This window comes from Methylocystis bryophila (assembly GCF_027925445.1).
Classification (GTDB): Bacteria; Pseudomonadota; Alphaproteobacteria; order Rhizobiales; family Beijerinckiaceae; genus Methylocystis; species Methylocystis bryophila.
In genome coordinates, this window is the sequence record NZ_AP027149.1 from 2,085,580 (window position 1) to 2,143,088 (window position 57,509).

General features: G+C 63.2%; 48 protein-coding genes (1 of these 48 running past the window's edge). 23 read left to right on the forward strand and 25 right to left on the reverse strand.

Annotation, left to right across the window (positions count from 1 at the left end; genetic code table 11):
- Positions 1-99 precede the first annotated feature (99 nt).
- The 3 genes from dnaA (at position 100) to QMG80_RS09890 (ending at position 3,201) form a co-directional block, all read left to right on the forward strand.
- Positions 100-1,614, forward strand: a complete 1,515-nt coding sequence (dnaA, locus tag QMG80_RS09880; RefSeq protein ID WP_085772658.1) for a chromosomal replication initiator protein DnaA — start codon at positions 100-102, stop codon at positions 1,612-1,614.
- 401 nt (positions 1,615-2,015) lie between these two features.
- Positions 2,016-2,585: a cytochrome b gene (locus QMG80_RS09885; RefSeq protein ID WP_199768986.1), complete on the forward strand. Its 570-nt coding sequence runs from the start codon at positions 2,016-2,018 to the stop codon at positions 2,583-2,585.
- Positions 2,586-2,676: 91 nt separating this feature from the next.
- Positions 2,677-3,201, forward strand: a complete 525-nt coding sequence (locus QMG80_RS09890; RefSeq protein WP_085773801.1) for a GNAT family N-acetyltransferase — start codon at positions 2,677-2,679, stop codon at positions 3,199-3,201.
- A gap of 170 nt (positions 3,202-3,371) precedes the next feature.
- On the opposite strand, the gene QMG80_RS09895 is transcribed toward QMG80_RS09890, so the two are convergent.
- Positions 3,372-4,460 carry a polyamine ABC transporter substrate-binding protein gene (locus QMG80_RS09895; RefSeq protein WP_085772659.1) on the reverse strand — a complete coding sequence of 363 codons (1,089 nt, stop codon included), beginning with the start codon at positions 4,458-4,460 and terminating at the stop codon, positions 3,372-3,374.
- Positions 4,461-4,573: 113 nt separating this feature from the next.
- Here QMG80_RS09895 and QMG80_RS09900 point away from each other — a divergent pair, with 113 nt between their 5' ends.
- Positions 4,574-5,059, forward strand: coding sequence for an MmcB family DNA repair protein (locus tag QMG80_RS09900; RefSeq protein WP_280949992.1), 486 nt, complete (start codon positions 4,574-4,576; stop codon positions 5,057-5,059).
- A gap of 41 nt (positions 5,060-5,100) precedes the next feature.
- Here the strand turns inward: QMG80_RS09900 and QMG80_RS09905 are convergent, their stop codons facing one another.
- Positions 5,101-5,667 carry an ActR/PrrA/RegA family redox response regulator transcription factor gene (locus QMG80_RS09905; RefSeq protein ID WP_280950020.1) on the reverse strand — a complete coding sequence of 189 codons (567 nt, stop codon included), beginning with the start codon at positions 5,665-5,667 and terminating at the stop codon, positions 5,101-5,103.
- A 231-nt stretch (positions 5,668-5,898) separates the two neighbouring features.
- Between QMG80_RS09905 and QMG80_RS09910 the strand changes: the two genes are divergently transcribed.
- On the forward strand, positions 5,899-7,122 hold the full coding sequence (locus QMG80_RS09910) for an MFS transporter (RefSeq protein ID WP_085772662.1): 1,224 nt from the start codon (positions 5,899-5,901) through the stop codon (positions 7,120-7,122).
- A 168-nt stretch (positions 7,123-7,290) separates the two neighbouring features.
- On the opposite strand, the gene QMG80_RS09915 is transcribed toward QMG80_RS09910, so the two are convergent.
- The 5 genes from QMG80_RS09915 to QMG80_RS09935 all read right to left on the reverse strand — a co-directional run bounded on the left by QMG80_RS09915 (position 7,291) and on the right by QMG80_RS09935 (position 13,931).
- Positions 7,291-7,998 (reverse strand): DJ-1/PfpI family protein, encoded by a 708-nt coding sequence (locus QMG80_RS09915; RefSeq protein WP_085772663.1) that lies wholly within the window; start codon positions 7,996-7,998, stop codon positions 7,291-7,293.
- Entirely contained in the window at positions 7,995-8,720 is a 726-nt protein-coding gene (locus QMG80_RS09920) for a rhomboid family intramembrane serine protease (protein ID WP_085772664.1), read from the reverse strand. The genes QMG80_RS09915 and QMG80_RS09920 overlap by 4 nt, the downstream gene beginning before the upstream one ends.
- A 280-nt stretch (positions 8,721-9,000) precedes the next feature.
- Positions 9,001-10,815, reverse strand: a complete 1,815-nt coding sequence (locus QMG80_RS09925; RefSeq protein WP_158658830.1) for a thioesterase domain-containing protein — start codon at positions 10,813-10,815, stop codon at positions 9,001-9,003.
- Positions 10,781-11,950, reverse strand: a complete 1,170-nt coding sequence (locus tag QMG80_RS09930; RefSeq protein ID WP_158658831.1) for an NAD(P)-binding domain-containing protein — start codon at positions 11,948-11,950, stop codon at positions 10,781-10,783. Before QMG80_RS09930 ends, QMG80_RS09925 begins: the two co-directional genes overlap by 35 nt.
- Before the next feature lie 451 nt (positions 11,951-12,401).
- Positions 12,402-13,931: a hybrid sensor histidine kinase/response regulator gene (locus QMG80_RS09935; protein ID WP_085772667.1), complete on the reverse strand. Its 1,530-nt coding sequence runs from the start codon at positions 13,929-13,931 to the stop codon at positions 12,402-12,404.
- A 337-nt stretch (positions 13,932-14,268) separates the two neighbouring features.
- Between QMG80_RS09935 and purB the strand changes: the two genes are divergently transcribed.
- Entirely contained in the window at positions 14,269-15,573 is a 1,305-nt protein-coding gene (gene purB / locus QMG80_RS09940) for an adenylosuccinate lyase (RefSeq protein ID WP_085772668.1), read from the forward strand.
- On the opposite strand, the gene QMG80_RS09945 is transcribed toward purB, so the two are convergent.
- Positions 15,525-15,764, reverse strand: coding sequence for a hypothetical protein (locus tag QMG80_RS09945; protein ID WP_085772669.1), 240 nt, complete (start codon positions 15,762-15,764; stop codon positions 15,525-15,527). The genes purB and QMG80_RS09945 overlap by 49 nt on opposite strands.
- Before the next feature lie 213 nt (positions 15,765-15,977).
- On the opposite strand from QMG80_RS09945, the gene QMG80_RS09950 reads away from it, so the two are divergent.
- On the forward strand, positions 15,978-17,093 hold the full coding sequence (locus tag QMG80_RS09950) for a transporter substrate-binding domain-containing protein (protein ID WP_085772670.1): 1,116 nt from the start codon (positions 15,978-15,980) through the stop codon (positions 17,091-17,093).
- A 389-nt stretch (positions 17,094-17,482) separates the two neighbouring features.
- On the opposite strand, the gene QMG80_RS09955 is transcribed toward QMG80_RS09950, so the two are convergent.
- Positions 17,483-17,758, reverse strand: a complete 276-nt coding sequence (locus tag QMG80_RS09955; protein WP_085772672.1) for a hypothetical protein — start codon at positions 17,756-17,758, stop codon at positions 17,483-17,485.
- 150 nt (positions 17,759-17,908) lie between these two features.
- Between QMG80_RS09955 and QMG80_RS09960 the strand changes: the two genes are divergently transcribed.
- Positions 17,909-20,830 (forward strand): bifunctional [glutamine synthetase] adenylyltransferase/[glutamine synthetase]-adenylyl-L-tyrosine phosphorylase, encoded by a 2,922-nt coding sequence (locus tag QMG80_RS09960; protein ID WP_102938121.1) that lies wholly within the window; start codon positions 17,909-17,911, stop codon positions 20,828-20,830.
- A gap of 34 nt (positions 20,831-20,864) precedes the next feature.
- On the opposite strand, the gene QMG80_RS09965 is transcribed toward QMG80_RS09960, so the two are convergent.
- Positions 20,865-23,126 carry a TonB-dependent receptor gene (locus tag QMG80_RS09965; protein ID WP_085772673.1) on the reverse strand — a complete coding sequence of 754 codons (2,262 nt, stop codon included), beginning with the start codon at positions 23,124-23,126 and terminating at the stop codon, positions 20,865-20,867.
- 234 nt (positions 23,127-23,360) lie between these two features.
- On the opposite strand from QMG80_RS09965, the gene recA reads away from it, so the two are divergent.
- From recA to QMG80_RS09985, 4 genes are all read left to right on the forward strand, one after another.
- Positions 23,361-24,434 carry a recombinase RecA gene (gene recA / locus QMG80_RS09970; protein WP_245299967.1) on the forward strand — a complete coding sequence of 358 codons (1,074 nt, stop codon included), beginning with the start codon at positions 23,361-23,363 and terminating at the stop codon, positions 24,432-24,434.
- A gap of 246 nt (positions 24,435-24,680) precedes the next feature.
- On the forward strand, positions 24,681-24,926 hold the full coding sequence (locus QMG80_RS09975; protein ID WP_085772674.1) for an exodeoxyribonuclease VII small subunit: 246 nt from the start codon (positions 24,681-24,683) through the stop codon (positions 24,924-24,926).
- A gap of 122 nt (positions 24,927-25,048) precedes the next feature.
- A complete protein-coding gene (locus QMG80_RS09980) occupies positions 25,049-25,282 on the forward strand; it encodes an antitoxin (protein WP_085772675.1) in 234 nt (77 codons plus the stop codon).
- Positions 25,279-25,677, forward strand: a complete 399-nt coding sequence (locus QMG80_RS09985) for a type II toxin-antitoxin system VapC family toxin (protein WP_085772676.1) — start codon at positions 25,279-25,281, stop codon at positions 25,675-25,677. Before QMG80_RS09980 ends, QMG80_RS09985 begins: the two co-directional genes overlap by 4 nt.
- Positions 25,678-25,750: 73 nt before the next feature.
- Here QMG80_RS09985 and QMG80_RS21700 read toward each other — a convergent pair whose 3' ends face one another.
- From QMG80_RS21700 to QMG80_RS09995, 3 genes are all read right to left on the reverse strand, one after another.
- Entirely contained in the window at positions 25,751-26,092 is a 342-nt protein-coding gene (locus QMG80_RS21700; RefSeq protein ID WP_102938122.1) for a cupin domain-containing protein, read from the reverse strand.
- Between the two features lie 112 nt (positions 26,093-26,204).
- Complete coding sequence (locus tag QMG80_RS09990) at positions 26,205-28,175, reverse strand: protein meaA (protein ID WP_085772677.1); 1,971 nt, start codon at positions 28,173-28,175, stop codon at positions 26,205-26,207.
- 450 nt (positions 28,176-28,625) lie between these two features.
- On the reverse strand, positions 28,626-29,372 hold the full coding sequence (locus tag QMG80_RS09995; protein ID WP_085772678.1) for a YebC/PmpR family DNA-binding transcriptional regulator: 747 nt from the start codon (positions 29,370-29,372) through the stop codon (positions 28,626-28,628).
- 231 nt (positions 29,373-29,603) lie between these two features.
- On the opposite strand from QMG80_RS09995, the gene QMG80_RS10000 reads away from it, so the two are divergent.
- The 3 genes from QMG80_RS10000 (at position 29,604) to QMG80_RS10010 (ending at position 33,167) form a co-directional block, all read left to right on the forward strand.
- Positions 29,604-30,569, forward strand: a complete 966-nt coding sequence (locus QMG80_RS10000) for an LOG family protein (RefSeq protein ID WP_085772679.1) — start codon at positions 29,604-29,606, stop codon at positions 30,567-30,569.
- A 697-nt stretch (positions 30,570-31,266) separates the two neighbouring features.
- Complete coding sequence (locus QMG80_RS10005) at positions 31,267-32,517, forward strand: BtaA family protein (RefSeq protein ID WP_085772681.1); 1,251 nt, start codon at positions 31,267-31,269, stop codon at positions 32,515-32,517.
- Positions 32,514-33,167 carry a class I SAM-dependent methyltransferase gene (locus QMG80_RS10010; RefSeq protein WP_085772682.1) on the forward strand — a complete coding sequence of 218 codons (654 nt, stop codon included), beginning with the start codon at positions 32,514-32,516 and terminating at the stop codon, positions 33,165-33,167. The genes QMG80_RS10005 and QMG80_RS10010 overlap by 4 nt, the downstream gene beginning before the upstream one ends.
- Before the next feature lie 12 nt (positions 33,168-33,179).
- Here QMG80_RS10010 and QMG80_RS10015 read toward each other — a convergent pair whose 3' ends face one another.
- A complete protein-coding gene (locus tag QMG80_RS10015) occupies positions 33,180-33,794 on the reverse strand; it encodes a glutathione S-transferase family protein (RefSeq protein ID WP_085772683.1) in 615 nt (204 codons plus the stop codon).
- Positions 33,795-33,930: 136 nt separating this feature from the next.
- Here QMG80_RS10015 and QMG80_RS10020 point away from each other — a divergent pair, with 136 nt between their 5' ends.
- Together QMG80_RS10020 and QMG80_RS10025 are read left to right on the forward strand one after the other, a co-directional pair.
- Complete coding sequence (locus QMG80_RS10020; RefSeq protein WP_085772684.1) at positions 33,931-35,331, forward strand: glutamate-cysteine ligase family protein; 1,401 nt, start codon at positions 33,931-33,933, stop codon at positions 35,329-35,331.
- A 5-nt stretch (positions 35,332-35,336) separates the two neighbouring features.
- Positions 35,337-36,365, forward strand: coding sequence for a M14 family metallopeptidase (locus QMG80_RS10025; protein WP_085772685.1), 1,029 nt, complete (start codon positions 35,337-35,339; stop codon positions 36,363-36,365).
- A gap of 9 nt (positions 36,366-36,374) precedes the next feature.
- On the opposite strand, the gene QMG80_RS10030 is transcribed toward QMG80_RS10025, so the two are convergent.
- The 3 genes from QMG80_RS10030 to QMG80_RS10040 are packed head-to-tail and all read right to left on the reverse strand — an operon-like array spanning position 36,375 to position 41,879.
- On the reverse strand, positions 36,375-39,833 hold the full coding sequence (locus tag QMG80_RS10030; RefSeq protein ID WP_085772686.1) for an ATP-binding protein: 3,459 nt from the start codon (positions 39,831-39,833) through the stop codon (positions 36,375-36,377).
- Entirely contained in the window at positions 39,830-41,071 is a 1,242-nt protein-coding gene (locus QMG80_RS10035; RefSeq protein ID WP_085772687.1) for a metallophosphoesterase family protein, read from the reverse strand. The genes QMG80_RS10030 and QMG80_RS10035 overlap by 4 nt, the downstream gene beginning before the upstream one ends.
- A 49-nt stretch (positions 41,072-41,120) precedes the next feature.
- A complete protein-coding gene (locus QMG80_RS10040) occupies positions 41,121-41,879 on the reverse strand; it encodes a ComF family protein (RefSeq protein WP_085772688.1) in 759 nt (252 codons plus the stop codon).
- A gap of 123 nt (positions 41,880-42,002) precedes the next feature.
- Here QMG80_RS10040 and QMG80_RS10045 point away from each other — a divergent pair, with 123 nt between their 5' ends.
- Positions 42,003-42,752, forward strand: coding sequence for an enoyl-CoA hydratase-related protein (locus tag QMG80_RS10045; RefSeq protein ID WP_085772689.1), 750 nt, complete (start codon positions 42,003-42,005; stop codon positions 42,750-42,752).
- An 18-nt stretch (positions 42,753-42,770) separates the two neighbouring features.
- Here QMG80_RS10045 and rfaD read toward each other — a convergent pair whose 3' ends face one another.
- The 7 genes from rfaD to QMG80_RS10080 all read right to left on the reverse strand — a co-directional run bounded on the left by rfaD (position 42,771) and on the right by QMG80_RS10080 (position 49,787).
- The gene (gene rfaD / locus QMG80_RS10050) at positions 42,771-43,760 is read right to left on the reverse strand and encodes an ADP-glyceromanno-heptose 6-epimerase (protein WP_085772690.1); all 990 of its coding nucleotides are present in this window, start codon (positions 43,758-43,760) and stop codon (positions 42,771-42,773) included.
- Complete coding sequence (locus QMG80_RS10055) at positions 43,751-44,323, reverse strand: D-glycero-alpha-D-manno-heptose-1,7-bisphosphate 7-phosphatase (protein ID WP_085772691.1); 573 nt, start codon at positions 44,321-44,323, stop codon at positions 43,751-43,753. Before QMG80_RS10055 ends, rfaD begins: the two co-directional genes overlap by 10 nt.
- 69 nt (positions 44,324-44,392) lie before the next feature.
- Complete coding sequence (locus QMG80_RS10060) at positions 44,393-45,394, reverse strand: NAD-dependent epimerase/dehydratase family protein (RefSeq protein WP_085772692.1); 1,002 nt, start codon at positions 45,392-45,394, stop codon at positions 44,393-44,395.
- A 62-nt stretch (positions 45,395-45,456) separates the two neighbouring features.
- Positions 45,457-46,254, reverse strand: coding sequence for a DUF5672 family protein (locus tag QMG80_RS10065; protein WP_085772693.1), 798 nt, complete (start codon positions 46,252-46,254; stop codon positions 45,457-45,459).
- Between the two features lie 54 nt (positions 46,255-46,308).
- Positions 46,309-47,169, reverse strand: a complete 861-nt coding sequence (locus QMG80_RS10070) for a hypothetical protein (RefSeq protein WP_085772694.1) — start codon at positions 47,167-47,169, stop codon at positions 46,309-46,311.
- A 39-nt stretch (positions 47,170-47,208) separates the two neighbouring features.
- Positions 47,209-48,588, reverse strand: coding sequence for a glycosyltransferase family 9 protein (locus QMG80_RS10075; protein ID WP_085772695.1), 1,380 nt, complete (start codon positions 48,586-48,588; stop codon positions 47,209-47,211).
- 515 nt (positions 48,589-49,103) lie between these two features.
- Positions 49,104-49,787 (reverse strand): M15 family metallopeptidase, encoded by a 684-nt coding sequence (locus QMG80_RS10080; protein WP_085772696.1) that lies wholly within the window; start codon positions 49,785-49,787, stop codon positions 49,104-49,106.
- Positions 49,788-50,334: 547 nt separating this feature from the next.
- Between QMG80_RS10080 and QMG80_RS10085 the strand changes: the two genes are divergently transcribed.
- The 3 genes from QMG80_RS10085 (at position 50,335) to QMG80_RS10095 (ending at position 53,366) form a co-directional block, all read left to right on the forward strand.
- The gene (locus QMG80_RS10085; RefSeq protein ID WP_085772698.1) at positions 50,335-51,456 is read left to right on the forward strand and encodes a Re/Si-specific NAD(P)(+) transhydrogenase subunit alpha; all 1,122 of its coding nucleotides are present in this window, start codon (positions 50,335-50,337) and stop codon (positions 51,454-51,456) included.
- A gap of 63 nt (positions 51,457-51,519) precedes the next feature.
- On the forward strand, positions 51,520-51,963 hold the full coding sequence (locus QMG80_RS10090) for an NAD(P) transhydrogenase subunit alpha part 2 (RefSeq protein ID WP_085772699.1): 444 nt from the start codon (positions 51,520-51,522) through the stop codon (positions 51,961-51,963).
- A gap of 5 nt (positions 51,964-51,968) precedes the next feature.
- Positions 51,969-53,366, forward strand: a complete 1,398-nt coding sequence (locus QMG80_RS10095; RefSeq protein WP_085772700.1) for an NAD(P)(+) transhydrogenase (Re/Si-specific) subunit beta — start codon at positions 51,969-51,971, stop codon at positions 53,364-53,366.
- A gap of 139 nt (positions 53,367-53,505) precedes the next feature.
- Here the strand turns inward: QMG80_RS10095 and QMG80_RS10100 are convergent, their stop codons facing one another.
- Positions 53,506-53,778 (reverse strand): hypothetical protein, encoded by a 273-nt coding sequence (locus tag QMG80_RS10100; protein WP_085772701.1) that lies wholly within the window; start codon positions 53,776-53,778, stop codon positions 53,506-53,508.
- A gap of 472 nt (positions 53,779-54,250) precedes the next feature.
- Here QMG80_RS10100 and parC point away from each other — a divergent pair, with 472 nt between their 5' ends.
- The gene (parC, locus tag QMG80_RS10105; protein ID WP_085772702.1) at positions 54,251-56,503 is read left to right on the forward strand and encodes a DNA topoisomerase IV subunit A; all 2,253 of its coding nucleotides are present in this window, start codon (positions 54,251-54,253) and stop codon (positions 56,501-56,503) included.
- A 260-nt stretch (positions 56,504-56,763) separates the two neighbouring features.
- Positions 56,764-57,509, forward strand: the 5' portion of a protein-coding gene (gene ileS / locus QMG80_RS10110) for an isoleucine--tRNA ligase (protein WP_085772703.1). It continues 2,329 nt past the right edge of the window; the window shows 746 of its 3,075 coding nt (coding positions 1-746); it begins with the start codon at positions 56,764-56,766; its stop codon lies beyond the right edge, outside the window.

A 57,509-nucleotide genomic window follows, 5' to 3' on the forward strand; every position in this document is an offset into this window, starting at 1 on the left:
CGTCGAAAGCCATCAGTTCCAGAATTTGCAAATGATCCAACGCCGAGCGGCCTATCGCCGCTGCTCGGACGCGAATCTGTTTACTCTCAGGATCCTTCCATGTCGGACGACGATCATTTGCCAGCCGGCTCGCTTTCCAGCGAGTACCGACAAGAATGGGAACGCGCGCGCGAACGGATGCGCATCGAGGTCGGAGATCAAAAATACGAGACTTGGTTTTCCGCGCTCGAGCTGCTGCGTCGGGAGGGGAGCCTTCTCTATCTGACGATGCCGACCAAGTTCCTTCGTAACTGGATGAACCAGCATTACCTGGAACTCATAAGGGCGCGGATCGCGGCCGAATTTAAGGGTGTGGACAAGGTGATCATCGAGGTGCGCACCCCCAACCCCAAGACGAAAGCAGCGCAGGCCGCCGCGCCCGGATTGAGGAGCGCCGCGCCAAGCTTCAAGCCGATGCCGTCACTCGCCTTGGCCACGGCGGGCGAGGCCGTGGGCGAGACGGCGCTCGCCTATCAACGGCGGGTTTGCAGTCCAAAAATCGGCACGAGAACGGAGGCTGACGGTTTCGTCGGCTCTCCCCTGGACAGACGGTTGACTTTCGCGACTTTCAAGGTGGGAAAGTCCAATGACTTCGCCTTCGCCGCCGCCCGTCGCGCGGCAGAGCAATGCGCCCAAGGCGCTGCGCCCTTGTTCAATCCGCTCTACGTTCATGCGTCGGTCGGCTTGGGCAAGACGCATCTTCTCCAAGCCATGGCTCGACAGGTCGGGGACGGTCGGCGCCGCGTGCTTTATCTGACCGCCGAACGCTTCATGAGCAATTTCGGCAATGCTTTGCGCGACCAGACCGCCTATGCGCTCAAGGAAGACCTGCGCTCGATCGACATGCTGGTCGTGGACGATCTCCAGTTTCTCCAAGGCAAGACTCTGCGGGCCGAATTTTCGCATCTCGTCAATGCGCTGATCGATTCCGGTCGCCAGATTGTCGTCGCGGCGGATAGGCCGCCGGCGCAACTCGAGTCGCTGGACGAACGCGCTTCGTCGCGCTTCAAGGGCGGGCTCTGCGTAGAGATCGGCCCGCTAGACGAGGAACTGCGTCAGCAGGTGCTGGAGACGCGCATCGCCGCAGCGAAAGAGCAACACGACGCTTTCGTCGTTCCGCGTGACGTGGTTGTCTACGTCGCGAAAATCATCACCTCGAACGGCCGCGATCTTGACGGCGCCGTGTCTCGGCTCCTCGCGCATTCGAGCTTGAACGGGGCGCCGATCTGCGTCTCGACTGCGGAGCAGGCGATCCGCGATCTCGTCAACACGCATGAACCCAAACGCGTCAAGATTGACGACATTCAGAAGCTCGTCGCCAGCCATTACAACGTCTCGCGCGCCGATATCGTTTCCTCTCGCCGCACCGCCAATGTGGTCTTGCCCCGTCAGGTCGCCATGTATCTCTCTAAAGCCTTGACGCCGCGCTCCCTGCCGGAGATCGGCCGGCGATTCGGCGGCCGGGATCACACGACCGTGATTCATGCCGTACGCAAGATCGAAAACCTGATCGCGAAGGACAATGGTCTGGCTCAGGTGGTCGAGCTGCTCAAGCGCATGCTGAATGAGCAGTGATTTTGTTTTGATGGTTTTTCAAGGCGGCGGCCTGAACCGAAATTACCGGTGATGGCCAGGCCCCCGCTCGCATGACGCGATTTGCCGGGATGACGCGACTTGTCGCGTTACTGAGCGAGCGCCAAGCTGACCGCAGCGTCGCCGAACTTCCCGCGCTCTCGTATGGCGTCGCGGAAAGTCCCAACGCATATGATCGACGCACCCAACTGATGGCTCACCGCTCGGCGGCGACCTGCTCAAAAGGGGACGTGTCCCCGTCGCCGGCATGGAGATCGCTGTGCGGGTGAAGAGCGGACGCGATCCATGCGACCTCCACACAAACCGCAAAAAACGGCCATACTTGAGGGTGTTGTACCGCAAATCCGACGTCGGCAACGACTCGGCCGAAACAAGGAGGCCGCATGATGGAAACATTTCGAAGACGCCGCAGCGTCAAATATCCACTATCGATCCGCATCCTGCACTGGCTGCGGGCAGTTCTGATCTTAGGGTTGATTGCGTGTGGGTGGTACATGACCAGGCTCGCCGACGACGATCCCACCGCCGGCGCATTATATCACAACCACAAGCAGTTCGGGATCTTGGTCTGGCTGCTGACGTTGGTGCATCTCACCTTGCGCTGGCGTGACCATGCTATGCTGCCACATGCGCCAGAGGCCCTAAAGGCTTGGGAGAAGTCGCTTTCTCACGGAACCCATCGGCTGATCATCGCTTTGACGCTACTTACGCCGCTCATGGGCTACGCCATGTCGAGCAGCTACACCAAGAGCGACGGCGTGCCCTTTTTCTTCCTCTCGCATGTGCCGGAGATTCTGCCGAAGAACGATACAGCGTTCGCGGTGTTTCAGGCGCTGCATAGTTACTCTGCGTATCTCTTGCTGGCCTGCGTCGTTTTGCACATTGCGGGCGCTGTGAAGCATCGTCTGCAAGACAAGAGCGGCGAGATCGACGTTCTCCCGCGCATGCTTTGAAATGCGCGGCGAAGCGGCCGCGTCTGAACGCCGAAGGACAAGCACAGTCGCGCAGCTTTCGCAGTTTTCTTCTCGATCAGCGAAGGTCACCATGGAAAAGATCGAAACCGAACGGCTTGTCCTGAGGAATTTTCGGAAGCATGACGCGGCCGGGCTCTTTGAGTATCTGCATGAGCCTGTCGCGAGCTGCTTTCTGTCGCTTACGCTCAAGGACAATAGCGAGGCTGAGGCCGAAGCCGGGCGGCGAAGCGTAGACGACGAGCATATCGCCGTTTGCCTGAAAAACTCAGACAGGCTTATCGGTGACCTGTTCGCAGTTCCGGAAGAAGACACCTTCTCCGTCGGTTGGAACTTCAATCCATCCTTCGGCGGCGCCGGTTATGCCCTTGAAGCCGCAAAAGCGATGTTCGTTTCTCTCTTTGCGGAGAGGGGCGCGCGTCGGCTCTACGCCTATGTGGAGGAGAACAATACGTCCTCCCAGCGGCTGTGCGAAAAACTGGGAATGCGCCAGGAAGGACTGTTCAAGGAATTCGTGTCGTTCAAGAAAGACGATGACGGCGTTCCGATCTACGAGAACACGATGCAGTACGCCATTCTGCGCAAGGAGTGGCGTTGATCGCATCGCGCTCTAGCGCGTTTCCCGCTCGAACGGAATCGTTCGAGCGATTAGGCATCGCGCTAAATCAAAAGCTTAGAGCATGTCCTAACCGAAAAACCGCTTCGCACTTTTCCGTGACATGCTCAAGGCGAGGGTATTCGCAAGAGAGGGCTTGAGACGGGGCGCGTTCAACGTCCCGTCTTCACATGCGTCCAGGCGCGCGTCATGGCTTTTTGTGTCGCGAGGTCCGGCGGGGTGACGGCGAAGAGCCGGCTCATCCCCGCATCGTCGAGATAGATCGACGGATTGCCGAGGATCGTCGGGTCGATGAGCGGGCGCGAGGCCGCGACGCCATTGGCGAATTGGGTCGCATTGGTGTTGCGCGCAGCGACTTCCGGCCGCAGCAGATAGTCGATCAGCGCATAGGCCTCTTCGGGATGCGGCGCGTCGACGGGTATGGCGAGGGTGTCGAGCGTGATCAGCGTGCCCTCCCGCGGGACTGCAAAAGCGATCTCCACGCCATTGTTGGCCTCGCGGGCGCGGCTGCGAGCCTGGAAGGAATCGCCGGACCAGCCGATGGCGACGCAAATGTCGCCGTTCGCCAGGGCGTTGATATATTCCGAGGAGTGGAATTTCTTGACGTAAGGCCGCAGGCTCGACAGCAGCATGTCTGCCTTATGAATGTCCTCAGGCTTCTTTGAATTCGGATCGAGCTTGAGATAATTGAGCGCGATGGCGAACATGTCCTCGGGACTGTCGAGCATGTAGACGCCGCAGCTCGCAAGCTTCTTCAGATTCTCGGGCCGCAGAATCTGGTCCCAGCTCGTGATGGCCTTGTCGCCGAGCCTCTCCTTCACCTTCTCGACGTTGTAGGCGACGCCGGTCGTGTACCACATGTAGTCGACCGCGTAACGGTTGCCGGGGTCGTAGCGCGCGAGCTTGGCGGCGATCTCGCGCCAAATGTTTTTCGCGTTGGGCAGCTTGCTCATGTCGAGCGGTTGATAGGCTCCCGCCTTGATCTGGCGCGAGAGGAACGTCGCCGAGGGCACCACCACATCGTAGCCGGTCGAGCCCGCGAGTAGGCGCGTGTCCAGCATCTCGTTGGAGTCGTACGTGTCGTAGACGACCTTGATGCCGGTCTCGCGCGAGAAATCGTCGAGGGTCTTGGCGTCGATGTAATCGCTCCAGTTGAAGACGTTGACGACGCGCTCCTTGGCGTCGGCTTGGGCAAGCGAGAGCGCGCCGAAAGCGAGCAGCGCGGCCAGGATTTTTTTCATTCTAGCGACACCCTTTGGGGGGGAGGTCGCCGTTGTTAACATGCTTGCGTGGGCTTTGGCGACGCGCGATCATCCCGCAGGGCCGAGCTGTCCGCGCGAAGGAGCACCGAGACGTGCCTGACGACATGCCTGCGGAATCTTTCGAGGCGCTCACTCTGCGCCCGGAGCAGACGCGCAGCGTCACGAAGGGGACGCGTATCCTGCTGCGGTCGCTAGGCCATGCGGTGCTGAGCGAGTTCCCGCTCCCTAACGGCCGGCGGGCGGACCTCGCCGCGCTCGGTCGCGACGGCTCGATCCGAATCGTGGAGGTCAAATCCTCCCTTGCGGACTTCCGGGCGGATGGCAAATGGCGGCATTACCAGCCTTTTTGCGACCGCTTCTACTTCGCCGTCCCGCTGGCTCTCGCCGAGAGCCTCCTCGGAGGGGAGATCTTCCCTGGAGAGGTCGGGTTGATCGTCGCGGACGCCTATGGGGCGGCGGTCGAACGGGAGGCGCCGATCCAGGCGCTTGCGCCGGCGGCGCGCCGGGCGCTGCTCGTGCGCTTCGGCGCTTTGGCGGCGACGCGTCTGCACGCTGCTCTGCATCCCGGCGAGCCTTGAAGCTCACGCGGCGATGCGGGACGCGCTCTAGGAGACGGGCGTCAGCGTGGCGCGCGCTTGGCGAGAATGCGCTGCAAGGTGCGCCGATGCATGTTGAGCCGGCGCGCCGTCTCCGAGACGTTGCGGTCGCAGGCCTCGAACACGCGTTGAATGTGCTCCCAGCGGACCCGGTCCGCTGACATGGTGTTCTCGCTGGTTTCCGGCTTCTCCGCCTGCGTCGCCATCAATGCGTGGTAGATTTCGTCGGCGTCGGCGGGCTTCGCCAGATAGTCGAAGGCGCCGAGCTTCACTGCCGTGACGGCCGTCGCGATATTGGCGTAGCCGGTCAGCATGACGCCGCGCGCGTCGGGACGCCTGGCCTTGAGTTCCGAGATCACGTCGAGGCCGTTGCCGTCGCCAAGCCGCATGTCGATCACCGCAAAGGCTGGAGGGCTTTGCGCTATCAAGGAGAGACCCGCTTTGACGGAGTCGGCGACCGAGACCGAAAAGCCCCGGGCCTGCATCGCTGCGGAGAGTCGGTTCAGGAAAGGCCGGTCGTCGTCGACGATGAGCAGGGTCATCTCCTCGGATGGGAAGGACATCGCATCCGCAAGCTCGGCCGTCTCCATCTCCTCTCCGCGCTTCTCCTCCACCGCCATTCCGAAATCCTCGTTCGAGTCTCATACATCTTAGCCGGCGCGACCCCGTTGCGAAAGGGGCGGAGCGCGCCGAGGCGGCGCGCAACGGGCCGGAACAAGAGCGCTGACTTCTTTTCCAACAGGCGGGAAAAAGCAACGCCTTTGCCTTATAGACGGGGAAGAGCTCGCCGCCCAAAAACCAAGCGCGGCCCGGAGACCCTCATGACCGTCTTGCCCTCTGCGCTGCAAAACCTTCGAAGAATTCCGGAGGGGGTCTGGGCGCTGGGGTTCGTCTCGCTCCTGATGGACGTCTCTTCCGAGATGATCCACGCGCTGCTGCCGGTCTATCTGGTCACGACGCTCGGCGCCTCGATGACCGCGGTCGGCGTGATCGAGGGCGTCGCGGAATCGACGGCGTCGATCGTGAAGATCTTCTCCGGCGCGCTCTCGGATTGGCTCGGCCGGCGCAAGCTCCTTGCGCTGATCGGCTATGGCCTGGCGGCGCTGACGAAGCCCGCGTTTCCGCTGGCGCAGGACATTGGCGCGCTCGTCGCGGCGCGTTTCATCGATCGCCTCGGCAAGGGCATACGCGGCGCGCCGCGCGACGCGCTCGTCGCCGATCTCGCGCCGGCGGAGCTGCGGGGCGCCGCCTTTGGGTTGCGTCAGTCCCTCGACACGATCGGCGCCTTTATAGGACCCGCGCTCGCGATCCTCTTGATGTGGCGCAGCCACGACGATTTCAAGCTCGTGTTCTGGATCGCGGTCCTACCGTCTTTCCTCGCTGTGGCGCTTCTCCTCGTCGCCGTGAGGGAGCCTGCACGGACGAAGGATTTGCGCAAGCCGCGCTTCCCGCTGCATGTCGACGAGCTCAAACGCCTTTCCAAGCTGTTCTGGCTCGTCACCGCAACTGCCGCGCTTTTCTCGCTCGCCCGCTTCAGCGAGGCGTTCCTGATCTTGCGCGCCCGCGACGCCGGACTTCCGATCGCTCTCAGTCCGCTGGCGCTCGTCGCGATGAATGTCGTCTATGCGCTCTCGGCCTATCCCGCCGGCGCTTTCACCGACGGGCGCAGCCGGCTTGCGCCGCTGGCGGCGGGGCTCTTGCTCCTCATCGGCGCCGACATCGCGCTGGCTTCTCCTTACGGCGCCTTGGCCGTGGCGCTCGGCGTTGCGCTCTGGGGGCTGCATATGGGCTTGACGCAGGGGCTGCTGGCGACGCTCGTCGCCGATGTCGCCGCGCCGGAGCTGCGCGGCACGGCCTTCGGCCTCTTCAATCTCGTTGGCGGTCTCGCGACTCTCCTCGCGAGCCTTCTTGCCGGAGCGCTTTGGGACAGCTACGGCGCCGTCGCCACCTTTTTGGCGAGCGGCGGTTTCGCTCTGCTCGCGCTCGCCGCCCTCGCGCTGACGCATCGCGCCGCGCCGGCGCTGGGCGCTCCGCATCGAGCTTAGAGCATGTCACGGAAGAGTGCGAAGCGGTTTTCCGGTCAGGACATGCTCTGAGTTTTTGACTTGGCGCGATTCCTTATCGCTCGAACGATTCCGTTTGAGCGGGAAGCGCGATAGAGCGCAATGCGAAAAAATGGAACCCTAGCGCGCCAACGACAAATCCGACTCCTATCAGGCCTCGATCCCCAACCGCGTCGCCACGCGCCTTGCAGTCGCTTCGCGCCGCGCCGTGATCTCCTGCGTCAAGAGTCGCACGCTTTCGGTCACGCAGGCTGAAGCGATCTTCGGCGAGCCGCTGTCGAATGGCGGCTCTGGCGCATATTCCATGAAGAGCTGGATTGTCCGCGCCGCCTCCTCGCCGTGAAGCGCGGCGGCAAGCCGCAGGGCGCCGTCGAGCCCGGCCGTGACGCCGGCGGTGGTCGTCACCTTGCCGTCGACGACGACGCGTTCGTCAGCAGGGACGGCGCCGAAATAGGGGAGCAAATGATGCACGGCCCAATGCGTCGTCGCGCGTCGACCTTTCAGGAGCCCCGCTGCGCCCAGGATCAGGGCGCCGGTGCAGACCGAAAGCACATGCGTCGCGTCTTCCGCCTGCCGCCTGATCCAGCCGAGCGTCTCCTCGTCCTCCATGATCGCTTCCTGGCCGAAGCCTCCGGGAACGACGAGAACGTCGAGGCGCGGCGTCTCGCCCAAGACAGCGTCGGGCAGAAGGCGCAAGCCGCGCACGTCGCGCACGGGCGCCGCGCTCTTGGCGTAGAGGCGAAAGACAGTGTCCGGCGGACGCGCGAGGACTTCAAATGGCCCGGTGAGATCGAGCTGATCGATCCCCTCGAAGAGGAGCGCGCCGATTTGCAGAGGTCGATCTTTCTCTCTTGTCATTCCCTCGGCTCCTCGTCCTTGGGCGCTGGCGCCGGCGTGCGTCGGCCACGCAGGCGCGGCGCCAGGGCGCGGCGCGCAAACATCGGCGTCAGCAACAGCCCCGCAACGATGCCGCCGAGATGCGCAACCCAAGCGACATGGTCCTGTTCGCCGAAGGCGGCGTGAACGAATTGCAGCACGATCCAGGCGCCGACGAACATCCAAGCGGGGGCGCGGATGGGAAAGATCGCGGCGAGACCGAAGATCGTTGCGCGCGGATAGAGCATGAGATAGGCGGCGCAAACGCCGGAGATCGCCCCTGAGGCGCCAACGAGCGGCGTGACCGTCTCGGGCGCGGCATAGGCGAAAACGACGCCCGAGGTCACGCCGCAGGTCAAATAGAAAAGCAGATAATGCAGCGATCCCATCGCGTCCTCGACATTGTCGCCGAGCACATAGAGAAAAAGCATGTTGCCGATGAGATGCAGCCAGCCCGAGTGGAAGAAGAGCGCGGTGAGCAGCGTCAGCGGCGCCGGCGGTCCCACGATCCATTTGGCGAGCTGCGCCTCGCCGAACAGCACGCGCGGAATGAGCGCGAAGCCGCGGATGACGGTCAAGGGATCGCCGAAAATCTCGCTGCGCACGATGAGGAATACGATGACGTTGAGGAAGATCAGCGTCCAGTTCACAATGGGACGGCGCACAAACCTCAGCTCCGCGTCGTCGTGCAGGGGGATGACCATGGTGTGCGCTCCGTCGAAAGCGTGAGGCCTCAAGTCCCAAAAGCGTAGAGCGCCGCTTGCGCTAAACAGGCGGCTCCCGCCTTTTCGCGCGTCGCGCTCGCGCGTGGCGCCGGATCTCTCTATACGCCAGCCCGCAGCGGGTTGTCGCTTCCTAGGCGACAAGATCGCGCTGTGAGGCGGAGCCGCCTGAACGTAGAAAACGTGATCAATTCTAAAAGGCGGCTGAAAGGCCGCTTGTTCACGCAAGCGCCGCGCGACGCCCGCAAGGCCAAGGCGCCATTTATGTCGCAACGATGTCGGTTTTCGGAAAGGAAATCTCGCGTCGCTTTGGGGCTCCACCGATCGAGTCGAGATAAGCATATAGTAAATCATCTCCGCCATCGAAAACCAAGTCGCATGTCGGTGTGGCGCGAGGATTGAGCTCAATGAAATAAGACCGATTCTCGTTGTCGCTGATGATAAAATCAAATCCGCAGAGACCTGAGAGGCCAAGTGATTTTATCATAGATTTAACTTCATTATCAAACATGTGTGAATCGTGGAAGCGTATAGACGTTGCTGGGCCAAAACGCAGCTGCCTATTTATCGCGATGGCGCTTACCATCGACAGCACTTCTCCGTTGCGGCAAACGGCGGATATAACGGCATGCGGCCCAACGATCTCGGCTTGCGCGCAAATAACCGGCTCACGACGTCTGAGCATCTGACCGATCAAGGAAAGATCTCCGTCGAACAGCGCACGTTTCACCGATCGAGGAACCCCGGGAGATCGACGAAGCGCGCGCCAATTGCTGCGGGCTTCCTCGAGTGTCCTCACCCGTCTCACCCCCATTCCGCCCCAGCTGCCGTCTGTCTTGATGAAGGCGGGAAAGCCGGTTGTTGCGAGCGCCGCGGGGATCGCCTCCTCCTCGAGCAATGGCGTCGTTTGAGGCGTCGCAACGCCAAGTCGCCGCGCGAGGTCGTTCATCCACTGCCTGTTGTAGAGGCTTGCGTAATATTTAGGATCTCCGAGGGAACGCTCGATCAACGCGCGAATGCTCGAATGGGCGGTCGAAGCGTGCAGCTCGTGCAGCACAGAGGCGACGAAATCATCGATCGGAACCAGTATGTCTGGCCGGGCGTCGAGAATTGCCGACTCGATCTCCGCTTTCGGCCGCAGGCCGCAAAATGAATAAAACTTTCCGATGCCCTCAACGCTCTTCAGAGCGGAAGAGCTCGGCGCAAGCGCGTCGACGAAGAAACCCGTTTGAATCATGGCGCTGGCCAGACGCGCCGTCTTGGGCCAGCTGAGGGCCGTCAGAATGAGCGCGCTGCGCGCGTCCTCCGCATTTCTAGGCGCGTCGACGAGCGCGTCGACTTCCTGGGCGACTGCTTGCGTCACGTGATCCACCCGCAGCATTTCGAGATGCGAAGCAGAGATCGGATGGTTGGAAACGTCGCGCGCCAAGTCTTTCCAGATGCAAGGCGTCAAAGGCCCTAGGCCAGGCTCGTCTCGTGCATAGATCGAGCTGATGCGTCCGGGGAAGCGTCGAGACCGATGGTTCGAATAAGCCGTCCGGCATCGAAGGACTTCTGCGGAAACCTGGGGAGGCGGCGGTCCGCCGGCGCCCCCAGGCCATTGTCGCGCGAGGAAGCGCTCCAAACGCCCCCAAGCTTTGGACGGGCCGGTTCGCAGCAGGCTCAAATTTCTCCAGCGCGATTTCCTCGGAATGGCGTCAATGATGATTGGCGGCGCCACAGCCTTGCCTTCATCCAACAACAAGCGCGCCACCTCCAGGGCAATTAATCCGCCGAGAGAGTATCCGACAAGGATGTAGCGCCCGTTCGCCTGATGGCTCAGGATCATCTCATGCGCGATCGACGCCATGGCTTCGACGCTCTCGGGCGCCGTTCCGTCTCTTCCAGCCTCCCAGTAGGGAACGCCCAGCAGGGGCCGTTTTGTCCGCAGCGAGTCGACAAGCTTGTCGAGCTCATGCAGATCGGCCCCACCGCCGGAAAAGAGGAACAGTGGGCCCCCATGCCCTGGTCGTATTGGAATTGCCGCGGCAGGCGGCGGGCCTTCAAGCGAAGCGCGCGCTGAGTTTTCTTGCGGCATATTCTGCGCCATAGACGAATCGCATCAAGGGGCCGAAGCTGCCGGCCGCGGCAAGGCCGACGAAGTAGAGACCCGGTGCGCTGGATTCGAAGCAGGAGGACAAAAGAGGATAGCCGCCGACGGTTCGAATCGCGCTCTTCAGATCCGAGTCGATGAAGGAAAGACGTTCGCAGCTCACGCGATAGCCCGTTGCGGCGATGACTTGGTCCGTGCGGATTGTGACCGACCGATCGTCGCCGTCTCGACAAGTCAGGCTCACTTTGCCGTCGATCTCTTCGGCGTGGACAATTTGGTGGCGGAGCACAACAGCGACATCGCGCTCCATCACTTCTCGCAAATGATATTGCGAGCGGGGACCCAAATGGCGTCGAAGAATAGCGAGGCGCATCGAGCTGGGCGCCAGGCGGTAAGCGCCGGGAAAGCGGCAGTAGAGCCAGGAGCGCAGCCCGGGTCCGAGGCCCGACCTCGGGTGACGAATCTGTCGCCAGAAGCTCGGCTTGGAGGGCGCGTCGTCGAAGCGGATCGCGTCTCCGCGCGCCAGCAATCTTGTTCTCGCGCCAGACCGTGTGAGCAGGGCCGCCAGATCCACCGCAGAGGATCCCGCGCCAACCACGGTGACATCTTTGCCTGCCAGATGCGATGCGTGTGAAACTGCGCTGCTATGGACAAGCTTCGACGGAGGTAGCGCAGACAGCATGGGCGGCACGTGAGCGAAGTGTGTGACGCCCACGGCAAGGATCACCGTGTCGACGGTAACGACCGTCTCGTCTTCAAGTGTGAGCTCGAATTGCCGGCCGCGACGCTTCAGCGCGACAACATCGCGCTGATCGATGTCTGGCGCATAGCGCGCCTGAAAATCCAGACCGTATTTGATGAAAGTATCGAGCTTCACCAAAATGCGCTCGTCGTCATAGGCGATATCATGGCTGCGGCAGAATTCGCCCAAAGTGCCGTCTGGCGTTGAAGCGAAGAGATTCGACGCGAAACCGTACGACTTTAGATGCATGCCTTCCGGCATCGCGGTTCGCCAGGTTTCCATCGGCCTGCCGAACAATCGGCAGGGCACATCACGCGCTCGTAATGTTGCTGCGATGGAGAGCCCATAGGGGCCCGCTCCAATGACTGCGATCGACATTTGGCCTCGAAATTTTCTTCCCTGCGCCGCCAGGGGTAGACGAGTCCGCGGTTTCGTTCTTTGTGTCTGCGCACAATCGGAACACCGCTTCCGTTGCATCGCACAATGACCCGCGCGCATTGCGGGTCGGCGTCACTCAAACTTCATCTTAGTCTCGTCCTAGCGAGAGCGCTTCTTCCGGTCAAGCCGCGTTTTCGGCTCCCCTTTCGGCGTTTTTCCATTATTCTTCAGGGGAGTTATGACTTTGCTGATCTGCGCGGCGCGGTTGGGCGGATCAAAGAGCATTGGCGCGGGATCGCGGTGGCAGTCAGGATTAACGGATTGATGAAGCCCTATAGGCCGCTTCGGCGCCCAATTTGGAGCGTGGCTTGGGAATGCGGAGCGCGCCACCGTTCGCGGCCTTGAGGCTTTCGGCGCGGCTCGTAGCGTCATCCCCTTGGAGTGGGCTAGGCTAGTGATTTTCGCGTGGCGTCCGCTTGCCCAGAGCCAACAGGTCCATCAATACGTTGAGTTCAATCGGCTTGACCACATGCATGTCGAACCCCGCGTCGACGCTGCTGCGCTGACGCTCTTGGGTCCATCCGCTCAACGCGACGATAAAAATGCCTCGGCCGATAGGGAGCCGGCGCAGGAGTCGAACGGTCTCGTAACCATCCATCTCCGGCATCCCGAGATCAAGGAACACGATTTCGGGCTTGAAGTCGGTGACCGTTTCCAACGCCGATCGTCCGTCGTAAGCGATGTGAACCTTTGCTCCCAGGCTTTCAAGAAGCAGGCCGAAGCCATTGGCGACATCCCGATTATCATCCACGACAAGGACGCGACGCTCCATGCCTATGGCGGAAAGTCCGACAGCCACTGTTCTCTGCGTGTCGGCGACAGTGTTTGCGAGAGGTAAGCGCACAATGAACTCGCTCCCACGCCCGACGCCGTCGCTTCGGGCCTGCACGCTCCCGCGATGCAATTCAACGAGGTTGCGCGCCAGCGCCAAGCCGATGCCGAGACCAATTCCAGAATGGTCAACGCCGCTTTTGCCGAGTTGGGTGAAAAGATCGAATACGCAGCGCAGCTTCTCGGTTGGGATGCCTATGCCATTGTCTCGGACGTGCACGATGAGGTCGCTGTCTTCGCGCTTCGCCAATATTTCGATGCGCCCGCCAGGCTTTGTGAATTTCGCGGCGTTGTTGAGCAGATTGATCAATACCTGCGCGAGGCGCGTGGGATCGGCAAAGAGCGGCAAGGGCTCGGACGGGAGCGAAACTTCCAACCGATGGTCAAGGTGGTTGATCAGAGGCAGGCTGGCGGCCACGGCGTCATTCACGATCTGCTTCAGATCAACGAGTTCTTTTCTGAGTTCGATCCGCCCTTGGCTGAAGCGCGCGGCTTCCAAAAGATCGTCCACAATTCGTACGAGATGCTGGACTTGTCTCGTCATGACATCAAGCATCGGCGCCGACCGTTCAACAATTACGGCGTCCAATTTTAGAATATGCAAACCATGTTTGATGGGGCTGAGGGGATTGCGTAGTTCGTGGGCGAGCATGGCTAGAAAGTCGTTCTTTTGGCGATCAGCCTCGCGCAGGCTTTCCAAATCCGTGATGTCGGTAATACAGGCGATCCAGCCAACAATTTGGCCCGCAGCGTCCGTGTCGGGCGCGTAGCTGGCATGCAAGCGCCTTGAGCCGGCGCCTGCGAAGGGCACCTGAGCTTCGTAGGTAACGTGTTCGCCGCGCAACACGCGTTCGACGTAGGGCCGGATCGTCTCCGCTGCTTCGACGCCCATGACCTCGGCGATGGGGCGCGATACGATTTGATCGAGTGGCTTTCCTACAATTTTAGCATAAGCAGGGTTGGCCAAAAGGTAGCGCCAGTCGCGGCTGCATCGTGTCAAGCCTACATCGGCATTTTCAAATACGCGTCGCAGGCGAGCTTCGCTCTCGCACAGGGAATTCTCTGCCCTTTCGAAAACGCTTCGATCCACAGAGCTTCGTCCTGGATGCCGCTTGATGGTCCGGTTCGGAAGAGGATAGGGGAGCGATCCGCGGGCTGCAATTGCTGGGCTGGGATTGTGACCCGAACGGTTAGAAGCCTAACATTTTTGAATGCAGTTGCCCAGGTTGAGGCGCCGCCCGCCGCCTTTCCGAAGGCAAGCGCCAAGGAATTAGTGGCGCGTGCGTGTCAAACGCATGTTAGATCAAAGCCACGGCGGCGCTCGGCGTAAAGGGCCCGAGCGTGCGCCTTTCCCTGGAGTGTGGACAGCCGGTCTGCGCCCATGCTAGGGCCGCGCCTCTCCCCCAATCTGCGAAGGTCCCTCGACGATGATCCCGCGTTACTCCCGCAAGGCGATGACCGATATCTGGGAGCCGCAGACGCGTTTCCGCATCTGGTTCGAGATCGAGGCGCATGCCTGCGACGCCCTGGCGGAGCTTGGCGTGATCCCGAAGGAAAGCGCCGAGGCGATCTGGGAGAAGGGTGGCACGGCGCAGTTCGATGTGGCGCGAATCGACGAGATCGAGCGCGTGACGAAGCACGACGTCATCGCCTTCCTCACACATCTCGCCGAGTTCATCGGCGCCGATTCCCGCTTCGTGCACCAGGGCATGACGAGTTCGGACGTGCTCGACACCTGCCTCTCGGTGCAGCTCGACCGCGCCGCCGACCTCCTGATCGCCGACGTTGACGCGTTGCTCGCGGCGCTCAAGAAGCGCGCCTTCGAGCACAAAGACACGCTGACGATGGGGCGCTCCCATGGCGTCCACGCCGAGCCCACCACCTTCGGTCTGAAGCTCGCGCAAGCCTATGCCGAATTCTCCCGCGCTCGGGCGCGGCTCGTCGCGGCGCGCGCGGAAATTGCCGTCTGCGCCATTTCGGGCGCGGTCGGCACCTTCGCCAACATCGATCCGCGCGTCGAGGCGCATGTCGCGAAGAAGATGGGGCTCGCGGTCGAGCCGATTTCGACGCAAGTGATCCCGCGCGACCGACACGCCGCCTTTTTTGCGACTCTCGCCGTCGTCGCGTCGAGCATCGAGCGGCTCGCCGTGGAAATCCGTCATCTGCAGCGCACCGAGGTGCTGGAGGCCGAGGAGTTTTTTTCGGAAGGTCAGAAGGGCTCTTCCGCGATGCCGCATAAGCGCAATCCAGTGCTGAGCGAAAATTTGACGGGCCTCGCGCGTCTCGTGCGCGGCATGGCGATCCCTGCGCTCGAGGACGTCGCGCTCTGGCATGAACGCGATATTTCCCACTCGTCCGTGGAGCGCATGATCGGCCCGGACGCCACGATCACGCTGGATTTCGCACTGGTCCGTCTTGCGAATGTGATCGAGAATCTCGTGGTCTATCCCGAGGCCATGCGCAAGAATCTCGAAAAGCTCGGCGGACTCGTGAATTCGCAGCGCGTGCTCATCGCGCTCACGCAAAAAGGGGTGTCGCGCGAGGACGCCTATGCGATGGTGCAGCGCAACGCGCTCGCGCAATGGCGCGGCGAAGGCGATTTCCGTACGCTGCTTGGCGCCGACGAAGCGGTCGCCTCAAAGCTCACGAGCCAGGAACTGGATCGGCTGTTCGACCTTTCCTATCACTGCAAATACGTCGACACGATATTTGCGCGCGTCTTTTCGTCGTAGATGGCCTCGTGCCCTTCCTCGTCGAGTCTGGCTTGCACTTGCTTCAGAATGCTGACGAGCGTCGTCTGCGCCGCTTCCAGCGTTTCGGAGGCGTGCGCCGCCAATATGTCTCCATCGGGTCCAAAAAACACGATCACGGCGGGATAGTCGTTCGCGGGGGGGGCATAAACGACGCCTTCAATTTGTGACACGGTGGCCTCCGCCTTTGCCCTTAAGGATAAATAGGCGTTCTTCCCTCTATCTCAAGAAGTCGTTGCTTTGCGAATGCTTCACCGTTCTCGTAGAGCGTGAGCTGCAATTTGGGCTAAGCCCGCGAACTCGGGGACGCGCCGACCGACACATCCGCTTCGCATTGGCGTGATGATTGATGTCTAGGTTGTTTTGGCGTCATCGCGAGCTGCACAATGTCGCGTTTTCGTTTCACTTGGTCGGAACAGGTACAGCTTTCCGCCTATCGCGCCGCGGGGGTCGCGGCGATGGCGGCGTTTTGGCTTCTCGCCGCGGCTCTCGAGGCAAAGGCGCAGCCTCTGCGGATCGCGGTCTATGACGCGGCGCCCTATGCGAGCGTTGCGCGGGACGGCTCCTTTACCGGCGCGAGCGTTGATCTTTGGCGTCGCGTCGCCGAAGAGATCGGAAAGAACTATCAATTCGTGCTTGTGCCCAGCATGGAAGACGTTCTGCGCGGCGTTGAGCAACACCAATTCGACGCCGCGATCGGCGCGATAACGATCACGACGGACCGCATGGCTCGCGTCGACTTTTCCTATCCAGCGCATCGTTCCGGCGTCGCCGCGGCGCTACCCAGGGTGTTCGGCCCTCGCGCCGCCGTCGCTTCCTTCTCGCTGGCCGCCTCCGAGCTGGGGCCGCTCTTCGGCCTCATGGTGACATTGCTGTTTGTCGCGGGCATCGCCATGTGGCTCGTCGAGCGGCTGGAAAAGGACGCATCCAAAGCGGATTCCGCCGTGCGGACGCTGCGCGACGGCCTCTACTGGGCCGTGGTGACGATGACGACCGTCGGTTATGGCGACAAGACTCCGAAGACGCCGCTCGGACGTTATATCGCGACGATCTGGATGCTGAGCAGCCTCGCGATCGTCTCATTGCTGTCCGCAAGCTTGGTGTCTCGCCTCACCGCGGAGCAAGTCGAAGGAACGACGCGCGTCGCGCATGCTGATCTATGGGGTAGGCGCGTTGCCGCGGCGACGGCTTCCTCAGGCGCGGAATATCTCGAGCATCAGCGCATCCCCCACAGAAACTACGCCAGCTTGCAGGAAGCGCTGGAAGCGCTGGCGGCGGGCCGCGAAGATGTCGTCATCAACAGCGTCGGCGCGTTGCATTATCTTGTCGCGACGCGATTCTCCAGGTCATTGCGCGTCGCGGACACGCTTCTTGCGCCCGCCTATATGGCCGTCGCGCTCCCCGAGCATAGCCCGCTGAAGAAGCCGATTGATCGGGCGCTGATGCGCATTACGGAGAGCTTGGAGTGGCGGCAGGTGGAAGAAGCCTATTTTGCGCATTAGATCACGCTGCATTCAGGCGGAATCGCCTGAATGCAGAAAACGTGATCGATTCTTTAAGTTTAGAGCGCGCTTTGTGCGAAAAACCGGTTTCCACTTTTTCGCATCGCGCTCTAGCGCGCATCCCGATCGCATGGAATCACACGATCGAAAAGGACTAGGCTCCAAATCAAACCTTAGATCATGTTTTGACCGACAAATCGCTTTCCTCTTTTTGGCGTCCCGCTCGAGCCGGATTTCAAAAGAGGCGGAGCCGTCTGGGGCGCCGCTGGAAGCGAAAGCGCAAAAAAACGAGGCGACAACGAATTTGCTGCAAAATCTGCGTCCCCTCGCTGGCGGAGGCCGAACTCGGGGAACGCGGCGCCGAGCATGAAGCCCGGCGCCGGAGACGCTTATCGGGCTTGGTTGGTCCCGTGTTCCTTCACGAACTCCGCGCCGTGCGCCTCGCAGCCGCAGGCCTGGAAGCAGGCGAGCGCCTTTGCCTTCTGCTCTTCAAAACTCGAGCCGTAAACCATGGTGCCGGACATATAACCGTCCTCACACTTCTCGGAGCACTTGGTCTGCTTGTCCGTGTCGCGGTCGCCCTTATGGGTGTCGCATTCCGCGAAAGCGAAGCTCGTCATGCCAACGAAGAACGCGGCGGCGGCGAGGACCGTTGTGGCTTTCATCTGATTTCCTCTTCCTTCTTCTGTGTTATTTGCAGTAACTGCCATTGACGCGGGCGTTCCTCCCAGAGGACCGGCATCGCCGCCAATCTCTTAAAATTCGGCGCAAGAAGCAAGGTGGGAGTCGTGTCTCCGTCAAACGCCGAAGGCTCCGTGGTCAAAATCGCGTCGCAAAGTCTTTTCGCACGCGCAAAAAGCGCCTTGTCCGCCAGCGATCCCGCCCTGGCGCAGCGGGCTCTGGAGCGAGCGCGGGAGCGCGACGTCGAAGGGCGTCTCACCACCCTTCTCGATGGCGAATCCAAGGCGAAGGAACTGCTTTTGGGGGTTTTTGGCGCTTCGCCCTTTCTTGGCGAGATCGCCTCGCGTGACCCTGGGCGAACGGCGCGTCTGATACTCTCGCCGCCCGAGGAGAGCCTCGCTGCGTTATTATGTCGCGTACGCGCCTTGAGGCCCGAGACGGAGGCCGAGGCGATGCGGGCGTTGCGCGGGGCCAAGGAGGAGGCGGCCCTTCTCGCGGGTCTTGCCGATCTTGCAGGCGTCTGGGACGTCGAAAGCGTCACGAGGGCGCTCACCGAATTTGCCGACGCGGCGCTCGCCGCCGCGATCGACTTTACCTTGCGCCAGGCGGCGCAAGCGGGGAGCCTGTCACTCGACGATCCCGATGATCCGGCGCGGCGCGCGGGCTGGATCTTCCTTGCCATGGGCAAGGCCGGCGCCTTCGAGTTGAACTACTCGTCCGACCTCGACCTCGTCGTGTTGTTCGATCGCGCCCGCGCCCGGCTGGCCAAGCCCGACGAGGATTGGGACTTCTTCGTGAAGCTGACGCAACGCGTCGTCAGGATCATGAGCGAGCGCACGGCGGACGGTTACGTGTTTCGGCTCGATTTGCGGCTTCGACCCGATCCTGGCGCGACGCCGATCGCGCTGCCGTTGGAAGCCGCCTATGCCTATTATGAGAGCATGGGGCAAAATTGGGAGCGCGCGGCCTTCATCAAGGCGCGGCCCGCCGCGGGCGACATCGAGGCCGGCGAAATCTTTCTCAAAGAGCTCCAGCCTTTCATCTGGCGCAAGCATTATGACTTCGCCGCGCTCGCCGACGTGCATTCCATCAAGCGGCAGATTCACGCGCATAAGGGGCACGGCGTCGTCGCCGTGAACGGGCACGACGTAAAGCTCGGGCGCGGGGGAATTCGCGAGATCGAATTCTTCGTCCAGACACAGCAGCTGATTCTCGGGGGCCGCGACGTCTCGCTGCGCGGGCGCTCGACGCTCGCCATGCTCGACCGCCTCGTAGAGGCCGGCTGGATCGAGGCGCGCGTGCGCGACGAGCTGAGGGAGGCCTACATCTTCCTGCGCAACGTCGAGCACCGGTTGCAGATGGTCGAAGACCGACAGACGCATGAGCTGCCCGCAAGCGACGAAGGCGTCGCGGCGATCGGCCGCATGATGGGTTTCGCCCTCTATGACGATTTTGCCTCGGCCTTGCGGAACCGCCTGGAGACCGTTGAAGCTCATTACGCCCGGCTCTTTGAAAGCGCGCCCGAGCTTTCCACCGCGGGCGGCAATCTCGTCTTCACCGGCGACGAGGACGACCCCGAGACGCTCGCGACGCTCACTCGGCTCGGCTTCGGGCGTCCGCGTCTCGTGACCGAGAGCCTGCGCGCCTGGCATTTCGGCCGAGTTCCGGCGATGCGATCGGCCCGGGCGCGCGAGCGATTGACCGAGTTGACCCCGGCACTGCTCGGGGCGCTTGCGGCGACCGGCCAGGCGGACGAGGCCTTTCTGGCTTTTGAGAAGTTCATGAACGGCCTTCCGGCGGGATTGCAGCTCTTCTCCTTGCTCGCCGCCAATCCGCATCTCTTGCGCCTCATCGCGACGATCATGGGCTCGGCGCCCAAGCTCGCGGAAACGATCTCTCGGCGCCCCGGCGTGATCGCCGCACTGATCGAGCCAGCTTCCGCAGGCCGCGACGATCTGTCGCAGCGGCTTCGTGCGGCGCTTGCCGAGGCGCGCTCCTATGAGGAGGCGCTCGATCGCGCCAGAATTTTTGGCCAGGAGCAGAAGTTCCTCATTGGCGCGCGCCTGCTGACGATGGCGCTCACGCCGGCGGAGGCGGGTTTCGCCTACGCGCATCTTGCCGAAGTCGCGATCCGCGGCCTGCTGCAGACGGTCGAGGAGGAATTCGCCAAAGCGCATGGGAGGATAGAGGGCGGCGCCGCGGCGGTGGTCGCGCTCGGCAAGCTCGGCGGCCGCGAGATGACGGCGGCCTCCGATCTCGATCTCATGCTGCTCTACGACGCCGACCCGCTCACGGAGAGCCGAGGCGGCGAGAGTCCCTTGCCTGCGGCGCAATATTACGCGCGCGTGACGCAAAGGCTCATCAGCGCGCTTTCGGCCCCGACCGCCGAAGGTCTGCTTTACGAGGTCGATTTTCGGCTGCGGCCCTCCGGCAACAAGGGACCGATCGCCGTGCGGCTCCAGGCCTTCGAGGAGTATCAGGCCAAGGACGCCTGGACCTGGGAGCGCATGGCGCTGACGCGCGCCCGCGTCGTCGCCGGCCCGCCGGAGTTTTCGGCGCGCGTCGAAAGCGCGATTGGCGCCGCGCTCTCTCGCCCCCATGACGCCGCAGCCACCGCCGCCGACGCGCTCGACATGCGCCGAAGGCTCGAGCGCGAGAAAGGCTCGGGCGGGCTCTGGGACTTGAAGCAGGCGCCCGGCGGCCAGATCGACATTGAATTCGTGATCCAATTTCTGGAGCTGACCCAAGACCGCGAGAATGGGCGGCGCTTTTCGACCTCGATCGCGGAGGCGGTTCGGGAGCTTGCGGGGATCGGGGTGTTGGCCGAGGGCGACGCCGCGACGCTAGGCGACGCCGTGTCGCTTTATCAGGGCCTGACGCAAATCCTGCGGCTCGCGATCGCCGAGAATTTCGATCCGAAGAAGGCCTCGCGCGGGCTGACAGACCTCATCCTGCAGGCCGGCGATGCGCCGAGCCTTTCGCATCTCCAAGCGCGACTGGCCGAGACTCAAAGCGCGGTGCGGGAAATTTTCGCGCGGATTATGGGGGCGGTGTGAGGGTGGCCTCGGACCGCGAGCCTCTGGCTCGCCGTCAGAACGCTTGCTTCAGAGCGACGAAAAATCCGCGGCGCGGGCCATATTGGGGAGCGAAGACGCCAATGCCGGAGCCGTCGCGCAATTCATAGGCGTGGTCGAACAGGTTGACGATATCGAAGCGCAGCGTCAGCGGCTTGTCGAACACCACGCCAATCTCGCGCGAGAGGCTCAGATTGACCTGGGCGTAGGGAGACACGTGGGTCGTGTTGGCGAAGCCCGACCGCAGACCGCTGCCGTAGATCATGTCGATCGAGCCGCGCGTTCCCCAAAAGACATAGGAGGCGCCCGCCGAGCCCGTCCAGGTCTGGGCGTGATCGGTGTAGATATAATGGTTGGCGACATAGGAATATTCGTCGGGACCAAACAGGAACTGGTTCGACGTCCATTGGGTCGCGCGCTGGCGGCCCCAGGCGAGATTGGCGTAGGCGCGTAGACCGCCGCTTTCGAATTTCGAGCTTAGCTCGACGCCCGTATTGTAGGCGCGATCATAATTGAAGGCCGTGAGCGCATAGGCCTGCCCGAATTGCCCGTCATCGAGCAGATTGCGCGCCCGCTTGTAGTAAAAGTCGAGGCCGACCTCGAGCTCACGCCCCACTTTCTGCGTCGCCCCGACGTCGAAGACATGCGCGCGCTCGGGGCGGACCGGACCCGAATAGGGAATTGCAGGCTGCAGCGTCGTGTTGTTGTAAAGGACGAGCGACGTCGGCGCGGCGAGCGCCTGCGGCGGGGGCGTGAAATTGCGCGCATAGCCGGCATGCAGCGTCGTTCCGTCCAACGGCTTGAAGACCAGCCCAAAGCGCGGACTGACCTGATCGGCGTCGACGAACTGCCAGATCTGATCGAAACGCAAGCCGCCGTTCAGCGTCAACCGGTCTGAGAGCTTCCATTCGTCCTGCGCGTAGACGCCGGCGATCCAGCCGACCTTGGCGTTGGAGTCATAGACGCCATAAGGCTGGTCGATCGGAACGCCGTTCGCGTCGAGCGGCTCCAAGCTCGAATTGGTCACGACATGGGTTTTCTCGCCGCTCGTGATGAAGCCGGCGCGAAAGGTGTGGGCGTCGTTCACGCGATAGGCGGCGTCCCCTTGCAAGCCGTTGACGAGGCTCGCGCGATAGACGTCGGAGGCGACGCCGTTGAAGACGAGATCGCCGATTTGGTCGGGGACGTAATGCAGCGTCGAGTAGCGTGAGAAATAGGAGAGCTGCGCATCGACCGGACCGGCTGAATGCGTCAGCGCGATCACATTGTAGAAATTGCGTTCGTCTTGAATTTCGTTGAGTTTCGAAGAATCGAACCAGCCGACGCCGAAGGCTTCGAAATTTGGCGGTTGATTGGGGTTGTTGGGGATGTGGAAATTGGCGATCGAAGTTCCCGTGATGTAGCTGAGCTTCGTCGTGTCGTCGATTGCATAGGCTGCGTAGCCGAAGAATCGCCCTTGCTGGGTGAGATCGTGAATCGCTTCATGGCTCGGCGTGGGATTTTCGAGTCCGAGATTGTTGCGCACCAAGCGCCCCGTCGCGAAGACCTCCCATGGACCGCTCTTGGCGCCATATTCGAAGAAGGTCTGACCGGTCGCGTGGCTGCCGCCATAGAGCGTGAGATTGCCGCCGGGCGTTTCCGGCGGCGGGCGCGAGACGATGTCGATAAGGCCCGCGGTGCGCAGCCCATATTGCGCCGGCAGCGCGCCGGTGATGAGCGACAGCGAGCCGATGAAGCCCGTGTCCAGGACTTGCCCAAAGCCCGAGACGCCATCGGGCAGCAATATGCCGTTGATCCGATACTGCAGATTGGCGTGCTCGTTGCGGACGTGAAGACCGCCGCTCGCCGCTGAATCCTGCGTGACGCCGGGGGCCTGCAACAGCACCTTGTCGAGCGGCGCCTCATTGCCCTGGGGAAGCGCCTCTATCGCGGCGCGGTCGAGCGAATACTGGCTGGCGCCGATCTTGGGCAGCAGGCGGTCGAGCCGGGCGGCGTTCGTCAATTCCGCCGACGGTTGCGCGGTCGTCGGCCCGAGCGCCTGCGTGGGCGGGCCGGGGACCGCCGCCGCTGCGCGCAGAATCGGCAGCGGCGCGGCATGGCGCGTCGCCGTCGTCGTCGGGCGCGCCGGCTGTTGTGGTCGAAGCCGGGCCTGTTTGCGCGGCTTCTGAGACACCTCAATGTCAGGAAGCGCATGCTGAGCGGCGGCTTCGCGGTCCGGCAGCGGAGCCAGAACCGCCGCAAGGAAAACGAGAGATCTTCTGGCTGGCCATCGGCTCATCGGGGTGTCCATTCTCGGCGGAGTGGCATTGTAATGTTATAATATAACATGAATTATGGCGAGAAAGCGGCGCCATAGGATTTGATCCTCCATCCCTTGGGCCGAACAAAGCTAGAAAACAGGCTTGCAGGAGAGAACAAAGCATGCACAATGGTGCTCGGCCGTCCGGGCTGTTTTTCGATCTCCGCCCGCCGTTGCACCGCCCGCTTCCCCTGTGCCAGAAGGAATTTCGCCGTGAGCAAAGCCGCCAATCTCCGCCTTGTGGAAGGAACCTCCGTGGACAAGACCAAGGCGCTCGACGCGGCGCTCTCGCAGATCGAGCGCGCCTTCGGCAAGGGCTCGATCATGCGGCTCGGCAAGAACCAGAAGCCAGTGGAGATCGAGACCGTCTCCACAGGCTCGCTGGGGCTCGACATCGCGCTCGGCGTCGGCGGCCTGCCGCGCGGGCGCATCGTCGAGATCTATGGGCCCGAGTCCTCCGGCAAGACGACGCTGACGCTGCATGTGATCGCCGAGGCGCAGAAGGCCGGCGGCGTCTGCGCCTTTGTCGACGCCGAGCATGCGCTCGATCCCATCTACGCCAAGAAGCTCGGGGTGCAGCTCGACGAGTTGCTGATCTCGCAGCCCGACACAGGAGAGCAGGCGCTGGAGATCACCGACACGCTGGTGCGCTCGGGGGCGGTCGACGTGCTGGTCATCGATTCGGTCGCGGCGCTGACGCCGCGCGCGGAGATCGAGGGGGAGATGGGCGAGGTGCAGCCGGGCCTGCAGGCGCGGCTGATGAGCCAGGCTTTGCGCAAGCTCACCGCCTCGATCTCGCGCTCGAACACGCTCGTGATTTTCATCAATCAGATCCGCATGAAAATCGGCGTGATGTATGGCTCGCCGGAGACGACGACGGGCGGCAACGCGCTGAAGTTTTACGCCTCGGTGCGGCTCGACATTCGCCGGATCGGGGCGATCAAGGACCGCGACGAGGCGGTGGGCAATCAGACGCGCGTGAAGGTCGTCAAGAACAAGGTGGCGCCGCCGTTCAAGCAGGTCGAGTTCGACATCATGTATGGCGAAGGGATCTCCAAGGTCGGGGAGCTCGTGGATCTCGGCGTGAAGGCCGGCGTCGTGGAGAAGTCGGGCGCGTGGTTTTCCTACGACAGCCAGCGGCTAGGGCAGGGGCGCGAGAACGCCAAGAACTACCTCAAGCAAAACCCGGCGGCGGCCGCCAAAATCGAGGAGGCGATCCGCGCCAACGCCGGCGTCGTCGCCGACAAAATTCTCGAGGACGGGGGCGCCGAGGAAGGCGAGGGCTAAAAGCGCGATAAGAGCACAGCGGTCGCGATTCCCGGCGCGATGGGCTATGTCTGCGTCTCTGGCCTTTGGCCGTCATGCCCGCGCTCGTCGCGGGCGTCCGGGTCGTGGAGCGACAGAAATATTCGAGCGGAGGCATTGCGCTTCCACGTCCCCGTTTGCGCGACATCTCGGCGTGGACGGCCGGGACAAGCCCGGCCATGACGCGCAAGGTCCTGAGATTGCCTCATCCCTCCGAAAGGTCTCGCTTTGAACGCTCTTCCCGATCCCGCCACCCTGCCTTTCGAGAAAGCCATGCAGGAATTGGAGGAGATCGTCGCGGCGCTCGAAAAGTCGACCGTTTCGCTCGACGAGTCTGTGAAGCTCTTCGAGCGCGGCGAAGCGCTGAAGCGGCGCTGCGACGCTTTGCTCAACGAGGCGGAGGCGCGCATCGAGAAGATCACGTTTGGCGCGGACGGCAAGCCATCGGGCCTTGCGCCGCTCGATCCGGAGTGAGAACCCCGCTCCTCTCGAATTGGCTTCAAGTGACGTGACGGTGGTGCTGCGGCCGGCCTCCGGATGAGTTGAAAAGCCAGCACGGAAGGCATATGCTTATGGCATATGTTTAGGAGGCCCGGATGGAAGCGAGGCGCGTGAGGCTGTTCAGAAACGGACGCAATCAAGCCGTGCGGATTCCTGTCGAATTCGAGTTGCCCGGCGATGAGGCGCTCTTGCTGCGCGAAGGCGATCGTCTCGTGCTTTTGCCGACGCGTAAGCGCGGTCTCTTGGGCCTGCTCGCGACGATGGAGCCTCTCGACGAGGACTTTCCCGAGATTGAGGATCGACCGCCAGCGCCGGAGCGAATGTTCTGAAATATCTCTTAGACACCAACATCATCTCCGACCTGATAAAAAATCCTCGGGGCCGTGCCGCGGAGCACATCGGGCGCGTCGGCGAGGTCAACGTCTGCACGAGCATGGTCGTGGCCGCCGAGCTTCGCTACGGATGCGTGAAAGCGGGCTCGACGCGTCTTGCGGAAGCCGTCGAAAAGCTTCTAGCCGAGATTGACCTTCTTCCATTTGAAGTCCCGGCCGACGCGGAATATGGGCGTCTTCGCGCGCGCCTTGAGCAGCAAGGGAAGACGATCGGCTCGAACGATCTCTTGATTGCCGCGCACGCTCTGGCCATAGACGCCACGATCGTCACGGCCAATGTCAGCGAGTTCTCGCGGGTGGAAGGATTGAGGGTCGAAAACTGGCTCTGTTAAAGGCGTTTCGCTTGCCGTTTCCGCCAATCATAAGCGCCGCCTCACAGGCGCTTTGAGCCCCCCGCTCAGGCTCTCATTCGCAGTCGACGCGATCCCCCCGAGTGGTAGGACTGGAAACGACAAGGAAACGCACGTCCTCACGGGAATCGTTTCGGGCCTGATGGCGCTGCAAAGGGGGGATTTCCATGCTCCCTCCTGCTGGGACCGCCTGCGTCTCTCCCTCCAGCTCCATATGGAGCGTGCCTGACAGAACATAGAAAAACTGTCGGGCGACCCGATGAAAGTGACGGATCTCGGCAGCGCCGGGAGGCATGCGCTCCTCAATAATCATAAGATCTGAGCGCGGGAGCAACACCCATCCGTCGCAATGGGTTCCCCAATTGTAGTGCTGCGCATTTTGCCTGTTCATGATCATTCGTGCAGCCGATCGAACAAGTGGCGCCGCGCTGCGAGGCTCAGCTCGCCACGCCGCGACATCCAACTTCACGCTCAGGTCGTCGTCGCCGGCCTTCGGGGTCGGTCATGTCCTACGCCACGCTTCTCTCGATAATATGCGCGAGATCCGTCATGATCTGGTTCAGATCAAAGTTCTTCGGCGTGTAGACCGCCGCGACGCCGCTCTCGCGCAACAGCTTCTCGTCCGCCGGCGGGATGATGCCGCCCACGACGAGCGGCACGCCCGCGAGACCTTCGTCCTTCATGAGCTTGATGACCTCATGGGCGAGCGTCACATGCGATCCGGAGAGAATCGACAGGCCGACGCAATGCGCGCCTTCCTTCTTGGCGGTCTCCACGAGCTCCTTTGGCGTCGAGCGGATGCCGGCATAGATCACGTCGAAGCCGGCGTCGCGGGCGCGAACCGCAATCTGCTCGGCGCCGTTCGAATGGCCGTCCAATCCGGGCTTGCCCACGAGAAATTTGGCGCGCTTGCCGATCTTCTGCGAGACGCGCTCGACCTCGCCGCGCACCTTGTCGAGCGCGCCGCCGACCTGGCGGGCGGTCGAGGAAACGCCCGTCGGCGCGCGATACTCGCCGAAGACGCCGCGCAGCACGCCGCCCCATTCGCCAGTCGTCACGCCCGCCTTGGCGGCGGCGATCGAAGGCTCGACTAAGTTGGCGCCTTCCTTGGCCGCGCGCGAAAGCTCTTCCAGCGCCGCCTTCGCGGCCTTCTCGTCGCGCGCCTCGCGCCAAGCCTTCAGCCGGGCGATCTGCTCGGCCTCGACATGCTCCGGCACCACCATGATCGCGTCCTCGCCCGAGGCGAGCGGCGAGGGCTCGCCCTCCAGGAATTTATTGACGCCGACGACGATCTGCTCGCCGGCTTCGATGGCTTCGAGCCGGGCCGTGTTCGACTCGACGAGCTTCGACTTCATATAGCCGATCTCGACCGCCGCGGCCGCGCCGCCGAGCTCGTCGATCTTCTTGAGCTCGGCCTTGGCCTCGGCCTTCAGGCCTGCGACTTTCTTGGCGATCTCCGGATTGCCGTCGAAGATGTCGCCATATTCCAAGAGGTCCGTCTCATAAGCCATGATCTGCTGCATGCGCAGCGACCATTGCTGGTCGAAGGGACGCGGCAGGCCGAGCGCCTCGTTCCAGGCGGGGAGCTGCACGGCGCGGGCGCGCGCGTCTTTGGAGAGCACCACCGCCAGCATCTCGATCAAGATGCGATAGACGTTGTTTTCCGGCTGCTGCTCGGTGAGGCCCAGCGAATTGACCTGCACGCCATAGCGGAAGCGGCGGGACTTCTCGTCCTTCACGCCGTAACGGTCGCGGGTGATCTCGTCCCACAGCTCGACGAAGGCCCGCATCTTGCAGAGCTCCGTGACAAAGCGCATGCCCGCGTTGACGAAGAAAGAGATGCGCCCGACGACCTGCGCGAAATCCGCCTCCGAGAGGCCCGCGGCCTTCACGCCGTCGAGGATGGCCACGGCGGTGGCGAGCGCATAGGCCAGCTCCTGCGCCGGCGTCGCCCCCGCCTCCTGCAGATGGTAGGAGCAGACGTTCATCGGGTTGAACTTCGGCGATTCCTTCGTCGCGAAGAGAATGAGGTCTTGCGTGAGCCGCAGCGACGCAGCCGGCGGAAACACATAGGAGCCGCGCGACAGATATTCCTTGATGATGTCGTTTTGCGTCGTGCCCTGCAGCTTGGCGCGCGCGACGCCTTGCTCCTCGGCGGCGGCGATATAGAGCGCCATCAGCCAGACCGCCGTGGCGTTGATCGTCATCGAGGTGTTCATCTCTCCGAGCGGAATGCCCTCGAAGAGCGTGCGCATGTCGCCCAGATGCGAGACCGGCACGCCGACCTTGCCCACCTCTCCCCGCGCGAGCGGATGGTCGCTGTCGTAGCCCGTCTGCGTGGGCAGATCGAAGGCGATCGACAATCCCGTTTGCCCCTTGGCGAGGTTCGAGCGGTAGAGCAGGTTCGATTCTCGCGCGGTCGAATGGCCGGCGTAGGTTCGAAACATCCAAGGTTTGTCGCGGCGCGGGGCGTCGGTCATACGTGCAGGCTCCTTTGCTGTGCGAATAGCGCATCGGGCCGCAGGGCGTCAAAACGGGGCGGCGCCCGACCGGCCATGCTCGGGGAAACCTTCCTCCTTGCGAGACCCAACCCGTCATGGCCGGGCTTGTCCCGGCCATCCACGCCATCCAGCCGCGGCGCCGTTGGCGCTAATCGAAATCCTTCGGCTTTCCGGGTCTCGCGCGAAACACTTTCTTGGCGAAGCCGCCAAGGCCGCAAGAGTTTGGAGCTCTGAGAAGAGAGCGGCCAGTTCGCGCAAAATCTCTTAGAGAACTTGGGGGTCTCGGCGTGGATGGCCGGGACAAGCCCGGCCATGACGAGCCCTGGGAGAGATGTATGACTCCCTCAGTCCTCGGTGCGGAAGGCGCGAGGCGCTGGCCTCACCTTCGCCGGCCGCACGAGTTCCCGCTGTCTCAGCCGCGCCAGGGCCTCAGCCCGCCATCTTCTCGACGAGCGCGTCGGAAAACTCCGCGTTCACATAGACGTTCTGCACGTCGTCATTGTCTTCCAAAGAGCCGATGAGCTTCAAAATCTTCTCGCCGGCCTCGTCGTCGACCGCGACTGTGTTTTGAGGGCGCCAGACGAGCGCGGCCTTCTTGGGCTCGCCGAATTTTTCCTCGAGGCTCTTGGCCACGTCGCGTAGCCCTTCGAGCGAGGTGGTGATCTCATGCGTCTCCTCGCTGGAGGCCACGTCTTCCGCGCCGGCCTCCAGCGCCGCCTCCATCATGGCGTCCTCCGAGGCGACCTTGCGGTCGAACTCGACGAGCCCGACCCGGTCGAACATGAAGGACACGGCGCCCGTCTCGGCCAGCGCGCCGCCGGCCTTGGTGAAATAGGAGCGAACTTCGCCGGCCGTGCGGTTGCGGTTGTCGGTCAGGGCCTCGATGATGATCGCGACGCCGCCCGGCGCATAGCCCTCATAGCGCACCTCGTCGTAGTTTTCCGCGTCGGCGCCCGAGGCCTTCTTGATCGCCCGCTCGATGTTGTCCTTGGGCATGTTCTCGGCGCGCGCGGCGAGCACGGCGGCGCGCAACCTGGCGTTCATATTGGGGTCGGGCAGGCCCATTTTCGCGGCCACGGTGATTTCCCGGGCGAGCTTGGAGAAGAGCTTCGAACGAATGGCGTCCTGCTTGCCCTTCTTGTGCATGATATTCTTGAATTGACTATGCCCGGCCATCGACCGCCCTTGCCTCCTAAAGCCGCAGCATTTTCGCGGCGCGAGCGCGATTCCTTGTCGCCCAAACGGAAGCGCTCGAGCGATAAGGAATCGCGCCAAATCAAAACGTCGGAGCGAATTCCGAGCGCAAAAGTCTGTCAACTTTTGCCCTAATTCGCTCTGAAGCGGCCCATATACGCCGGGCTGCGCCAGAAATAAAGGAAGCGCCGGCTTCAGGAGGGACCCCGCAGAATGCGCCGTGACGACAGCATCCCCGAAGACCGCCGAACCCCGCAGCCCCCGGATCCGCTGCGCCGCCGCACGCCGCTTCCTGGCAGCCTCCCCAAGAGCGAGGCGGAAGACCCGCAGGCGGCCCTGCGCGTGCGGCGTCTTATGGACAGCCCCGTCTATCGTGAGGGCTCCGAGGATCTGGACTTCTTGCGATCAGATGTGGCGCGGGGCGTCCGCCTCGATCTCGACTATCTGAAGCCCGAGTTGCAGTTGCAGCAGTACGGCGTCACCGAAGCCATCGTCGTCTTCGGCTCAACGCGCCTCGTTGAGCACAAGGCCGCCGCCACCCGGCTCGACGCGGCTCAACGCCAAGCCGCCGCCCATCCGCAAGACGCGGCGCGCGCGCAAGCCATGCGAAGAGCCGAGCGTATCGCGGAAAAATCCCGCTATTACGAAGTCGCGCGCCAGTTTGGGGCGCTTGTCGGGGCGGCCCCGGCGCTTGCCGGCGGAGGGAAGCTCGCCATCGTGACCGGCGGCGGGCCAGGACTGATGGAAGCGGCGAATCGCGGGGCCTTTGAGGCTGGCGGCAACAGCGTCGGCTTGAACATCAACCTACCGCATGAGCAGTTCCCCAATCCCTATGTGACGCCCGACCTCTGCCTGCGCTTTCATTACTTCGCGATCCGCAAGCTGCATTTCCTGTTGCGAGCGGCGGCGCTGGTAGTCTTCCCCGGCGGCTTTGGATCCATGGACGAGCTCTTCGAGGTCCTGACGCTGGCGCAGACCCGCAAGATCGAGCCGCTTCCCATCATCCTTGTCGGCAAAGACTTCTGGTCCCGCGCCTTCGACGTCGAATTCCTGTTAGAGGAGGGCATGATCGACCCGGAAGATCGCGATCTCTTTTGGTATGCGGAAAGCGCGGAAGAAATATGGGAGGACATTCTATATTGGCGTCAAATGGCCGGCCGGCCGTTGCTCGGTCGATAGTTATGGATGCTTTTCTTTCTTCCTCGACTTCATCCCTCCACTTATGGCGTCGCCTTCACACATATAGGCGCCGCGCCTGGTGGCTCCATAACGGCGCTCACCATAGAAAGAATAGCTCTTTGACGGAAAATTGGCCCACACAACGGTGTCCGTCGGGCAATGACTTTTTGCCTGCCTCGCGGTTTCAAATTGGAGCTCCCCAGACGGGGCGGCCTCCGACGAGCCTTTCGATGCGGGCGCCGCGGTAGCCGAAGAAGGAGCGCCAGGCGCCGCGGCCGGCGCTGGAGCGGAAGGGGTCACGTTCGGCTCCGCGTTCTGCTGAGCCATGCCAACCGAGGTTGACGCGATCAGGCCCGTCATTGCTGAGAATACTGAGATGAGAAGGCGTCTTCCCATTATGGAATTCCTCATTTGGCAACATCTTCGCGACCAGCGCATTTTTGCGCAAACTCTTTCGCTTTCCGCTTTCGCTCAACCGCTAAATAGGTTGCAATCGCGAAAATCAATTCGCCGGCGGCAAGCCCCGTCGGCCGATGGTGATAGCCCGGCCGGCGCCGGCTTGGAGGGTTGGCTCACCCTGGGAAATGTCCACGCCTCAGCGGGCGCGCGTAGTCATGTGACTGACATCCATCCGTCCTATCCCCGCGCTCTTGTGGCGGGGACGCCCAAAATTCATGGCCTTGGGGATGAATCGAGGATGAGCGTGGATCTCGGCGATATGAAGCGCGCCACGGCCGCTGGCCTTAGCGCCGCGGTCCACCGAAATAGAACTTTCTCTCGCGCCGGCGCCCTGGAGCGCCTTTTCACCTTGGCCTTTCGAGGGCTCGTCTATCCCCAGATCTGGGAGGACCCCGTCGTCGACATGGAGGCCCTCGCGATCGGGCCCGAAGATCATGTCGTCGCGATCGCGTCGGGCGGCTGCAACATCATGAGCTATCTGATCGCCGATCCGGCGCGAATCGTCGCGGTCGATCTCAACGGCGCGCATATCGCCCTGAACCGACTGAAACTCTGCGCGGCCCGGCATCTTCCCGATTTCGACGCCTTCCACCGTTTCTTCGGCGAAGCCGATCGCGCGGAGAACGTCGAGGCCTACGATCGCTGGGTCCGCCCTCATCTCGACCGCGAGTCTCGCGCCTATTGGGAAGGACGCACCGCCTTTGGCCGGCGCCGGATCGATCGCTTCGCCGACAATTTCTATCGCTATGGCCTTCTCGGCTCCTTCATCGGCGCCGGTCATCTGCTGGCGCGCGCCCATGGCAAGAATCCTCGCCGGCTGCTCGAGGCGCGCACGCTGGAAGAGCAGCGCGAGCTTTTCGAGGACGAGATTTCTCCGCTTTTCGAGACAAAGACGCTGCGCTGGCTCGTCAATCAACCGGCGACGCTCTACGGACTCGGCATCCCGCCGGCGCAATATCGCGCTCTGGTCGGCGACGCGGAAGGCGGCGCGGCCGCGGTGTTGCGCGAGCGCCTGCGCCGGCTCGCCTGCGATTTCGAACTCTCCTCGAATTATTTCGCGCGCCAGGCTTTCGGCCGCCGTTACGGCGATCGCGACGAGGGCGCCGCGCCCCCTTATCTCGAGGAGGACTGCTTCGATCTCGTCCGCGCCAGGGCCGCGCGCGTCGAGACGAAACACATGTCGATGGGAGGCTTTCTCGAAAGCTCTTCGCCAGCGAGCCTCGACGCCTATGTTCTGCTCGATGCGCAGGACTGGATGGACGACGCGACCCTTTGCCATCTTTGGGAGAACATCACGCGCACGGCTCGCCCCGGGGCTCGCGTGATCTTTCGCACCGCCGCCGACGAGCGCCTCCTGCCGGGCCGGCTTCCGGCTGAGCTGCTGGCGCGGTGGCGTTATGACGAGGAGCGCTGCCGGGAGCTCACGCGTCGAGATCGCTCCTCGATCTACGGGGCCTTTCATCTCTATACGCTGCAGACGCCGCAATGACCGACGCTCACGCCGCTCTCATGGATCGAATGTATCGCCCGCAGAGGCGAATCTACGATCTCACGCGCAAGCATTATCTCCTCGGTCGCGACGAGACGATCGACGCGCTCTCGCCGCCGCCGGGAGCGCATGTGCTCGAAATCTGCTGCGGAACCGGCCGCAACCTCATTCGCGCGTCGCGGCTTTATCCGCAGGCGCGTTTCTACGGCATGGACATTTCCGCCGTGATGCTCGACGAGGCTCGGGAGCAAGCCGCCCGCCGAAAAAGCGGCGCGCCGATCGTCTTCGCCGAAGGCGACGCGACGGATTTCGACGCGCAGGCGCTCTTCGGCGTGCCGCGCTTCGAGCGGATCTTCATCTCCTACGCCCTTTCAATGATCCCCGCGTGGCGCGACGCGCTGGCGCACGCCTTCGACCTGCTCACCCCGGAGGGCGAGCTGCATGTGGTCGATTTCGGCGATCAGGCGGGGCTGCCGCTCTGGTTCCGCATCGCCCTCGCCAGATGGCTCGCGCGCTTCCACGTGCAGCCGCGCCGGAACCTCGCGAATGACTTCGCGGCCCAGGCTCAAGCCAGAGGCCTCGCGCATCGCCACGACGCTCTTTACCGTGGCTACGCCTTCCATGAGGTCGCGGCCCCGAGGCTCGGATAGGCCGCTGTCGTTTTAGCGATAGCCTTCCTCGGCGAGCACCTGCCGGACAGCGGGACGGCTCCTCATCCGCTGATAATGGGCGAGGCAGGAGGGTGGGAGCTCCATGCCGATCTTGTCAGCCCAGAACTCATTATAAAACAGGGCGGCGTCCGCGATCGAAAAGCTTCCTGCGAGATAATCCTTGCCGGCGAGCTCGCTGTCCATCGCGAGCAGCGCCGAAGCGACGATCGCGCGTCCCTCCGCCTGGATCGCCTCGATCTTTGCGCCCTGCCTTTGATAGCGCTCCGGAACGAAGACGCGGCGGAAGCCCTCGCCGTGGATGTGGCCCACGCAAAAGGCCATGTTCGCGAGCGCCGCGTCGCGCGACTCGCGTTCCTCGGGGAGAAGCTTCCGGCGCGGAAACGTCTCCGCGATCCATGTCGCGATGGAGACAAAGTCCATCAGCGCGACGCCGTCGTCGCGCAGCAGGGTCGGAATGCTTCCCTGGGGGTTGATCGCGAGATACTCGGGCTTGAGGTGGTCGCCCTTGACGAGATTGACGATGTGCGCCTCGAAAACGAGGCCCGCCTCCTCGAGCAAAATGTGAATCCCCGTCGAGCAGGAGCCTGGGGTCATGTAGAATTTCATGGAGGATATGTTCCCCTGCCGTCGAACCGCGATTGCCTGTCACGCCAGAATGCAACCGGGGCGCCAGGCCCGCTGAAGCGGCGCTGCTGTTCATTGAAAGCCGAAGGCCATAAGACGAGCTTGAGGAGTCCCAGGCATGGGCGAAGAGATACAGGCCACCGCTTTCACCCAGGAAGACGCGGCCCGTTTCCAGCAGCGGCTCGCAGACGAGACGGCGCTCGCCCGCGCGCTTTTTGAAGCCGACGCCTTCTCCAGCGACGGCTACGCTTTCGGTTTCGAGATCGAGACCTGGATCCTCGATCACAGCTTCTTCCCCTCGCCCGTCAACCAGCAATTGCTCGAAAGGTTGAACGATCCGCTGGCTGTTCCCGAGCTGTCGCGCTTCAACCTGGAACTGAACAGCGAACCGCTTGCGCTCTCCGGGGATGCGCTGAGACGATCGCTGAGCGGTCTCGAGGCCCTTTGGCGCCGGTGCAACCAAGCGGCGCATGAGCTCGACGCCAATCTCGTGATGATCGGCACCTTGCCGACGATCCGCGAGGAGGACTTGACGCTCGCCAATATTTCGCCGCTCAACCGCTATTACGCGCTCAACGCCGAGGTTCTGCGTCGGCGCGGCGGGAGGCCGCTGAAAATCGATATTGCCGGCCGCGATCATCTGGTGTCGGAGCATCACGATGTGATGCTGGAGGCGGCGACAACCTCCTTTCAAGTTCATCTGAAGACTCCGGCGCGGCTTGCGCATCGCTTCTACAACGCGTCAGTCGCGGCCTCCGGCCCGATCCTCGCCGCCTGCGGCAACGCGCCCTTTCTCTTCGGCAAGATGTTGTGGGAGGAGACGCGCATCCCGCTCTTCGAGCAGGCCGTGGTCGTTCCGGGGCCCGCCCGCGTCTCCCTGGGATCCGGCTATGCGCAGGTCTCCTGCCTCGAGCTCTTCGAGGAAAATCTTCGCGACTACTCGGCGCTGCTGCCCATCGCTTTCGAGGATCCCCCCGAGACTCTGCGTCATTTGCGCCTGCACAATGGCGTGATCTGGCGCTGGAACCGCCCCCTCATCGGTTTCGACGACAGCGGCGCGCCGCATTTCCGCATCGAGCACCGGATTCTTCCCGCCGGGCCGTCGCTGGTCGACATGATCGCTAACGCCGCTCTCTATCTCGGGCTCGCGCACCATCTAGCGCAAGGCTCCCCTGGCGGCGAAGGCGGATTGCCCTTCGACGCGGCGCGGGCCAACTTCTACGCCGCGGCGCGGGACGGGCTCGAAGCGCGGCTGTTCTGGCCCCGCGTTGGCGAGATTGAGGCGCGCCGATTGCTCGCCGATGTGCTTTTGCCCCAGGCTCGCCAGGGGCTCTCCGACCTCGGCCTCGATGCGTCAGAATTTCTCGACATCATCGAGGCGCGGATTCATTCTGGCCAAACCGGGGCGGCATGGCAGCGCGCCGCCTTCGAAGCGCGTGACCGAAGCCGCTACGAGCTGATGGCGGCCTATTGCGAGAGACAACGCAGCGGCGCGCCCGCGCATGAATGGGAGCTTTAGCCGAAATGGAAACGCCTTGCGCGATCCTCGACTGCGTGCCGCCCCAATTCCTCGACTGCCCGCCCGAGCGCCTCATCGACGTGCTGCCACGACCGACGCTCTTCGATCTCCAGGGCCGAGATCCTCGACCGCTCTTCGTCTCCGTGCTGCTCCACGGCAATGAGGAGACGGGGCTGGAGGCCGCCCAGGAGCTCTTGCGTCGCCATCTCGCAAAAGGGCTCGCACGCTCGCTGCTGCTGTTTGTCGGCAATATCGAAGCCGCTGCGGCGGGCGTGCGGACCTTGCCGAGCCAGCGGGACTTCAACCGCATCTGGCCCGGGACGCCGCTGATCGCAGACCCGCTCGCGCATATGGCGCAATTCGTGTTCGACTATGCGGCGCGCCGAGGGCTCTTTGCGAGCGTCGACATCCACAACAACACCGGCTTCAATCCGCATTACGGCTGCATCCCGCGGCTTGAGCCGAAGTTCCTCGCCTTGGCGCGGCTCTTCTCGCGGACGATCGTGCATTCCGAGCGCCCTCTCGGCGTGCATACCTCAGCCTTCGCCAGGCTTTGTCCCGCGGTTACCGTCGAATGCGGCAAGGTCGGCGAGGGCAAGGCCAGAGATCACGCGATCGAACTGCTCGAAGCCTGTCTCTCCATCGCAGAGCTGCCGGATCACCCGCCGTCGCCGCAGGATCTCAATCTCCTGCGGACCTATGCGATCGTGCGCGTGCCGCCGACGGCGACGCTCTCATTCGACGGCGCCGTCGCCGATTTCATGTTTCCAGCCGATCTCGATCATCTGAATTTCAGCGAGCTCGAAGCCGGGACGACCTTTGGCCTTGTCGGAAACGGCGCCGTGGAGCTCGAGCTCGTTTCGGGAGAGGACGCCGAAGCCACGCCGGAGGGCTACTTCAGCTATGTGGACGGAGAAATCCGCCTCGCGCGCGCGGCGATTCCGGCCATGCTGACCACGAAGCCCGAAGCCGTGCGCCAGGATTGCCTCGGCTATCTGATGCACCGGATCAATCTGCAGGGCGAGAGGGTTTGATCTGCATCGTCAAAGCCGCACGACATCGATCCGCACATCTGTCATCTGCGAGGCGATCTCGGCCACATGGCGGTGGTGGGTGAAAAGAATCGCCTGCCGCTCGCGTCCGAATTGCGCGAGCAATTCGAGCGCGCGGCGCGTGCGGTCGTCGTCAAAGCTCGCCAGCAAATCGTCGCCGATGAAGGGCAGCGGCTCGCCCTTGCGCAGCTCGAGCAAAGCGAGGCGCAGCGCGAGAAAGAGCTGGTCGCGCGTCCCTTCGCTCATGCCGGCCACGGCGACGCGCTGACCGCTCTCGCGCAAGCCTACGAGCGTTGGCGCGTCGGCGTCATCGTAATCGACGCCCAATGTCTGGAAAGCGCCGTCGGTGGCGGCGGCGAACAGGACGGACGCGCGCGCGATTAGGGGATCGGCCGTCGTCTCGCGGTGGCGCTCGATCGCCAGGGTCGCAAGCCGAGCCGCTGCGGCGCGGCGAAGCCAACGACGGGAGACGTCGAGCAGCTCGGCCGCGGCTTCCGCCTTTTCGGCGGCCGCGCCGACGGCGTCGCGCCCCTCGGCAAGGGCGTCGCGTAAGCGTCTGGCCTCGTGCACGCGCGTTTCGGCGAGGGCGATCTGATCGACCATGTTCTTGACGGCGATCTTGGCGCGTTCGATCTCTCCGGGCAGCGCGTCGAACTCGAAGCCGGCTTGCTCCTCCAGCAGCATGGCCTCGTCGAGACCGTCGCCGCTCTCCACAAGATCGCGCTGCGCCTCCTTAAGTCCGGTTTCGCATTCGAAACGACGGTCGAGCCGATCGAGCGACGCGCGCAGCGACGCCGATTCCCTCACGCCCAGAACTTCATAGGCCGAGGCCAGCGCGCTTGCCGCCCCTTCGCTGCGCCGAAGCAGCTTCTTGCGCGCTTCCTCTCGCCGCTGCTGCTTCTCTTGCAGCGTGCTCCGTTTCGTCGCCGCCTGTCTCGAGTCCGCCAGTCTTTGGCCCAGCGCCGTCAGGGCGTCGCGCTGCGGAAGGCTGGCCAGATCCGGCGCCGCGCTGGCGATGAGCCGATCGACCGCCGCTTCGAAAGAGGCGATGTCCGCTTCCATCGTTTGAATGCGGTGGCGTTCCGACAAGAGCGCCTGGCGGGGAGGCGGGACGGCCCGCCAAACCGCGAGCGCCGCCTTGGCTTCGATGGAAGAGGCGTTTTCGGCCAGACCGAGCCCTGCGATCGCTTTCGGCCAATCGGCCTGCGCCTGCTCGAGCTTCGACTGCGCGATCTCTCTTTGTCGTTTCGCGCGCGCCAGTTCCGCCAGAGCGCTTTCGCTGCGGGCCGCCCATCCCTGCGCGGCGCTCCAATCCGCTTCGAGCCGTTCCAACGCGGCGCGGGTCTGCTTGTAAAGCGCATCGATCGGCAAGTCCCGATCGACGACTTCGCCGAGGTCCTGGCCTAGCCCCGTCAGCGCCGCGCGGTTTTCCTCCAATTTTTGCGTCAGCGCGACGAGCGCGAGCCTCGCCTCTTCAATGCGACGGCGCTTCTCCAAAATCTCCCGCGCATCCTCGACCCATTGAAGCATTTCCGCGGGCGAATGGGGCTCGAGGCCGCTTGTCGACCAGAGGCGCCGCCACTCGGAAGACGCGGTCTCTCGCCGTTTTTCGCCTTCCTCGATTGCGCGCGCGCATGATTCGCGTTCTTGCAGAAGCTTCTCGCGCCGCTCCATCGCATTGGCGAAACGTGCGGCGCGCGCGCCATCGTCGAGCAGCGAGTCGGTGACGGCGTCGACGCGCCGGTCGGCTGCTACGAGCTTGGCCAGCGCGTCGCGTCGCGCGATAAGATCGGTCTCGAGCCGCGCTTCCAACTGCGCCAACGTCTCATCGCGCACATGCCGGGCCTTGGCGAGCTCGTCCCGCGTCGCCACCTCGCCCGCTCTGCGCAGGGCCGAAAGCTCTTCCTCAATCTTCGCGAGCGATTGCGCGAGGCGTTCTGCCTCTCGCGCTTCTCGTTGTTCAAAATCTTTCAGCTCCTCGAAGAGGCGGCGAAAGGACTCGATCCGCGCGCTATCGGGGAGTGGCAGGCGCGCCAGCGCGTCGGGCGCGCCGGGAGACGGATCGAGCCTTTGCGCTTCTTTGAAAAGTTCTGCTTCCGCGTGGTCTTGAGCCAAGCGCTCGCGTCGCGCCCGATCCGCCTCGCTCCCGATATCGACGAAGGCGGCGATGCGCCGGCGAAAGGGCGCGGGATCGACGATTTGAGCTTGTGATTCTTGACCCCGCTCAAGCTCTTGCAAGCGTCTCTCGGCCTCGGCCATCGTTTCCTGCGCCGCGATCAGCCGCTTCTCTGCGTCGTTGCGCGCCTCCAACGCCGCTTCGACGCCGATGATTGCCGCATCGCTGGGCTGACGTGCGATCAGCGCGTCGGCGTCGGCGACGCCCAGTCGGCGCGCCAGCTCATTGAGCTGCTCGCGGGCGGCGCGCGCCGCCTCGCGCCGTCTGGGCAGGTCGCTTTCCGCCTTGCGGGTCTCCCCCAATCTTTCTCGCAAAGCTTCGATTTCAGCGGCCATCTCCATGAGCGGCGCGTCGATCTTGAGCGCAGCGATTTCCTCCGTGGCCTCCATTTCCTCGATCTGCTGGCGCGCGAGGTCCTCTTCGACCTTCGCCTGCAGTTCGAAGGCCTCGCGCCACTCTTTCACTAGCTCTGGCGAAACGGCCGGCAGGTCGGAGAGACCCGCCATCTCCTCGCGCAGCCGCCGCAGCTGATTGAGCTTGCGCCAGACACGGAATGCGCGCTCGCGGCGTTTCAGATCGCGCGAGAGCTCGTCATGCTCCCGGTCGAGTCGCTCCCGTTGCGCCTCCGTCTCGGCGACCGCCTTTTGAGCGGCGGCGAAGGATTCTGCAGTCACGACGGCGTCGCGCAGGCGCTTCTCGGCTTCGTGATGGCGGTCGAGCGTCCCGTAAAACGCCTTGCGCTCGGCGCGGCGAGAGCCAAAGAGCGCGTCCGCTTCTTCCGCCAGTCCCGCGCGCAGGCGCGTCAAGGCGGAGAGCTGCGCCGACGAGGCCGCAAGCGTCTCGGCCAGCCGTCCGCCCGACTGCAGGAGGGCGTCTCCCCCTGCACGAAGCGCGGCGGAGGTCAGCCCGAATTCCGCAAAGAAGGTCGCGCGCGTCAGGGAGCCCAGTAGGGGAGCGAGCCCGTCGTCAGCGAGCGGCTTATCATTCTCATCGAGCAGCGTGTTCTTATTGCCCTTGCGACGCCGGATCGAAAGGGCGCCCCCATCGCCGAGGCGAAGATTAGCGCCCACGCGGAGCGTCTTCTGCTCATGCTGGAAGTCGTAGTCCGTCCGAGCCTCGAAGCCGAACAGGAGATCGCCGATCGCGTGCAGCGCCGAGGTCTTGCCGGCTTCGTTCGCGCCGAGCAGGATGTGGAGGCAAGCGTCGGGCCGAAACTCTAAAATGCGGTCGGTGAAGCGGCCGTAGCGTTCGAGATGAAGGCGCTCGATCCTCACGCTTCGCCCTCGCGCTCGGAGAGGAGCCCAAGGAGCAGGTCTCGCGCTTCATCCCGAAGCGCGGAGGTTTCGCTCTCGAGCGCCCCGCGCAGCTCGCGCGGCGATTTGTCCTCGATCGTAGCGAGAAGCTCGGCCAGTATCGTGGAAAACTGCGGGTCGGCCGCTGCGGCCGAGATCAACGCCTCGACATCGAGCGCGTCCGCTTCCGCGAGGGCCGGCGCTTTCTTGGGAGGCGCATGGGTCTCAATCTTGAGGCTCTCGATCCAAAAGTCCTCGGCATGGCGAAAGCCGATCGCGCGCATGTCCTCTTCCAGACGCTCTCGCTCCGCGACGAGTCGGCAGCTGAAGCGAGTCGCTCCCTGAAGCGTGATGCGCAGGGCGACCGGCCGTCCGTCGCAGCCTTCGTATTGCGCGCGCATCGCGGCTTCTATCCGAGCCACGACGTCCGCCTCGTCGCGGCACGAGCCGACGTCGACAAGCGCTTGCGCCCAGCGCGCGGCGTCGAGCGTCAGCGGCGAGACGTCGACGATCCGGCCTTCCTCGACGCTGATCTGCATGGCGCCCTTCGCGCCGGTCTCGCGCGCGTGGCGACCCTGGATATTGCCGGGGTAGACGATGAAAGGATCGCGCGCGACGATCTCCGCGGCGTGCACGTGCCCGAGCGCCCAGTAGTCGTAGCCAAAGCGCCTCAAGTCGTCGAGCGTGCAAGGCGCATAGGATTCGTGGCCGCGCGAGCCGTCGAGCGCCGTATGCAGCAGCCCGATGTTCAGCCAGCCTTCGCGTCGCGGTCGATAAGAGGCGAGAAAATCACCGCCGACGGCGCGCGAGGCGAAGCTGCGCCCGTGCAGCGCGACTCGAAGAGACTCGATTTCGAAGATGTCGGCCTTGCGCGACGGGAATATCCGCACGCTTTCGGGGTAGGGCAGGTCCTTGGAGATCAGGCTTTCGGCGTCGTGATTGCCCTTGACGATGTAAGTGAGAATGCCGGCGCGCTCCAAGCGTCCGAGTTCTCGAGCGAAAAAATGTCCCGTTGAGACGTCGCGCCACTCGCCGTCGAAAATGTCGCCGCAGATGAGGAGAAAGGCGGCCTTCGCGGCGATCGTCTCCGTGACGAGGTTCTGCACCGCGCGCCGACCCGCATTCGCAAAGCGCTCCCGCACGAGCGCGTCTTTGCAGCCGAGCCCCGCTAATGGACTGTCGATATGGAGGTCGGCGGCGTGGATGAAGGTGAAACCCATCGGGAAATGCTACTCTCCGAATCAGTCCTTCGCCAGGAATCACTGTGAATTAACGGGTCAGCCCGGTCCGCGCGAAGACGAGGAGATCCACCCGCGCCGCTCCCGCCCGCAGCAGCGCGCGCGCCGCGGCGTTGGCGGTCGCGCCGGTCGTCAGCACGTCGTCCACGAGCACGACATTCGCGCCCGAGATTCGTCCGGCGAAAGCGGGGTCGACCTTGAAGGCGCCGGCAAGATTCTCGGCGCGCCGCGCGCGGCTCAGGCCCACCTGCGGCGGCGTCGCCTTCACTCGCTCCAAGGCCATGGTTTCCAGCGGGACGGCGCTTTCCCGCGCGATCGGAGCGGCGAGCAGCGCCGCCTGATTAAAGCGCCGTTCGGCAAGGCGCAGGCGGTGGAGAGGCGTCGGAACGATAAGGTCCGCGTCCGTGAGCAATTCGGCCCCGGCGCGCGCCATCCAGCGTCCCATAGGCGCAGCGAGATCGTGACGATCATAATATTTCAGCCGATTGACCAGCGCCCGCGCCGTATCGCCCTCGTAGCGGGCGACGGCCCTTGCGCGCGTGAAAACCGGGGGCCGCGCGGCGGCTTCGAGCGAGATCATCCCCGGAGCGGAGCCCTCCCTCTCGAAGGGCTCCCCCAGCCGCTCGCAGAAGGGACGCTCGATGAAGGCCATGTCAGTCCAGCATCGGGGGCAAAGGCCGCCATGCTCGGCGATCGCGGCGCGGCAGTTGAGACAAGCAGGCGGAAAAAACAGATCGAGCACGGCTGTGCTGGCGCGGTAGAGAACGGGAGAAAGCGCAGAGAGGAACATGGCGCGTCCAGAGTAGCGCGACGGGGCGCGCGCTCCAACGCTCTGACGAGGAATTCGCCGCCTCAACGGTGCTGTTTGACGCGGCGCCGTCCGCCGCGCAGGATACTGAAAAAGGGAGCGCTGATGGAGACCGGGCTGATTGTCTCGCGCGAAGGCGGCGTGCTGCGGATCGTCCTCGACCGGCCCGCGAAGAAGAACGCGCTGACGCGCGATATGTATCTGCGGGCGCTTGCGGCGCTCGAGGAGGCGTCGGGCGACGAGAGCCTGCGAGCGGTGCTGTTTTGCGGAGAGGGAGGGACCTTCACCGCCGGCAACGACCTCGCGGACTTCCTCTCCTTCTCCGGCGAGCCCATGGCGTTTCCGGCGCTGCGCTTCATCAAGGCGGTCGCCAGCTTTGAAAAGCCTCTGGTCGCGGCGGTCGCTGGCGACGCGGTCGGCATCGGCGCGACCATGCTTTTCCACTGCGACCTCGTTTATGCGTCTCCCTCGGCGAGGTTCAAAGCGGCCTTCATCGATCTTGGGCTTCCACCCGAGGGCGGCGTGAGCCTGCTGGCTCCGATGCGCTTCGGCGAAGCCAAAGCCGCGGAGCTGCTCATGCTGGGGGAGGCCTTCGACGCCAAAGAGGGGCATCGCGTCGGCCTCGTGAATGCGATCCTGCCGGAAGAAGAGCTCCAGGCGCGAGCGTTCGAGGCGGCCACGCGCCTCGCCGCCAAGCCCCTGACGGCGCTGCGCGACACGCGGCGCCTGCTGCGCGGCGACCGGGGGAGGCTCCTCGAACGCATAGACGAGGAAGCGCGGCTCTTTGCGCAGGCGCTCAGAAGTCCGGAGGTTCAAGCCCGCTTCGCGGCCTTTCTAAAAAAGAGCGCGCAATAGCCTGGCAGGTCTCCCGTTTCAGCGAAAGGGGTCGTCGCTCGCAAGATAATCGCGGACGTAAAGCTGCAAGCCTCGCTCGAGCGTCGTCATCGGGCGCTGAAACCCCGCAGCGCGCAGCTTCTCGAGCGACGCGCAAGTATAATACTGATATTTCCCGCGCAAATTCTCGGGAAGATTGATGAACTCGACATTGGCGTTTTGGCCGAGCGCCGCGAACATGATCTTCGCCTTGTCATGGAAGGAGCGCGCGAGACCTGAGCCGACATTATAAAGATTGGAAGGCGCTTGAGGGTTCTTGAGCGCCCAGAGAACGACCTCGACGCAATCGCCGACCCATACGAAATCGCGAAGCTGCTCGCCATCGGCGTAATCGGGGTTGTCCGAGCGAAAGAGACGCGCCGAGCCCTGCTCGCGAATTTGATCATAAAGCTGCGCCGCGACGCTCCGCTGGCCGCCCTTGTGATATTCGTTCGGTCCGTAGACGTTGAAGAATTTTAGTCCGGCCCAGCGCGGCGGCGCTTTTTCGCGCCCCTTGACGCTACCCAGCGCGAAACGGTCGAAGACGTGCTTGCTCCAGCCATAGGGATTGAGCGGGCGCAGCGCGGCGAGATAAGCCTCGTCGAAACGGTCGAGAAAGCCTTGCGCGCCGTCGCCATAGGTTGCGGCGGAAGAGGCGTAGACGAGGGGCAGGCCAGCGGCGGCGCAAAAGCGCCAGAGGTCGACGGAGAGACGGAAATTGTTGCGCGCAATGGCGTCGACGTCCGTCTCCGTCGTTGAGGAGATCGCGCCCATGTGCACGATCCCCTCGATCTTCGAGCGGTTGGCGTCAAGAAACGCCGGGAGATCCTCCGGCGCCACGAGGTCGGCCAGCCGTCGCTTCGCAATGTTGCGCCATTTGAAGGGATCGTCGCGCAGCCAATCGACGATGACGACATCGTCGCCGCTCGCATCGAGCGCTTCAGCGATATTCGAGCCGATGAAGCCGGCGCCGCCCGTGATTAAGTACATGACCGATTCTTTGCCTGTCGGGAGTCGAAATAGGCGACCGCCCGACGCGCCGCCGCGAGGAAATCGGGGGCTGCGTCGTGCGCGGCGATTGCTCCTGCATTCGGCGACGCGACGCGAATGCCCGTGAGGCCGGTCGCGGTCGCCGCGCCCATGTCTGCCTCGCTGTCGCCAATCAGCACCGCCTCTTCGGGGGAGAAGCCAAAATTCGCCATCGCGTCAAGCACCAGACCCGGCTGGGGTTTGCGACAGCGGCAGCCGTCCGTGGGGCCATGCGGGCAATAATAGATAGCCTCGAGGTCGATTCCTTCTTGCGCCAGCATCTCGCACAGACGCCGGTGAATCCTTGCGAGGGTCTCCTCGTCGAAGTAACCCCTGGCGACGCCCGATTGGTTGGTGATCATGAGGAAGCGCAAGCCGGCGTCGCGCATGAGGCGCAGCCCCTCGACCACGCCGGGGGCAAATTCGAGGCCGGCGGGGTCGGCGAGATAAACCTTGTCGATCACGACCGTTCCGTCGCGATCGAGAAGCGCGAAGCGCTTTCCCGTCTGCGCGCCCTCATTCACGTCGATTCTCCAACGCCCGCGTTCATCGACCCGTCGGACCGGCCGTCCCGCGGCCCCGGTTGGCGAAGATCAGAACAGTTTTTCCTTCCAGGTTCTTGGCGTCAGCTCGTTCACGATCTCGAGATCGAGATGGTAGCGGAACGGTCGCGGGCCCTTGCGACGGATATGGTCGATCATCGCCTGCAGCCCGTCCTTCATCTTAACCTTGGTCTTATAGCCGAGCACCTTGCGCGCCTTCTCGGCGGAGCAGGTGGCGAATTTCACCTCCTGCGGACGCCCGGGCATATAGATCGGATCGACGTTGAACTGCAGCAGATTCGCGATGTTGTTCGCGAGGTCGTTGATCGTGACGAACTCTTCGTCGGGACCGATGTTGATCACCTCCCCGACAATGTCAGAACGGTAGGCCATCTCCTTCAGGCAATAGATGTCGTCGTCGATGAAGGAAAAGCAGCGCATCTGCGTTCCATCGCCATAAATCGTCGGCTGACGGCCCTGCATCATGAGATTCATCATGATGCTCGCGACGTTGCGATAGGGATCGTCGTATTTCTGGCGAGGCCCGATGATGTTATGCGGAACGGCGATCACATATTCGACGCCATGCGTCTCGCAAAGATTGCGCAGCATCTGTTCGGCGGCCACCTTGCCTATGCCGTAGGGATCCTGCGGGCGCGGCGTGTAGCTTTCGAGGAAAGGCACCTCATTGACGCCATATCGCGCCATCGACGAGCAGAAGACGATGCGCTTGACCCGGTTGGCGATCGCGGCGCTGAAAAGCGAGACCGAGGCGGTGACGATGTTTTGCGTCACCACATGCGGCGAAAAGACCGACAAGCCCTCGTAGGCGGTCGCGGCGCAATGATAGACGACGTCACACCCCTGGGTGATCTTGACCATCGAATTGTGGTGGCAGCAGTCATATTGAAAATAATTGACCGCGGCGGGAACGTTGTCCAGCTCGCCGCCGAGCATGTTGTCGCAGCCGATCACCTCATGGCCGTCGGCGAGGAACGACTCCGCCAAATGGCTTCCCAAAAATCCCGCGACGCCGCTGATGAAAATACGCATCCATTCCCTTTCTCGGTTTTTTTGGGCAGTTCGCCGCGATGGGGCTTCGGGTCAGGCAGGGGTCACCGGCCGCCCGACCATCGGAGAAGTCCGAGGCCACTGCTTTTCCGGTTAGCTCGTCCCTTGAGCTTGGTCAACTTTCTATAATGCTCGACCGAAGTATTGTACATTTCATCAGCGAGATAAGGATACATGGCGTCGTTTTCTAGCAGCCTTTGCGGTAGGTTGTTCAAAAGCCAGTCCAGCCTGTCGTTATATATTTTCGGCAAATGCCAAATGCCGTGGAACCCAAAGGTCGGGAAGCGCCTTTCGCCATGTTCCACTGCAAAGTGCTCGGCGATGCCCTCGCTGGCAAAGCGTATGCCGTATCTCTCTTCCAGCAAGATCCGGTTCAGCCGACACAGATAATGATCCTCGAGCACAGCCGCGCCCGCATCGGGGGGATGGGTTTCAAGGACCTTGGCGGCCGCCTCCGCCAGACGGCGAGACCGCCAGGAGAACCCCCCATTGCCCACGTTGAGGGCTCGGTGAAACGGCCAAGGCGCCCCGATATAGTCGTAATGATAGAAGTGCGGCGAGAATTGATCGCCTCTCAGCACGAAGCCGTCGTATTGCACGATCAGGAAGAAATCAGTATTTATATATTTGTGGAGTTCAGACAGTATAAAAATGTTATAATCGCGTCCAGATGCGAACTTGTCGATCTTCGTGATCGAGAAATCGCCCCATGCCTGCGGTAAATCGCTCAATATGAGCACTTCATCGAAGGCGAAATTCGCGACGGACTTAACGACGGCCTGGAGGCCGAGCTCATAGGTGTCCGTCGAGACGATGACGAGCGTAATTCCACTTTTTGCCACTGCAGTTCCCCGCTCCGCCTTCTTCGACTTCTCATCCGCGCCGAGACGTCGCCCTCACCAGTTTACCGCGTAGGGCAGCTCGGTCGGCCGTAGGGCCGGCCATGTCGGAGGCGCGAACGGATGGAAATCGCGTAAGCTTTTCCACTCGGTCGGCGCGCGCGACCAGATTTCCCGATAGTAGCGTTCCGTGTCGAAGTCCCGGCTGTGGCCCCAGCTTTGCAGCTTGCGTCGCATCTGCTCGTCTGACCGCACCCAGGAGAAATGCAGCATCGTCTCGTTGCGCGCCAAGCGGGCGTTCGGGTCGGAGAGCGACTCGAATGAGAACGTTCGGCTTTTCAACGTCATCGTGTCTTTGTGCGTGCAGCGCGCCTCGGCGAGCGTTGCGCCCGGGCGCACCGCCACGGGGAAATATTCCTCTACGTGACCGCGTCGTTTCGAGCAGACCTCCAGATACCGCCCATCGGTCGACTGCTGAAAGAAGCTTCGCATCGGCCAGCGGACGCAGGCGACGGAGGCGGGAAAAGCGGCCAGACGCTTGAGAAGGGAAGAGGGGTTCGTCACCACTTCGTCGGTGTCGAGCTGAAGCACCCAGTCCGCATCGCCGGCCCGGGCCAATGCTTCGCGACGCTGTCGCGTCTCGTTCGCCATCGGGGCGTTGCTCAATATCGCATAATCTCCCGGGACGAACTCCATCTTGTTGTCTTTGTCGACCGACTTGGCGCGGTCGAGACATTCGTCGATGGGAAGCGGACGCCCGGTCCAACCGACCTTGTTACGGTCGTAGGAAACGACGATCTTTTCGACGACGTCGTAATAGGACTGGATGCTCGTCTCGAGCCAGGCCGGATCGGCGGCGAGCACATAGGCGCGTAACCGCATGGCGTTCCTCACTTCGATGCGGCGTCGGCGCCGCATCCCTTCGACGCCGACGTATAGAAGTCGATCGCCGCGTTTCTATCCACCATTCGCTTGGCCCCGGCAAGGCGGATGCGCTTCTCGAGCTCCGGTCCGCTCCAGCAAGTCTCGCGCTTGGGCTTGAACGAAGTCGAAATCGATCGCTCTCAGGCACTCGTGCCCCGCTTCGCACCACTCGAGCGACGGGAGATAGCAGGGAGCGCAGGGCGCGGGGGCGTGCAGGATCCTCACGCGTTTGCCGCGGGGCGCCCAAGATTCGATCGGCGCAACTCCGGAAAAGAGGGCGAGCGTCGGAACGTCCAGCCGCGCCGCGGCATGCGTCAACCCGCTATCATTGCCGACATAGAGGTCGGATCTTGCGATGACGGAGAGCGCCTGCGTGAGCGACGTCTCGCCGACGAGCGAGCGAACGCCCGCTCTCTCGCACAGCAAGGCCAGCTCCGGAACGCTTTCGGCTTCCTTCTTCGTTCCAAGCAGGAACACCGAAGCGCCGATTTCGCGCTCGAGCCACGCGCCGAGCCGCAGAAAATTCTCGAGGGGCCAATTTTTGATAGACCTGCCGGAAAATGGATGCATCGCGACGAGGGGGCCGCCGCCGCGAAGAGGAACGTCCGCCTCGTCCGACCCGATGAGCGTGCGCGCCAGGCTTTCGCCGTGAAGCGATTCGTCGCGATGAAAGAAATCGACGACGCTGCGCGCGAGACCCAGCATGAGCATCTGCTGATTGGCGGCCAGGCTGTCTGTGTAGAGGAGATTGGGTCGAGGCGGACCGATGGTCAGAACGGTTCGACAGGCGTCGCTCGCATAGCCGCATTTGTGCGCCGCTTGAACGTGATCGAAGATCGCGCGCGTGTCGGCCTCCACGCGCAGATCGACTGCGAGATCGAAAGATTCCCTCGCAAGTTCGCCCAGGCGCTCGGCGGAAAAGACCGGACTTTCTCCTTGCGCCGTCGGCGCGAAGAAGTCGAGCGTCTCGACGCGGTCGAACATATTGAGCGAGCGCGCCAGCGCCGCATTCCACGGCGCGCACAGAAGCGTCAGTTTCGCCTCGGGAAAGCCTTTGCGAAGGGCGGAGAAGGCGTCGAGCGCCAGAAGAAAGTCCCCGATGTGATCGAGCTTGAGGATCAGCGCGTTCTGAATTTTTGGAGCATTCAGAAAAGCTTCGTAACGCGGGTCGTTCCAAATCTGTGGACTCGCCGCCGGAGCTCGAGGCGGTCGCGCGCAAAATTGTGACTTGTACTCCTGGTTCTGCGAAAGCTCGCTCAGGATCTTGCCGAGACCAGCGCCCTTGGCGATGAGCGACGCATAATATTCAACGGTCTTCGGATCGGGGTTGCGCCCCAGAAAAGGACCGAGCAACTGCTTCGCGATCTGCCGCGCCGACGTTTTCGACCACGTCGGCCAATCGAACCAGCGCATTGCGGAACACCTTTCAGCTGCAGGCCGGTTCGCGTGAGCTCCGCCCGTCCGCCAGCGTCCAGGCTCCTCTGGCTGCGGCGAGCGCAGTCTCTAACCCTCGCCGAGACGGTTGAAAAGAGGCGGGCTTAGGAGACTGCCCTTGGGCGAAAGGCGGCGCTTCGCAAAGAGCAGCGCCCCAGGCAGGGAGAGAGGCGCAAAATCAGCGCTCCGTCCTGCTCGACGCCGTCAGCTAATTCTTCGAGTGGATCGAGTTGCGGCACGTGAATGCTCTCACCTGACAAGTCTTGGCGAAGACCCTACAACAATCGGCATGCGGGTCCTTGTCTCAATCTTCTCAGGCATATTGCTGGTCATTCAAGTTTCTTTTTGCTGTGCAGATCAGTGCTCGCGACAACGCTGGCGCTCGTTGGTCGTGCTTTGCGGCACAGCATAATCTTTGGCCAGCTCCCCGTGATCATGGCGAGGCCCTACATTCGCGCCGCGCCAAAACGGCTTCTGACGTGTGCAGACCAAGCCTATTCGATCTCGGCGTCGAAGCTCTCGGTCGCTTTCGCGTCACCGTAGGAGAAGTGCCACCATTCGCGCGGATAATTCTCAAATCCGACGCTCCGCATGAGCGCCACGAGCTTCTCTCTCGCGCTCTGCGCCGCGCGGCTGACGGGACTTTTCGTCCAGGAGCGACGATCGAAATAATCGAAAGGCGCGCCGAAATCCCAGCCCTTGACGCCGATGTCGACCGCTAATCCCGTCGAATGCGTCGAGCGCTCGGCGATGTAGCCTTGCGCGAACAGTTCCGATTTCGCGACGTGCGGATAATAGGCGTCTTTCGTGCTTTCGTCCGCGCTCTTGGACCATGCGAGAAACGCCGCAACGGCCCTTCGGGGCCGGTAGCAGTCGTACACGACGAGATCGAATCCGCGCCGATGGGCGAGCGCCTGCGCGCGGGCGAGCGCCTGCGCCGCCTCGCGGCGCAGCCAGCATTGCGGCGCGCGGTAGCCGGGCACGGGCGCGCCGGTGAAATTATTCGAGCCCGCGTAGCGCATGTCCTGCTCGATTCCCGGCGCGACGTCGGCCAAGCGCACGAAGCCGGGCGGCGGCTCTCCGGCAGAGGCGGGCGGAATGGCGGCGAGGCCCGACAGTGCTGCGCCGACGAGCAGCTTGGGCAGGGGCTTGAGCAGCCGACGCAGACAAATCTTCATGCGCAGCCATATTGCGCCGTCCGCGCTCGGGACAAGCCCGGCGCCGCGCGATCCCGCTTGCGTCCAACCGATTGTTCGAGGGTGATAAAGGACGAAAGATCAAACCGCTGCGGTAAATTTCGATCAGACAGTCCCAAACTTCTGCGCAAAGTCGCCGACGCGTCGCCGCAAAGCAAAGTTACATGATTTAACATGCTTTTTCATGTCCCGGCGTAGTCGAAGAGCTCCTTCTTGCTGCGGCGCCGCGCGATTAGCGAACGCCTAAGGCGTTGCGGGAAGGCCGAAGCTCGTTTAACATTTGCGCAAGGGGCGGCGGAAGTCGCGCGCAAGGATCGCGCGGCCGTTGAGGGGGGAGCAGCGACAGGCATTTTTGAGCGACGCCGCTCGGCCGGCGCAACGTGGATCGCGCGCTTCACCCGCAAGCATATCGCCATCCCCCTCAATTTACGCGGCGCGCGAGCGCCGGCGCATGAGGGGCGAGATCGCCAGGAGTCGGGATAGCCCGTCCCCTGGCGCCGCCAAGACGCTGTCCCGATTGGAGTCCTTGATGCGAATCGCTGTTCTTGCCGAAACCGACAGATCCGAGCCCCGCGTCGCTGCGACGCCAGAAACCATCAAGAAATTCATTGGCTTGGGCGCGGAAATCGCCCTGCAGGCCGGCGCCGGAGCGGCTTCCGGCTTCGCCGATGGCGATTACGCCGCGGCGGGCGCATCCATCGCCGCCAACGCCAGGGAAGCCGTTGCGGGCGCGGATGTGATCCTGCGCGTGCGGCGGCCGTCCTTGACGGATCTCGCCGGAGCCAAGCCTGGCGCGGCCGTCGTCGCGATCATGGACCCCTATGGCGCCGAGAAGGCCATCGCCGACCTTGCCAAGGCCAATGTAACCGCCTTCGCGATGGAGCTTATGCCGCGCATCACCCGCGCGCAGGTGATGGACGTTCTCTCCTCGCAAGCGAACATCAATGGCTATCGAGCGGTCTTAGACGCCGCATCCGAATATGGCCGCGTCCTGCCGATGATGATGACCCCCGCCGGCACGGTGCCGGCCGCGCGCGTCTTCATCATGGGCGTCGGCGTCGCCGGCCTGCAGGCGATCGCGACGGCGCGCCGCCTCGGCGCGATCGTGACCGCAACGGACGTCCGTCCGGCCACCAAGGAGCAGGTCGAGTCGCTCGGCGCAAAATTCATCGCGGTCGAAAATGAAGAGTTCAAGCAGGCAGAGACCTCCGGCGGCTACGCCAAGGAGATGTCGAAGGAGTATCAGGCCGCGCAGGCCGAGCTCGTCGGCGCCCATATCGCCAAGCAGGACATCGTCATCACGACCGCGCTGATCCCCGGGAGGCCGGCCCCGAAGCTCGTCTCCGCCGCGCAGGTTCGCTCGATGCGTCCGGGATCGGTCATCTACGATCTGGCCGCCGAACGCGGCGGCAATTGTGAGCTTTCCCGACCGGGAGAGACCATCGTGGAGAGCGGCGTGAAAATCATGGCGCCGCTCAACATCGCCGGGCGCACGGCGTCCACGACCTCGAGCCTCTACGCCAAGAACCTCTTGGCTTTCGTCGAGACGCTGATCTCGAAGGAGACGAAGCAGCTCGCGATCAACTGGGACGACGAGCTGGTGAAGGCGACGGCCTTGACCCGCGACGGCGCCGCGATCGCCCGCGGTTGACGAGACGAGGCCCGCAGCGAATCGGGCTGAACGACGGAACGGATTTCGAGGGGAGACCCACTCATGACAGACGACACGCAGCAATTGCTGGAGAAAGCGCGTCAGGCGGCCGAGGCGGCCCGGCACGTGGCCGACCAAGCGCAGGCCTATTCGGAGCAGCTCGCCCAGACCGCCGCCGCCGCCGCGTCGCACGGGCTGGGAGGCGGGGCGATCGACCCTGTGGTCTTTCGCCTCGCGATCTTCGTTCTCGCGGTGTTCGTGGGCTATTACGTCGTCTGGTCGGTCACGCCGGCGCTGCACACCCCGCTGATGTCGGTCACCAACGCGATCTCCTCAGTCATTGTCGTCGGCGCGCTGCTGTCGGTCGGCGTGGGCTCATCCTCCGAACCCGGATCGAGCTTGGCGAGCTGGTTTGGCTTCTTCGCGCTGATCTTAGCGAGCGTGAATATTTTTGGCGGCTTCCTCGTCACCGAGCGCATGCTGTCAATGTATAAGAAGAAGGGCTGACGCGAATGATCGCCAACCTCACGGCTCTTCTCTACCTCGCCTCGGGCATTCTGTTCATTCTCGCGTTGCGTGGCCTCTCCTCGCCCGCGACCTCGCGGGAGGGCAATCGCTACGGCATGATCGGCATGGCCGTCGCCGTCGCGACGACTCTCTTCGTGCAGACGCCGAGCCTTTTGACCCTCGTGTGGATCGTGATCGGCGTCGGCATCGGCGGCGGGATCGGCGCGACGGTGGCGCAGCGCATCGCGATGACCGCGATGCCCGAGCTCGTTGCGGGCTTCCACGCCTTGGTCGGCCTCGCCGCCGTCCTCGTCGCGGGCGCCGCCTTCCATGCGCCTCAGGCTTTCGGCATCGGCGCGCCCGGACACATCGAGGGCGGAAGCCTGTTCGAGATGTCGCTTGGCGCGGCGATCGGCGCGATCACCTTCACGGGCTCGATCATCGCCTTTCTGAAGCTCTCCGAGAGAATGTCCGGCAAGCCGATCCTGCTGCCGGAGCGTCACACGATCAATATTTTGATCGGCGTCGGCATCGTCTTTTGCATGTTGCTCTTCGTCACCAGCGAGTGGGGCTTCTGGCTCGCGGCGCTGATCCTGCTGTCGCTCGTCCTCGGCGTCACGCTGATCATTCCGATCGGCGGCGCGGACATGCCGGTCGTGGTCTCGATGCTGAACTCCTATTCGGGATGGGCGGCTGCGGGCATCGGCTTCACTTTGGGCAATATGGCGCTCATCATCACCGGCGCGCTCGTCGGCTCCTCGGGCGCGATCCTCTCCTACATCATGTGCAAGGGGATGAACCGCTCCTTCATCTCGGTCATTCTCGGCGGCTTCGGCGGCGAGGTGGCGGCGGCGACTGGCGGCAAAGAGACGCGCACGGTCAAGCAGGGCTCCGCCGACGACGCCGCCTACATTATGAAGAACGCCGAGAAGGTCATTGTCGTGCCGGGCTACGGCATGGCGGTCGCGCAGGCTCAGCACACCTTGCGCGAGATGGCCGACATCCTCAAGAAGGAGGGTGTCGACGTCAAATATGCGATCCACCCGGTCGCGGGGCGTATGCCGGGGCACATGAACGTGTTGCTCGCCGAGGCGAACGTCCCCTATGATGAGGTTTTCGAGCTCGAGGACATCAACTCGGAGTTCAGCCAGGCGGACGTCGCTTTCGTGATCGGGGCCAATGACGTGACCAATCCCGCGGCCAAGACCGATCCGCAGTCGGCCATTTACGGCATGCCCATCCTCGACGTCGAAAAGGCGAAGACCGTGCTGTTCCTGAAACGTGGCATGGGGTCAGGCTATGCCGGCGTCGAGAACGAGCTGTTCTTCCGTCCGAACACGATGATGCTGTTCGGCGACGCGAAAAAGACCGTCGAATCGATCGTCAAGGCGCTGGCGCATTGATCCACGCTACGCCTGAGCATATTCGCCCGTTCGACGCCGTCGGCGCGGAACGGGTGTTTTAGCGCAAGGACGGAGAATCTGGCTCGACGCTGCGAGCGCAGCGGCTTTGTCGCGCTTTATTATTCCGCGCGCAGGCCCGTCAACGTGGGGCCGAACCCAATCGGCGCCGGCGGGGCGGACATTCGTCCCGCGTCGCGTGTCCGGTGACGCCGTATCCCTCGTCGAGGTCGATGTCGACCTTGCGGCAATCCGGCAGATTTTCGGCAATTTCGTTCTGCGCGCCAAAGGATTCGGGGCTTGGCGACTGGGCCAGGCGCTCCGGCTCGGAGCCAGTATTTCCCTCCCGAGCCCCGGCGGAAAAGGCGAAACTCGAAGCGGCAAGCACCGCAAAAGCCAGTCTTGTCAAACGCATCGCTGCCGCTCCCGCTCCCGCGTGTTCCTCGAGGCCAATTAGCTTGAGAGGAACCGTTTTCCATCACCAGCTAAGCAATAGGTACAAGCCTTGGCGCGTCTCGACAAGAAAAATCCTCCCGAGCCGAAGCGCGGCCGCGGAAGAACGTTAAATGGTTGATTTTTCATCGAGCAGGCGTGTGATGCGGCTCGCGCGAGGCGCTCGACGCCCGGTTGCGGAGCCCTTGGAGGTCTCCTAGAGCGCGATGCGAAAAAGTGGAAATCGATCTTTCGCGTCGTGCTCTAGGCGCAGCCAGCGCGCTACGGTAGAGCGATTTGGCTCAAGGGTGTCAAGATTCGTTCCAGCTGTTTGATCTGGTGCGACTTCTTGTCGCCTGAGAATAGCGTTCGAAGAACGGGCGCGCGAGTCCGAGCACGCAGCTGACAGCGGCGGCGCGGGGACGACTGGCTGCGCGGGGAGGAGGGAGCCGAACATGGCGCAAGGGAAAAGCTCGGAGTCGGGCGGCGGCGAAAAGTCCGTCACGCCGGTCGAGCTGCGTGAGGCGCTCGAGGAGCGCTACCTGCGCTATGCGCTTTCCACAATCACCGGCCGCGCTCTGCCCGACGCGCGCGACGGATTGAAGCCCGTGCATAGACGCATTCTTTACGGCATGCACATTTTGCGGCTCGATCCGGGCGCGCCGTTCAAGAAATGCGCGAAGATCGTCGGCGACGTGATGGGCTCCTTCCATCCGCACGGCGACCAGGCGATCTATGACGCGTTGGTGCGTCTCGCCCAGGATTTCTCCTCGCGCTACCCGCTCGTCGACGGCCAGGGCAATTTCGGCAATATCGACGGCGACGCCGCGGCCGCCTATCGCTATACGGAAGCGCGCATGACGACGGTCGCGCGTCTTCTGCTCGAAGGCATCAACGACGACGCGATCGATTTCCGGCCGAATTATTCCGGCGAGGAGCAGGAGCCGATCGTGCTGCCCTCCGCGTTGCCCAATCTCCTCGCCAATGGCTCGCAGGGCATTGCTGTCGGCATGGCGACCTCGGTTCCGCCGCACAACGCGGCCGAGCTCTGCGACGCCGCGCTTTATCTGATCGCCCATCGCTCCGCGACGGCCGAGCAATTGCTGAATTTCGTTCAAGGGCCGGATTTCCCCACTGGCGGCGTCGTCGTCGATCGCCGCGAGGATATCGTCGAGACCTATCGAAGCGGACGCGGTTCTTTTCGCCTGCGGTCGCTCTGGCGCAAGGAGGAATTGCCGCGCGGCGGCTGGGTCGCCGTCGTGACGGAAATTCCTTACGGCGTGCAGAAGTCGCGGCTCATCGAGCGGCTGGCGGAGCTCGTCAATGACAAGAAGCTGCCGCTCGTCGCCGATGTGCGGGACGAATCGGCCGAGGACGTTCGCATCGTCATCGAGCCGCGCGCGCGCACGGTCGATCCGGCGCTGATGATGGAGACGCTCTTCAAGCTCTCCGAGCTCGAGACGCGCTTTCCCGTCAACATGAATGTGTTGGTCGACGGGGTCACGCCGCGCGTCGTCTCGCTCGACGAGGCGCTGCGGCGCTGGCTCGATCATCGCCGCGAGGTGCTGCTGCGCCGCTCGCGGCACCGTTTGGCCGCCATCCTGCGCCGGCTCGAGCAGCTCGACGGCATGATCATCGTCTTCCTCAATCTCGACGCGGTGATCCGAATCATTCGCGAGGAGGACGACGCCAAGGCCGCGTTGAAAGCGGCCTTTGGCCTCACGGATCTCCAGACGGATTATGTCCTCGACACGCGGCTGCGCGCGCTGCGCAAGCTCGAGGAGATGGAGCTTCGAAAGGAACATAAGGAGCTGACCGAAGAGCGCGCCGAAGTCGAGGCGCTGCTCGGAGATGAATCCAAGCAGTGGCGCGCCATCGCCGGCCAGATCCGCGAGCTGAAGAAGACCGTGGGCGTGACGACGGCCCTCGGTAAGAGACGAACGCAATTTGCCGATGCGCCGCCGGCCGCCGATCTCGACCTGGCCGAAGCGATGATCGAGCGCGAGCCGATCACGGTGGTCGTTTCTCAAAGAGGATGGATCCGCTCGCTCAAAGGCCATGTGCCCGATATTTCCACGCTCGTCTACAAGGGCGACGATGCGCTGGCGACGGCCTTCTTCGCCCAGACGACGTCTAAAATTCTCCTCTTCGCTTCGAACGGCAAGGTGTTCACGATCGAGGCCGCCAAATTGCCCGGCGGGCGCGGTCACGGCGAGCCGGTTCGTCTCTTCGCCGAGATCGAAGAGGACGCGATGATCGTGACCGCGATTTTGCACACGCCGGGCGCGGCGCTGCTGCTGATCTCGGACGACGGGCGCGGCTTTGTCGCCGGCGAGGACGATCTGCTATCCGCGACTCGCAAGGGCCGCGCCGCCTTGACGGTGGAAGGCGCGGCGCGACTGAAGATCGTCGCGCCCGCACAAGGCGATCATGTGGCGATCATCGGCGAGAACCGGAAGCTCCTCGTCTTCCCTCTCGAGGAGACTCCGCGCATGGCGCGCGGCAAGGGCGTCAGAATGCAGCGCTATAAGGACGGTGGAGTCTCCGACGCCAAGGTTTTCGCGCTCGTGGAAGGTTTGAGCTGGACGGACGCCTCAGGCCGCGTCTTCAACATATCCCGCGCGGATCTCAAAGAATGGATCGGCCACAGGGCGGAAGCCGGCCGCTTGCCCCCGCGGGGATTCCCGCGCAGCAACCGCTTTGGATGAGGCTCTTTTCCTTTGGCCTTCAGCCTGCTAAGGCTCGACCCCATGATGCGCTTAGCCCAGAGACGAATTACTGGCCCGGCCCGCGCTCGACGCTAGCGCGTTTTCCGCTCGCAAAAGTCTCCCAACTTTTGCGGAATTCGCTCTGAGCTCGCGCGGTGTCCGGGACTTGCGCGCCGTCGCGGCGCCCTTTCGCCAGCCTTCCTGAGATTCCCGCGCGCACTCACGTGCCTTGAGCGGCTTGAGCCTGGTCTTGAACCCCCATGAACGAAGACGCCCGTGACGCCGTCGATTATTCCTCGACGCTTTATCTGCCGCAGACGGATTTTCCAATGCGCGCCGGCCTGCCGCAGGCCGAGCCAAAACTGCTGAAGCGATGGGAGGAAATTGGTCTCGCCGAGAAGCTGCGCGAGGCCGCCGCCGGTCGCCCCAAGTTCGTGCTGCACGACGGCCCGCCCTATGCGAATGGCGCCATCCATATCGGTCACGCGCTCAACAAGATCCTCAAGGATCTGGTGACGCGCAGCCAGCGCATGTCGGCGAAGGATTGCAGCTATGTGCCGGGCTGGGACTGCCACGGCCTCCCGATCGAATGGAAGATCGAGGAGGAGAATTATCGCGCCAAGGGCAAAAAGAAGCCCGACTTCTCCGACCCCGACGCCATGATCGCCTTCCGCCGCGAATGCCGCGCCTACGCCGCGCATTGGCTCTCGGTGCAGCGCGAGGAATTCAAGCGGCTCGGCGTCGCCGGCGAGTGGGATCATCCCTATTCGACGATGGCCTTCGAGGCGGAGGCGCGCATCGCCGCGGAGATCCTGAAGTTTGCGGAAAGCGGGCTGCTCTATCGCGGCTCGAAGCCCGTCATGTGGTCGGTGGTCGAGAAGACCGCGCTGGCGGAAGCTGAGGTGGAATACGAGGACCACACGAGCGACACGGTGTGGGTGGCTTTCCCCGCTCAGGGACAGAGCTTCTCTGTGGTCATCTGGACAACGACTCCCTGGACGCTGCC

Coding starts and splice junctions, on each gene's coding strand:
- QMG80_RS10020 (WP_085772684.1), top strand. CDS start 33,931: ATGGGCGAAGAGATACAGGCCACCGCTTTCACCCAGGAAGACGCGGCC.
- QMG80_RS09885 (WP_199768986.1), top strand. CDS start 2,016: ATGATGGAAACATTTCGAAGACGCCGCAGCGTCAAATATCCACTATCG.
- QMG80_RS09905 (WP_280950020.1), bottom strand. CDS start 5,667: ATGGAGACGGCCGAGCTTGCGGATGCGATGTCCTTCCCATCCGAGGAG.
- QMG80_RS09910 (WP_085772662.1), top strand. CDS start 5,899: ATGACCGTCTTGCCCTCTGCGCTGCAAAACCTTCGAAGAATTCCGGAG.
- QMG80_RS10060 (WP_085772692.1), bottom strand. CDS start 45,394: ATGCGTATTTTCATCAGCGGCGTCGCGGGATTTTTGGGAAGCCATTTG.
- QMG80_RS09965 (WP_085772673.1), bottom strand. CDS start 23,126: ATGAGCCGATGGCCAGCCAGAAGATCTCTCGTTTTCCTTGCGGCGGTT.
- QMG80_RS10075 (WP_085772695.1), bottom strand. CDS start 48,588: ATGCGCTGGTTCGATTGGCCGACGTGGTCGAAAACGTCGGCGCGGCAG.
- QMG80_RS10035 (WP_085772687.1), bottom strand. CDS start 41,071: ATGGGTTTCACCTTCATCCACGCCGCCGACCTCCATATCGACAGTCCA.
- QMG80_RS09920 (WP_085772664.1), bottom strand. CDS start 8,720: ATGGTCATCCCCCTGCACGACGACGCGGAGCTGAGGTTTGTGCGCCGT.
- QMG80_RS09995 (WP_085772678.1), bottom strand. CDS start 29,372: ATGGCCGGGCATAGTCAATTCAAGAATATCATGCACAAGAAGGGCAAG.
- QMG80_RS09895 (WP_085772659.1), bottom strand. CDS start 4,460: ATGAAAAAAATCCTGGCCGCGCTGCTCGCTTTCGGCGCGCTCTCGCTT.
- QMG80_RS09990 (WP_085772677.1), bottom strand. CDS start 28,175: ATGACCGACGCCCCGCGCCGCGACAAACCTTGGATGTTTCGAACCTAC.
- parC (WP_085772702.1), top strand. CDS start 54,251: ATGGCGCAAGGGAAAAGCTCGGAGTCGGGCGGCGGCGAAAAGTCCGTC.
- dnaA (WP_085772658.1), top strand. CDS start 100: ATGTCGGACGACGATCATTTGCCAGCCGGCTCGCTTTCCAGCGAGTAC.
- QMG80_RS21700 (WP_102938122.1), bottom strand. CDS start 26,092: ATGATCATGAACAGGCAAAATGCGCAGCACTACAATTGGGGAACCCAT.
- QMG80_RS09915 (WP_085772663.1), bottom strand. CDS start 7,998: ATGACAAGAGAGAAAGATCGACCTCTGCAAATCGGCGCGCTCCTCTTC.
- QMG80_RS10070 (WP_085772694.1), bottom strand. CDS start 47,169: ATGCGGCGCCGACGCCGCATCGAAGTGAGGAACGCCATGCGGTTACGC.
- QMG80_RS10000 (WP_085772679.1), top strand. CDS start 29,604: ATGCGCCGTGACGACAGCATCCCCGAAGACCGCCGAACCCCGCAGCCC.
- QMG80_RS09930 (WP_158658831.1), bottom strand. CDS start 11,950: ATGTCGATCGCAGTCATTGGAGCGGGCCCCTATGGGCTCTCCATCGCA.
- QMG80_RS09950 (WP_085772670.1), top strand. CDS start 15,978: ATGTCGCGTTTTCGTTTCACTTGGTCGGAACAGGTACAGCTTTCCGCC.
- QMG80_RS10045 (WP_085772689.1), top strand. CDS start 42,003: ATGGAGACCGGGCTGATTGTCTCGCGCGAAGGCGGCGTGCTGCGGATC.
- QMG80_RS10015 (WP_085772683.1), bottom strand. CDS start 33,794: ATGAAATTCTACATGACCCCAGGCTCCTGCTCGACGGGGATTCACATT.
- QMG80_RS09925 (WP_158658830.1), bottom strand. CDS start 10,815: ATGCCGCAAGAAAACTCAGCGCGCGCTTCGCTTGAAGGCCCGCCGCCT.
- QMG80_RS10005 (WP_085772681.1), top strand. CDS start 31,267: ATGAGCGTGGATCTCGGCGATATGAAGCGCGCCACGGCCGCTGGCCTT.
- QMG80_RS10100 (WP_085772701.1), bottom strand. CDS start 53,778: ATGCGTTTGACAAGACTGGCTTTTGCGGTGCTTGCCGCTTCGAGTTTC.
- QMG80_RS09890 (WP_085773801.1), top strand. CDS start 2,677: ATGGAAAAGATCGAAACCGAACGGCTTGTCCTGAGGAATTTTCGGAAG.
- QMG80_RS10010 (WP_085772682.1), top strand. CDS start 32,514: ATGACCGACGCTCACGCCGCTCTCATGGATCGAATGTATCGCCCGCAG.
- QMG80_RS10090 (WP_085772699.1), top strand. CDS start 51,520: ATGACAGACGACACGCAGCAATTGCTGGAGAAAGCGCGTCAGGCGGCC.
- purB (WP_085772668.1), top strand. CDS start 14,269: ATGATCCCGCGTTACTCCCGCAAGGCGATGACCGATATCTGGGAGCCG.
- QMG80_RS09980 (WP_085772675.1), top strand. CDS start 25,049: ATGGAAGCGAGGCGCGTGAGGCTGTTCAGAAACGGACGCAATCAAGCC.
- QMG80_RS10095 (WP_085772700.1), top strand. CDS start 51,969: ATGATCGCCAACCTCACGGCTCTTCTCTACCTCGCCTCGGGCATTCTG.
- rfaD (WP_085772690.1), bottom strand. CDS start 43,760: ATGTACTTAATCACGGGCGGCGCCGGCTTCATCGGCTCGAATATCGCT.
- QMG80_RS10085 (WP_085772698.1), top strand. CDS start 50,335: ATGCGAATCGCTGTTCTTGCCGAAACCGACAGATCCGAGCCCCGCGTC.
- QMG80_RS09955 (WP_085772672.1), bottom strand. CDS start 17,758: ATGAAAGCCACAACGGTCCTCGCCGCCGCCGCGTTCTTCGTTGGCATG.
- QMG80_RS10040 (WP_085772688.1), bottom strand. CDS start 41,879: ATGTTCCTCTCTGCGCTTTCTCCCGTTCTCTACCGCGCCAGCACAGCC.
- QMG80_RS10025 (WP_085772685.1), top strand. CDS start 35,337: ATGGAAACGCCTTGCGCGATCCTCGACTGCGTGCCGCCCCAATTCCTC.
- QMG80_RS10080 (WP_085772696.1), bottom strand. CDS start 49,787: ATGAAGATTTGTCTGCGTCGGCTGCTCAAGCCCCTGCCCAAGCTGCTC.